The following is a 55,978-nucleotide window of genomic DNA, read 5'->3' as shown; positions in this document are numbered from 1 at the left end:
GTCCAGGACGCCGGGGCCGGTGAGCAGGACCAGGGCCAGCGCCAGGAACCTGAGCTCGCCGTCCCCGAGCCGGCCGATTTCGGTGACGATGCCGTCACCCCGGTCGAGCACCGCGCGAACGGTTCCGTCGCTCAGCGCTTCGGCGAGCAGGTCGCGCACGGGGCCGGCGCATCCGGCGCGCACCGCCGCGACCAGCCGGGCGTGCCGCCGGCCGCACTCCGCGCGGGTGCGCCACAGGACGTCGGCGAGGTTGTCGCAGCCGGGCAGGAGCCGTCCGCGGCCCATCGGGACCGCGGTGCGCATCCGGTCGGGCCGGGGGTCGCAGGCGAAGACGGAGCGCAGGGCGACGACCATCTGTTCGGCGGCGGCGAGCACTCGGCGCTGTCCGTCCGTCTTGCCGGCCACCCGCAGCGGCAGGAGCGGGGTGCCGAGCCGGTCGTCGGGGAGCGGGGCGCGGGTCACCGGCGCGGAGCCCGCCGTGTGCCAGGCGGCCTGGACCGTCCTGCGTCCCGGATCACGCAGCGCCGTCTCGAGCAGGACCAGCCCGCCGGCCGTCAGCCGCTCCCCCACGATGCGCAGTTCGGGTTCCGCCTGCACCGCGACGTCGAGCCGGACCGGGCCCTCGGCGCCGTCGGCCGTGCAGCCGATGCGGAAGCCGCGGCGCCGCTGGGCGTCGGGCCGGGCCCGCTCCGGCACACAGGCGGCCGGGTCCGGGAACGCCTCCGCGAGCGGGGCACCGTTCCCGAGCCGGGCCAGCGCCTCGTAGGCCCGCAGCGCCGTCGACTTGCCGCTGCCGCTCGGCCCGGTGAAAAGGGTGAGCGCCCCGAGCGGGAACCCGGCCCGCCGGTGCCCCGCGAACGCGGACAGCCGCAGCTCGGAGAGATGCGGCCGCACGACGGTGCCGGGCCCGCCGGGCCGAGCGGGCGAGGCGGGCCCGGGGGGCTGGATGGACGCGGCGGGCCGGGTGGGCTGGGTGGACGGGGCGGGCCGGGTGGGCTGGGTGGACACGGCGGGCCGGGTGGGCGCGGCGGAATCGGCAGACCCGGCGGGCCCCACGGGTCCGGCAGGGCCGGCAGGCCGCGCGGACGCCACAGGCCCGACCGCCCCGACAGACTCAGCAGACCCCGCGGACCCCACGGGCCCGGCGAGGCCGACAGGCCGCGCGGACGCCACAGGCCCGACCGCCCCAACGGCCCCGGCAGGCTCCGCGGACGCCACAGACTCGGCAAGCCCGGCGGACACCAAGGGCCCCGCAGGGCCAGCGGGCCGCGCGGACGCCACAGGCCCGACGGCCCCGACAGACTCAGCAGACCCCGCGGACCCCACGGGCCCGGCGAGGCCGACAGGCCGCGCGGACGCCACAGGCCCGACGGCCCCAACGGCCCCGGCAGACTTCGCGGACGCCACAGACTCGGCAAGCCCGGCGGACACCAAGGGCCCCGCAAGGCCGACAGACCCGGCAGACCCAGCGGGCCCCACGGGCTCGGCAGACCCAGCGGGCCCCACGGGCTCGACAGGACCGGCCGACTCGGCGGACACCGGCGGCACGGACGACACGGAAGGCATGGAAGATGCGGGCACGTCCGGACCGTAGGGCCGTTCCGGTGCGGCGAACCGTTACCTCTCGTGGACCTTCCTACGATCGGGGGACCGCTCAGCCCGACACGCCCACGCCCTCCATCAGTCCGCTGACCTCGGTTCCGGGCGGGGTCAGGAGGAACACGTTCCGGTCGACGCGGTGCATGCCGCTGCCCAGGCCGAAGACCACGCCCGTACTGAAGTCGAGGACGCGCTTGGCGACGTCCGTCTCGGCACCCGACAGGTCGAGCAGGACGGGTGCGCCCGCCATGACCGTCTCGGCGACGTCGCGGGCGTCCGCGAACACGTTGACCCGCAGTACCACGAACCGGCGGCGGGTCTCGGTCTCCGCGTCCGGCAGGGAGCGGTGGTTCACCGCGGACGGCCAGGCGTCACGGCCCCGCAGCGGCACGACCTGGGCGAGCCCCTCCCACTGTTCATCGGTGACGTCGTAATGGTTCACCGGCTGCCCCCGACCTGACTCGCACTCATTGCCTGCACCGGTCAATTCTTACGCCAAGTCACCCGTTCGGCCCAACAGCGACACGAAGCGCGACCGCCTCTCGCGCCCCGCCGTACCGTATTGACGGGTATGTCCGAAATCGTCGAGCGACGACATCTCCCCCGGTTCCTGCCGGATCGAGGCTTCTTACTGCCCTCACACCGGACTCTTCACCTCCGACCGCACCTCGCTCACCGCCTCCGATTACCGTCCGCTCTCGTGCACTTGGCAGAAACGCAACGAGTGACGCCCGGCCGGCGGATCCAGTCGGCGGTGTCCACCGACCCGGACTCACCCGCGCAGTGGCACCGCGTGCTGACCGTCCTCGCCGATGTGAGCCTCTTCATCGGCACCCGGACCGTGTGGACACAGGCGGCCACGCACCGCCCGGTGCTCGCGGCCCTCATCTCCGTCTGCTACGCGTCGATCCTGGCGACCGGCGTGCTGGCGCTGACGGTCCGCCGGTCCCGCTCGCTGGCGCGGCTGGACCTGCTGGTGCTGGTGACGGCGGTGACGCTCGCCCTGTGCACCTGGGCGCTGAACCACGGCGGCGGCGACGAGGCGGTCCTGACCACCCAGGCCGCCAGGGAACTGGTCGACGGGCACGCGATCTACGGACAGCCCTGGCCCTGGCTCTTCACCGGCAACCACAACGTGGCCCTCACCCCCACCGTGGACGGCGGCTACGACTTCACGTACGGCTATCCCCCGCTGGCCCCGCTGCTGACCGCGCCACTGCTGTGGCTGGGACACGGCGCCGCCGCCGCGACGGCCGCGAGCACCGGCGCGCTGATCGTCGGCGCGGTCGTGCTGTGGCGCATGCTGCCGGTGCCGTGGCGGTCGGCGGCGACGATGGCCTGTCTGGGCTTCGGCTTCCTGCCGACGTACGCCCGGCTCGGCTATCCGGCGATCATCGCGCTGGTCCTGCTGATTCCGGTCGTGGTGCGCTGGCCGCGGATCGGAGCGGGCGGGCGGCTCGGCGCGGCGGGGATCGCGCGGGCCGCGTGCCTGGGGGCTGCCTGCGCCGCGCAGCAGCTGCCCTGGTTCCTCGCACCGTTCCTGCTGGCCGGGATCTACGCGGTGCGCCGCGGGGAGCTGGGCGGCCGGGCGGCGGGACTGGTGGTGCTGCGGGTCACCGGGACCGCCGCCACGGTCTGGCTGTTGATCAACACGTACTTCATCCTGCACGAGCCGGGCACCTGGCTGGCCGGGATCGCGCTGCCGCTGACGCAGGGCGCGGTGCTGCACGGGCAGGGCCTGGTGGGCGTGTCGCTGTATCTGACCGACGGCAGCGACCGGCTGGACTGGTACAGCCACGCGAGCATGCTGCTGGCGGCGGCCCTGCTCGCGCTGTTCATGCTGTTCGTACGGCGGCTGGGGCCGGCGGCGACGGTGCTGCCCTGGTGCGCCTTCTACCTGGCGACCCGTTCGCAGGACGGCTACTACCTGATGATGACCCCGCTCTGGCTGGCGGCGGCGGTCACCACGCCCCTGTCGGCCTTCGCGGGCGCCTGGCAGCCGTGGCCCCCGCGGCTTTCCGGATCGCACCGGCGGACGGCCCGGATCACGGCGGCCGGGCTGCTGCTCGCCCCGGCCCTGGCCTGTGCGGCCGTGGCGGTGACGGGCACCCCGCCGCTGCGGATGGGGGTCACGTCGGCGCGCCAGGTGTCGGCGCACACGGTGTCGGCGGTGACCGTGCGGGTGACCAACAGGGCGGACGACGCCCTCACCCCGCACTACATGTTCACCACGGGCCAGGGGATGAGCCAGTACTGGACACTGGCGCGGGGTCCGGCCACGATCCCCGCGCACGCCACGGCGACGGTCGAACTCCGGGCGCCGCACGGGCGGTTCACCGTGCCCCGCCGGGCCGCCCGCATCCGGCTGCGCGCCTTCACGGCGACCCCGCAGACACTGTCCAGTCAGGATGTGCGGCTGGCCGGGACCGGCAAGGACGGCTGAGGGCCCGTGGTCAGGCCCCGGCCCTGGTGAACCGGAGCGCGGCGGTCACCGTGGTCAGGCCGCGCATCATGCCCAGTTGGTTCCAGCCCATGCCGAACTTGTCGCGGTCCACGGTGAACTCCGCCTCCACCGTGAGCGCTTCGGCGTCCGCGGCGGTCAGGCGCGCGGTGAAGGAGACCGGCCTGCTGATGCCCCGCACGGTGAGCTGACCGGTGACCCGCACGGTGTCGCCGTCGAGGCGGTCGGCGCCGCGGACCGCGAAGGTGATCTCCGGGTGGTTGTCGGCGTCGAAGAAGTCGGCGGACCGCAGGTGCTTGTCGCGCTTGGCGTGGCCGGTGTCCACGGAGGCGGCGTCCAGGGTCACGGTGCCGGTGGCGGAGCCGTCGGGCCGGACCTCGCCCCGGCCGCCGGTCGCGGCGAGGGTGCCCTTGACGGTGACCAGGCCCCAGAAGGTCTTGTGCCGTACGGCGACGGTGGAGGCGGTCGGATCGAGCTGCCAGAGGCCGGTTTCGACGGCGACGGTCATGGTCGTACTCCTGTCATCACAGCGGTCACGTCATCACAGCGGTCGCGCAGTGGTCCGAAAAGGTGGTCCAAATTTGGATGAGCTCACGCTAGCCGATAATCCAAATCTGGACAACGGTTAGACTCGACCGTATGGCCGAGCCCTTCGACGACCCCGCCGACCAGCCCGAGTGCCCCTTCTCGGGGGGCGGCGGGCTGCTTCCCGACGAGCTGCGCACCTGGATGGTCCTGCTCGCGGCGACCGGCGCGGTGGAACAGCGGCTGCGCTCGGTGGTGAAGGAGACCCTCGACGTCTCGCACGACGAGTTCCTGATCCTGTGCCTGCTCGCCGAGCAGCCGGAGGGTCTGCGCATGACCCGCGTCGCCGATCTCCTCGGCCGCCCCAAGACCCGGCTCACCTACCAGATCGCCTGTCTGCAGCACTCCGGTCTCGTCACCCGCAAGTCCGTGTGCGGCGACAAGCGGGGCGTCGAGGTCGCCCTCACCGAGAAGGGCCGGGGGCGGCTGCGGGAGGCCTCCGCCCGGCTCTCCGAGACCGTCAGCCGGGCCCTCGCCGAGACCATCGGGCCGACCCAGCGCGCGGCCCTGAGCGCACTGGTTCCGGACCTCGCGGACGACGCCCCCTGACCTCGGAAAACCGGCCGTCCGGCGCCGAAGAGGCACAGGTCACAGTCGACGCGAGGGCAACGTCACAACCCCTGCTCTGCTGTCGCTTAAGCCCTCTGCCCTAGCATCCGAGCCATGACGGTCCTGCCTGACGACGGGCTCTCACTGGCCGCCGAGTTCCCTGACGCGACACACGAGCAGTGGCAAGCCCTGGTCGAGGGCGTGCTGCGCAAGTCGGGCAAGGAAGTCTCGGGCGCGGCAGCAGAGGACGCCCTGTCCACGACGCTGGAGGACGGGCTGCGCACCCGTCCCCTGTACACCGCGCGCGACGGCGCGCCCGACCCCGGCCTGCCCGGCTTCGCCCCGTTCGTACGCGGCGGACGCCCCGAGGGCAGCACCGCGGGCGGCTGGGACGTACGCCAGCGGCACGTGGCGGCCGAGGACGGCGCGGTCCTGACCGATCTGGAGAACGGCGTCACCTCGCTCTGGCTCGTGCTCGGCGAGGGCGGCCTCCCCGTGGCCTCGCTCGGCAAGGTGCTCGACGGTGTCCTCCTCGACCTGGCGCCGGTCGTGCTCGACGCCGGCCGGGACGTGGAGGCCGCGGCCGGGGCGCTGCTGCGGCTGTACGAGGAGCGGGGCGTGGACCCGAAGGCGGTGCGCGGGGGCCTGGGCGCCGACCCGCTCGGGTACGAGGCGCGCACCGGCTCCCCCCTGGACTTCGCGCCGGTCGCCGCGCTCGCCGTCCGCTGCGCCGAGTCCCACCCCGGGCTGCGCGCGCTGACCGTGGACGCGCTGCCGTACCACGAGGCCGGCGGCTCGGCCGCGCAGGAGCTGGGCCTGTCCCTGGCGACCGGCGTGGCTTATCTGCGGGAGCTGACCGGGGCGGGCCTCACCGTCGAACAGGCCTTGGGGCAGCTCGAGTTCCGGTACGCGGCCACCGCCGACCAGTTCCTGACCATCGCCAAGCTGCGCGCGGCCCGCCGGTTGTGGGCGCGGGTGGCCGAGGTGTGCGGGGCGCCGGGCGCGGGTGCGCAGACGCAGCACGCCGTGACCTCGCCGGTGATGATGACCCGCCGCGATCCGTGGGTGAACATGCTGCGTACGACGGTGGCCACGCTGGCCGCCGGGGTCGGTGGCGCCGACGCCGTCACCGTGCTGCCGTTCGACCACGCCCTCGGCCTGCCGGACGCGTTCTCCCGTCGTATCGCCCGCAACACCTCCACGATCCTGGTCGAGGAGTCCCACCTGGCCCGGGTGATCGACCCGGCGGGCGGCTCCTGGTACGTGGAGCGGCTGACCGACGAACTCGCCGAGGCGAGCTGGGCCTACTTCCGCTCGGTCGAGGGCGACGGCGGCCCTGCGGCCGCCCTGCGCTCCGGCCGGATCCGCACGGACCTGGCGACGACGTGGGCGGAGCGTTCCAAGAAGCTCGCCAAGCGACGCGAACCCGTCACCGGCGTCAGTGAGTTCCCGCTGCTGGCGGAGAAGCCGGTGGAGCGCGAGCCCGCGCCCGAGCCGCCGTCCGGCGGGCTGCCGCGGGTGCGCCGCGACGAGGCGTACGAGGAACTGCGCGCCCGCTCCGACGCCCACCTCGCGGCGACCGGCGCCCGCCCCAGGGTCTTCCTGGCGACGATCGGTCCGGCCGCCGCGTACACCGCGCGCGCGACCTTCGCTGCCAACCTCTTCCAGGCGGGCGGCATCGAGCCGGTCGCCGAGGGCGCCTTCGAGGACAGCGGCGCCACCGAGGCCGTGCTGTGCTCCAGTGACGCGCTGTACGAGGAACAGGCCGGGCAGACCGCCGAGTTCCTCAAGGCTTCGGGCGCCCGGCACGTGTTCCTGGCGGGCCGGCCCGCCGAGTACGCGGGCGTCGACAGTTACGTGTTCGCGGGCTGCGACGTCGTCGCCGTGCTGTCCGCGACCCTCGACCGCATGGGAGTGTCCTGATGGGAATCCCCGACTTCTCCGGCATCGAGCTGGGGACGCCCGTCACCGGCGGCAGTGCCGAGGAGTGGCGTACGGCCGTCAAGCGGGCGACCGGGACCGAGGAGCCGCTGTGGGAGACCCCGGAGGGCATCGGGGTCAAGCCGCTGTACACCGGACGTGACCTGGAGGGCCTGGACTTCCTGGGGACGTACCCGGGCATCGCGCCGTACCTGCGCGGCCCGTACCCGACGATGTACGTCAACCAGCCCTGGACGATCCGCCAGTACGCGGGCTTCTCCACCGCCGAGGAGTCCAACGCGTTCTACCGGCGGAACCTGGCGGCCGGTCAGAAGGGCCTGTCCGTCGCGTTCGACCTGCCCACGCACCGGGGTTACGACAGCGACCATCCGCGGGTGACCGGCGACGTCGGCATGGCGGGTGTGGCGATCGACTCGATCTACGACATGCGGCAGCTCTTCGACGGCATTCCGCTCGACAAGATGACCGTGTCGATGACGATGAACGGCGCCGTGCTGCCGATCCTGGCGCTGTACATCGTGGCGGCGGAGGAACAGGGCGTACCGCCCGAGAAGCTGGCCGGGACCATCCAGAACGACATCCTCAAGGAGTTCATGGTCCGCAACACCTACATCTATCCGCCGAAGCCGTCGATGCGGATCATCTCCGACATCTTCGCGTACACCTCGCAGCGGATGCCCCGCTACAACTCCATCTCCATCTCCGGCTACCACATCCAGGAGGCCGGTGCGACGGCCGACCTGGAGCTGGCGTACACCCTCGCCGACGGGGTGGAGTACATCCGGGCGGGCCGGGAGGCGGGGCTGGACGTGGACGCGTTCGCGCCGCGGCTGTCGTTCTTCTGGGCGATCGGCATGAACTTCTTCATGGAGATCGCGAAGCTTAGGGCGGCCCGGCTGCTGTGGGCCAAGCTGGTCTCGCAGTTCGAGCCGAAGAACTCCAAGTCGCTGTCCCTGCGCACCCATTCGCAGACCTCGGGCTGGTCGCTGACCGCGCAGGACGTGTTCAACAACGTGACGCGCACGTGTGTGGAGGCGATGGCGGCGACGCAGGGCCACACCCAGTCGCTGCACACCAACGCCCTCGACGAGGCCCTCGCGCTGCCCACCGACTTCTCGGCGCGCATCGCCCGCAACACCCAGCTGCTCATCCAGCAGGAGTCGGGCACGACCCGGGTGATCGACCCGTGGGGCGGCAGCGCTTACGTGGAGAAGCTGACGTACGACCTCGCCCGCAAGGCCTGGCAGCACATCCAGGAGGTCGAGCAGGCGGGCGGCATGGCGCAGGCCATCGACGCGGGCATCCCGAAGCTGCGCGTGGAGGAGGCCGCGGCCCGCACCCAGGCCCGGATCGACTCCGGGCGGCAGCCGGTGATCGGCGTGAACAAGTACCGCGTCGACAGCGACGAGGCGATCGAGGTCCTCAAGGTCGACAACTCCTCCGTGCGCGCCCAGCAGATCGAGAAGCTGCGGCGGCTGCGCGAGGAGCGGGACGAGACCGTCTGCCGGGACGCCCTCGACGCGCTCACCCGGGCCGCCGACGGCGACGGCAACCTGCTGGAGCTCGCGGTGCACGCGGCCCGCGCCAAGGCGACGGTCGGTGAGATCTCCGACGCCCTGGAGAAGGTGTACGGCCGGCACGCGAGCCAGATCCGTACGATCTCCGGTGTGTACCGCAACGAAGCAGGCCAGTCCCCGAACGTGGACCGCACCCGTGCCCTGGTGGACGCCTTCGAGGAGGCCGAGGGGCGCCGGCCGCGCATCCTGGTCGCGAAGATGGGCCAGGACGGCCACGACCGCGGCCAGAAGGTGATCGCGACCGCCTTCGCCGACCTCGGCTTCGACGTCGACGTCGGCCCGCTGTTCCAGACCCCGGAGGAGGTCGCCCGCCAGGCGGTCGAGGCGGACGTCCACGTGGTCGGCGTGTCCTCGCTGGCCGCCGGTCACCTCACCCTCGTACCGGCGCTGCGCGAGAAGCTCGCCGAGGAGGGCCGGGAGGACATCACGATCGTGGTCGGCGGGGTGATCCCGCCGCAGGACGTGCCGGTGCTGCTGGAGATGGGGGCGGCGGCCGTGTTCCTGCCCGGGACGGTGATCCCGGACGCGGCGTACGACCTGGTGCAGCGGCTGGCGGCCGACCTCGGTCACGAGCTGTAGGCCCCATGGCAGCGATCGATCTCGACACCTATGTGAAGGGTGTGCTCGACGGGAAGCGGGCGATCGTGGCCCGCGCGATCACGCTCGTCGAGTCCACCCGGCCGCAGCACCGGGCGCTGGCGCAGGAGTTGCTCACCGAGCTGCTCCCGCACAGCGGCCGGGCGCGGCGGATCGGGGTGAGCGGGGTGCCGGGCGTGGGCAAGTCGACGTTCATCGACGCCTTCGGCACGCTGCTGACCTCGCTGGGGCACCGGGTGGCGGTGCTCGCCGTGGACCCGTCCTCGACCCGCACCGGCGGCTCGATCCTGGGTGACAAGACCCGGATGGAACGCCTCGCCGTGGCCCCGGCCGCGTTCGTGCGCCCCTCCCCCAGCGCGGGCACGCTGGGCGGCGTGGCGAAGGCCACCCGCGAGTCCATGGTGGTGATGGAGGCCGCCGGCTACGACGTGATCCTGGTGGAGACCGTCGGTGTCGGCCAGTCCGAGACCGCGGTCGCGAACATGGTCGACTCCTTCCTGCTGCTCACGCTGGCCCGCACCGGTGACCAGCTCCAGGGCATCAAGAAGGGCGTCCTGGAACTGGCCGACGTGATCGCCGTCAACAAGGCGGACGGCCCGCACGAGCGCGACGCCCGGGCCGCGGCCCGTGAACTGGCGGGCGCACTGCGGCTGATGCACGGCAAGGACGCGTTCTGGACGCCGCCGGTGCTCAGTTGCAGCGCGCGGGAGTCGGCCGGCCTGGACGTGGTGTGGGAGCGGCTGGAACAGCACCGCACCCTGCTGGACTCCACCGGGCGGCTCACCGCCAAGCGGCGGGGCCAGCAGGTCGACTGGACGTGGTCGATGGTCCGCGACGAACTGCTGGGCCGCCTGCACGCCGATCCGGCGGTACGGGAGGTCGCACCGGCGCTGGAACAGGCGGTACGGGACGGCTCACTGACGGCGACGTCGGCGGCGGAACGGATTCTGCGGGCGTTCCGGGGGACGGCCGGCCCTTCCTGAAGGGACGGTCCCGGGGAGAAGATCGCCGCCGGGGGCCGGCGTCATCCGGGTGTGGCATGCTGAATTCCACACGATGACCGTTTTGCCTGTTTCGTCGTATCCCTTGTGGTCACGAGTGTGGTCTCGAGCGATCGGATCAGGATCGTGTCAGGAGGCCGGAATGCACTTCACCGCGACCGGCACCGCATGCCGCCGGCTGAAGGTGGCCGAGAGCCGACATCCCAGCACCGGGCGATCGTGATGGCGGGAAGGGAGGCCTGGCCGGCGTCACAGGAACCGGACCTTCCCGAGCTGCACCTGCGCCTGCGTGCGGAGGTGGGCCGGATCGACGCGCAGTTGCAGGCCATGCTGGCCGCCATGGACCGGCTGCAGGGCCTGCTGGACGCGGTGGTGAACATCAGCCGGGAGGTGGAGCTGCCCGCGGTGCTGCATCGCATCGTGACCACCGCCATGGACCTGGTCGGTGCCCGCTACGGGGCACTCGGCGTCCTCGACGCGTCCGGCGAGCACCTGGAGCAGTTCATCCCCGCCGGTCTGTCGGAGGAGGAGCACGCCGCTCTGGCCGGGACCGGCCTGCCGCGCGGCCTGGGCGTCCTCGGGCATCTGATCCACCACCCCGAACCCCTGCGGGTCGACCACATCCGCACCCATCCGTCGTCCGTCGGGTTCCCGCCCGGCCACCCCCACATGGGCACCCTGCTCGGCGTCGCCATCAGTGTGCGCGGCGAGATCTACGGCGACCTGTACCTGTCCGAGCGGCGCGACGGACAGCCCTTCGACGTCAACGACGAGAACGTCGTCGTCGCCCTGGCCACCGCCGCCGGCATCGCCATCGAGAACGTCCGCCTGTTCGAGCAGGTGCGCGTCGGCGCCGAGCAGTTCCAGCGGCTGCTGCTGCCGGCCCTGCCCGATCTGCGGCCCTTCACCGCCGCTGCCATCTACCGGCCGGCCACCGAGCCCAGCCAGCTCGGCGGGGACTGGTACGACGCCATCCCGCTGCCCGGCGACGTCGTGGCGGTCGTCATCGGGGACGTGGTCGGCCACGACCTGAAGGCCGCGGCGGCCATGGCCTCCACCCGCAACATGCTGCGCGCCCTGCTGTTCGACGGGAGCGGTCCGCCCGGCACGGTCCTCGCCCAGCTCGACCGCGCCCTGCAGGCCATCACCGACAATCCGGTCACGACCACCACGCTGGCGCGCATCGAACCGGAGGGTGCGGCCTGGCGGCTCCACTGGAGCACCGCCGGGCACGTTCCGCCGCTGCTGCTCGTCCCCGGGCGCCGGGCGGAATACCTGTTCGCCGAACCAGGGCTGCCGCTCGGCGTCGACCCCGAGCAGCCCCGCCCCAACCACTCCCGGCCGCTCCCCGCGGGCGCCACCGTGCTCTTCTACACGGACGGGCTGATCGAACACCCCGGGCACGCCATCGACGACAGCCTGGACGAGCTCACCGACCTCGCCACCCGGTACACCGGCCTGCCCCTGCAGGACTTCGTCCGGGCACTGGCCGACCACCATCCCAGCGACGGCCACGACGACATGGCCATCCTCGCCCTGCGCACCCCGCGGTCCTGACCCGACTCGAGGGTGATCGCGCTCGCCCGTGACCCCGCGACCGTGCCGTGGAGGATCCGGGAGATCCGGCGGATGATGGGCTGCAGGGCGTCGATGCGGAGGTCGCCCGATGACTGTCGCGCGGAACGAGCGGCTCCGGCGCGACGGCGTGATCGCCCTCGAGATCTGCGCCGTGGCCGCGCTGTACTACGGGTCGGCCGAGCTGGGTCTGCTGCAGCAACTGGTGCGCGGCCAGGTCACCCCGCTGTGGCCGCCCACCGGTATCGCCGTGGCCGGTCTGCTCGTCCTCGGCCTGCGGGTCTGGCCCGGGATCGCGCTCGGCGCGCTGCTCGCCAACGTCACGCTCGGGCCGTCGGTCTGGGCCGTGCTCGCGATCGCGGCGGGAAACACCCTCGCACCGGTCTGCGCGTACCTGATGCTGCGCCGTGCGGGGTTCCGCTGCGAACTGGACCGGCTGCGGGACGCGCTCACGCTGATCTTCCTCGGTGCGTTCACCGGGATGCTGGTCAGCGCGACCATGGGCAGCGGAACCCTGCGCCTCTCCGGGGTGCTGAGTGCCAGTGGGTTCTGGCCGGCATGGTCGGTCTGGTGGACCGGTGACGCGATGGGCGTACTGCTGGTGACGCCGGTCCTGCTCGTCCTGCGCTCGGCGCACCGGCCGAGGGACGTCCCGCCGGCCCGCTGGGTGGAAGGGCTGCTGCTGGCGGTGGCCACCGTCGGCGTCGGTGTCATCCAGACCGGCCCCACACCGCTGCTGTTCCTCTGCTTCCCGCTGCTGATCTGGGCGGCCTTCCGCTTCCAGTTGGCCGGGGCCGCGCCCTGCGCCCTGGTCGTGTCGACCTTCGCGATCCTCGCCGCCACCAGGGGGGCCGGACCGTTCGCCGGTCACGACCTGCTCAGCCGCATGACCACGCTGCAGGCGTTCAACGGGTCCGCCGCACTGACGACACTCATCCTCGGAGCAGCCGTCAGTGAGCGGAACCGGACCCAGAGGGAGATCGCGCGGGCCTGCGGGCAGCTCGCCGAGATGGTGACCAGGATGGCCACCGGAGGCCGTGGGCCGGCGCTCGACCGCGACGGCGGACTCGACCGCGGCGGTGGACTCGACCGCGGCGGTGGACTCGACCGCGGCGGTGGAAGGGAAGAACACAGCGGGCCTACCAGGCGACCGGCCTGAGTACGGTATCCCGCCGGCGGAACTGTGGGCTCCACCACTGCACCCGTGAACCCGGCCTGCTCAACTGGCCTGATGCGAAGATCCACCCCCCTCGTGCTTCTTCTCGCCGCCTGCGGCGCACTGACCGCCTGCGATCTCCCCGGCACCCACCACACGGCGGCCTCCGACAAGGACCTCAACACCCTCACCGCGCTGCCCCTGGACCGCTACGGCTTCGACCGCGCCGACCACAAGCTCCTCAACGAGGCACGGTGGACCCTGGGCAAGAAGTGCATGGTCGGCCTCGGCTTCCCCGGCTTCACCGCGCTCGCCCCGCCCAGCGCCGATCCGGCCAGGCCCGACGAGCCGGGCACGGTCCGCCTCCCTTCCGCGGACCTGGACCTCGGCGACAAGCCGTACGGGATCGACGACCCCGGCCAGGGGGCGAAGACCGGCTACCACAGCCCCTCCCCCGCGGTGGAGAACCGGAAGTGGCCGATGGACCAGTATCTCGCCCTCACCGGGGACTTCCGGCACGGTGACGCCAGGCAGGCGCACGGTCACCGCATCCCCGAGGGCGGCTGCCTCGGCCAGGCCGACCGGCGCATCTACGGCTCCCGCCCGGAGCAGGACACGCTCGGCGGGATCCGCTTCAAGGGCTACGAGCTGACCTTCATACGCCTGATGCGCCAGGCGAACGGCGAGGCCGCCAAGGATCCGGCGCACCGGCGGGCGGACAAGACGTGGTCGTCGTGCATGAAGAAGGAGGGGTTCTCCTTCAAGGACCCCGACGACGCCCAGTACCAGGCGGAATGGTTCGCCGGCGAGAAGGCGTCGCGGAAGGAGCGCCGCGCGGCCGAGGCCGACGCGAACTGCAAGCGGAGCACCGGTTACATCAAGGCCGTGCACGAGGTGGACGTACGCATCGAGAAACGGCTCATCGCGAAGAACCGCACCCTGCTGGACGGCGTCGTACGCCGCAACCGCGCCGCTCTGCGCAACGCCCGGACGATCACCGAAGGCCGGTCGTGACCTGTCGGCCCGGGGCCCCCGCCGTGCGTGCCTCCAGCGCGTGCAGGACGGCCACCATGTCCTCGTCGCCGTGTCCGCGCGCCACGGTCTCCTCGTAGAGGGCGTGGCAGACGTCGAGGAGGGGGGAGGCCAGGCCGGCCTTGCGGGCGGACTCGGCGATCAGCCGGTTGTTCTTCAGCACGTCCGCGGCCGCCGCCTGGACGGCGAAGTCACCGGCCAGCAGCTTGGCCGCCTTCACCCGGGAGACGGCGCTGGCCATCGGGCCGGCGTCCAGGACGTCCCGGAGCAGGCGCTGGTCGAGCCCGTGCCGGCCGGCGAAGTGGAAGGCCTCGGTCAGACCGGTGACCAGGCTGATCAGAAACAGGTTCACCGAGAGCTTCATCAGCAGCGCCCCCGGGACGGCACCGCAGTCGAACGTCTCGCGGCACATGGGCGCGAGCAGGGGCCGTACGGCCCGCACGGCGTCGTCGTCGCCCGCCAGCATCGCCACCAGCTCCCCCTGTTCCGCCGGGACCCGGGAGCCGGAGACCGGGGCCTCGACGTAGCGTCCGCCCGCGGCCACGGCGGCGTCCCGCAGGCCGGCCGAGTACTCGGGCGAGGTCGTGCCCATGTGGACGACGGTGCGGCCGGCGAGACGCGCGGCGAAGGCCGGTGTGCCCCGCCCGAGGACGGCGTCCACGGCGGTCTCGTCGGCCAGCATGAGGAAGGTGGTCTCCGCCCGTTCGAAGACCTCGGCGGGGCTCGACGCCACCCGGGCCCCGGCGGCCCGCAGGGGCTCGCACCGGGCCGCGGTGCGGTTGAAGACGACGACCGGCGTCCCGGCGCGCACGAGGTTGAGCGCCATGGGCTGTCCCATGACTCCGAGCCCGATGAAACCCGCACCTACGAAACCTGCGTCCACGCCGCACCGCCGAGCCGATTCCCGTTATGACAGCGGTCATAGTAGCGGCACCTATGACGTCGGTCATAGGGTGGCGCGGGAACACCCGGCACATGGCTCGGGAGAACGGGACGGATCGGGGATGACGGTGTCCGAACGGGGACCGCGGGAGCGGATGGTCTTCAGCGCGGCCCAGCTCATCCGGCGCGAGGGGGTCGCCGCCACGGGGATGCGCGAGGTCGCCGCCCACGCGGAGGCGCCGCGCGGTTCACTGCAGCACTACTTCCCCGGGGGCAAGGAGCAACTGGTCAACGAGGCGGTGGGCTGGGCGGGCCGGTACGCGGGCAACCGTGTCGCCCGTTTCCTCGCCGCGCTGCCCGAGCCGACGCCCAGCGGCCTGTTCACCGAGATGGTGCGGCAGTGGACCGACGAGTACCGGACCGAGGGCTTCGCGGGCGGCTGCCCCGTCGCCGCCGCGACGGTGGACTGCGCGGAGTCCACCGGGTCCACCCGTCAGGCCGCGGCCGCCGCGTTCGCCGCCTGGACCCGCCCGGTGGCCCTGGCACTGACGGACATGGGCGTGCCCGAGGACCGGTCCGGAGCGCTCGCCACGCTCATGATCAGCTCCCTGGAGGGGGCGATCCTCCTGGCCCGGGCCGAGCGGGACGTCCGCGCCCTGACGACGGTGGCCCGGGAGCTCGGCCCGCTCCTCGACGCGGCGGTGCGCCCGGCCGGCTGATCACCGCGGTCGACGCCCACCGCTTCAGCGCGCTGCAAGGGGCTGCTGACGACCGCCGCGATCGCCATGGCGGTCATGGCGGTGTGCAGCCGGCCGCCGAAGTCGTAGGGGCCCTTGGTGTCCAGGTCGCGGGTCAGCTCGTAGGGCAGGGCGGTCTCGACGAGGGCGAGGGTGCGTCCGGCGTGCCGGACGACGTGCGTGTGGGCGGGTCCGGCGGTGAGGTCGCGGCGCCCCTGGCCGTCGCACATCCGCGCCCCGTCGGTGAAGCTGCTGGTGCGGACCCACCGGTTGCGGTACGAGACCGCGCGCCCGTCCTCGATGCGCAGGCCGTGGACCATGCCGTCCCCGAAGAACCAGTGTCCCAAGGCCGCGTCGGCCGGGTTGGGGCCGTTGCGTACGTACCAGCCGTCCAGGGCGGGCGGGAGCGTGCCGGTGACCGGCAGGTCGTGGGCGGTGAGTTCCTCGGGGACCGGGGCGTAGTTGCCGGCGAGGTGGCGGGGGGGTGGGGCTGCTCACCGGGCCACCTGCCCGGCCTTGGCCTGGACGTGGGCGACGTAGCGGACGGTGAAGACCATCGGGACGACGAAGCCGGCGATCTGGACGATGGTCGCGGTGGCCGAGTGGGCGTGTCCGGAGTGCGCGACGAGCGCGAGGACGACGGCGGTCACGGCGAAGGCGGCGGTCCACACCGCGGTGATGACGACGTTGGTCCGGATGAACGGCTTGAGTCCCCACACTTCGCGGGGGGTGGTCCGCTTGGCGATGCCGAGGGTGAAGGGCCTGCCGACGGCCAGCGAGACACCCGCGATGACGGCGAGGGTGCCGGAGGAGAGGGCCGCGGAGTAGTCGTGGACGCCGGAGTGCGGGTCGGCGAAGGCGATGACCGTCAACACCGCGAAGAAGACGGCCGAGCCCAGCTCGATGATCAGCGCGTCCCATCCGGTTCCGGCCCGCCGCTGCTGGGCGATGACCACCACGGCGACGACGAGCGCGGCCAGGGCGCCCCACTGCCAGCTGCCGGAGGGCAGTACGGCGAAGACGATCCACGGCAGGAACGTGCGCAGATAGGACATTGCTCTCTCCCCATGAGTGTCCCGGCCGCTGCCGGGTTCCTCTTTCGACATGTCAAAAGTAGAAGGTCCACTGGCGACATGTCAACAGTGGAAGGTAGAGTGGGGGCATGAGCCTCAGACACGCACTCCTCGGCCTGCTCACGGAGCGCACCGCGAGTGGCTACGACCTGCTGAAGCGCTTCGAGACGTCCTTGGCCAACGTCTGGCCGGCGACGCAGAGCCAGATCTACACGGAGCTGACGAAGCTCGCGGACACCGGCCTGATCACGGTGGCCGCGGAGGGCCCGCGCGGCCGCAAGGAATACGCCCTCACCGACGAGGGTCTGGCCGAGCTGCGGCACTGGCTCACGGAGACGAAACCCCAGCGGACCACCCGCAGCGACGTCCTTCTGCGCGTCTTCTTCCTCGGCGTCCTCGAGCCCGACCAGGCCCACGCCTATCTGACCGACCTGACCGACCAGTCCGCCGAGCTGCACGAGGAGCTCCGCCGCCTCGTCGACGCCGTCGACTGGGACGACGACAACCTCTCGGTCTACGGGCGTATCGCCCTGGAGTACGGACTGCGGTTCTACGAGATGCGGCGGGAGTGGGCGGCTTGGGCGGCCGAGCAGGTGAAGCAGGTGAAATGAGGATCACCGTCAGGGCGCTCGGCCCCCTCCATGAGGGGGCCGAGCGCCCTGACGGTGATCCGGGAAGAACGGCTCAGCGGGTGCTGAGCATGCCCTCGCGCAGGCGGGCCAGGAGGCGGTTGATCAGGCGGGAGACGTGCATCTGGGAGACGCCGAGGCGTTCGCCGATCTGGGCCTGGGTGAGCTCCTCGACGAAGCGCCAGTGGATGATCTTGCGGTCGCGTTCGTCGAGTTCGGCGATCATCGGTGCGAGGGCGTGGAAGTCCTCGACCAGGCCGAGCGCCGGGTCCTGGTCGCCGATGAAGTCGGCGAGCGCGGCTTCGCCGTCCTCGCTGCCGTTGATCGCGGCGTCCAGGGAGGCCGACCGGTAGCCGTTGGAGGCCAGCTGCGCCTCCACCACCTCGTCCTCCGGCAGGCTCATCAGCTCGGAGAGTTCCTTGATGGTCGGCGTCCGGCCCAGCCGGCTGCTCAGCTCCTCCTTGGCGCGCGCCAGCTGGACGCGGGCCTCCTGCAGCCGCCGGGGCACGTGCACGGCCCAGGAGGTGTCGCGGAAGAACCGCTTGATCTCGCCGACGATGTAGGGCACGGCGAAGGAGGTGAACTCCACCTCGCGGGACAGCTCGAACCGGTCGATCGCCTTGATCAGTCCGATCATGCCGACCTGGACGATGTCCTCCATCTCCTCCGGGCCGCGGCTGCGGAACCGGCCCGCCGCGTAGCGGACGAGGGACATGTTCATCTCGATCAGCGTGTTGCGCGCGTAGCTGTACTCAGGGGTGCCTTCCTCCAGCACCGCGAGCTGGTCGAAGAACAGCTTCGACAGCTCCCGCGCGTCCTTGGGGCTGACCTGGGACGGGTCGGCGATCTCCGGTACCTCCACCGTCCGCTCGGTAGTCTGCACGGTCGTCGTCGCCATGATGCGCCCCTCCCAGTCGATCGGTCTCTCCCCGCCGGTCCGCTCACCGACGATCAGCCGCCTACCCCGGCTCGACACGCGTATGCACGAATGTTCCCGCACCTGCGACGACCGTGTCGGTGCGCGCGGTCAGACGGTGAACCGGTCGGGGTCGGCGGCCTTCCAGTCGGCCGCCCAGGACTGGGGAGCCCCGGCGAGCAACTGCCCTGGCTCGAGCCACTCGTACAGTTCCTCGTAGGAACGCTCGGTGTAGGGGTCGATGCGCCGGCGGAGCATGTGCGGGCGGAGATCGGCGGGATCGGTGACGCCCATGGACGCCATGATCTGCAGGGCGCTGGCCACGGTCGCCTCCTGGAAGCGCTGGACGCGCGGCGTCTTGTCGCGGACGTCGAGGGCACGGGCGCGGCGGGGGTCCTGTGTCGTCACACCGGTGGGGCAGGTGTTGGTGTGGCACCGCTGGGCCTGGATGCAGCCGACGGCGAACATCATCGCCCGTGCGGCGTTGCCGTAGTCGGCGCCCTGCACCATGCGTTTGACCAGGTCGGTCCCGGTGGCGATCTTGCCGCTCGCACCCACCTTGATCCGGTCGCGCAGGCCCGCGCCGACGAGGGCGTTGTGCACGGTGAGCAGCCCCTCGGTGAGCGGGGTGCCCACGTGGTCGGCGAACTCCAGGGGCGCGGCCCCGGTGCCGCCTTCGCCTCCGTCCACGATGACGAAGTCGGGGGCCGTGCCTTCGGCCAGCATGGCCTTGCACACGGCGAGGAACTGCCGGCGCGAGCCCACGCACAGTTTGAACCCGGTCGGCTTGCCACCGGACAGCTCTCGCATCCGGGCGATGAAGCGGACGAGCTCCCGCGGGGTGGAGAACACCTTGTGGTACGGCGGCGAGATCACGGTCCGCCCCTCGGGCACGTCGCGCACCTTCGCTATCTCGGCATTGACCTTCGCGCCCGGCAGCACCCCGCCGATGCCCGGTTTGGCGCCCTGCGACAGCTTCAGGGACACGCACTTGACGTGATCGTGCGCGGCCTTGTCGGCGAACTCGGCGGGGTCGAAGTCGCCGTCCCGGGTACGGCAGCCGAAGTACCCGGTGCCTATCTCCCAGACCAGGTCCCCGCCGGGCCTGAGGTGGTACTCCGAGAGGCCGCCCTCGCCGGTGTCGTGGGCGAATCCCCCGGCCTTCGCGCCGCCGTTGAGGGCGAGGACCGCGTTGGCCGACAGCGAGCCGAAGCTCATCGCCGACACGTTCAGCAGCGCCATGTCGTAGGGGCGACTGCAGTCGGGGCCGCCGATCCGCACCCGCGGGGGTGTCTTCGGCACCGGACACGGAGCCATCGACGGCACCAGGAACTCATAGCCGGGCAGGTAGACGTCCCGTTCGGTGCCGTACGGCTGCTCGGCGTCCGTGCCCTTCGCCCGCTCGTAGACGATGGTGCGGACATCCCGGTCGAAGGGACGGCCGTCGAAGTTCCGCTCGATGAAGTACTGCTGCAGCTCCGGGCGGATCCGCTCCAGGAGGAAGCGGGCATGCCCCAGAACAGGATAGTTGCGCAGGACCGAATGCCGACGCTGCAGCAGATCCGCCGCGCCCAGCAGACCCAGCAGGACGAGCGGTACGGCGGCCGGCCACCACCAGGGTGAGAGCCCGACCGCGGCAACGGCCGCCACCAAGCCGGCGGCCAGAGTCAGGACGACGATAGCGATGCGTGTCACCCCTCGCTCATTGCCCTGCGTCGGCCTCGCAGTCCTGCGGTTTCGCCCAAGAAAGCGCAAGCGCCCTGTGCGACGTGGCCGGCTGCCCCACCGGCACCGGCCACGTCATCGACGGCGGCCTCACTCGGAACGCTCCCCGCGGACGCCGGATCCTCAGAGCGGGTCGGGGGCGGTGAACACCGCGACGCAGTTCTGGCCGCCGAAGCCGAACGCGTTCGCCATCGCGGTGCGCACGGGCACCCGCCGCGCGACGTTGGGCACGTGGTCCAGGTCGCACTCGGGGTCCGGGGAGTTCAGATTGATCGTGGGCGGCACGACCCCGTCGCGGATGGCGAGCGCGCACACCATGGCGTTCAGCGCGCCGGCGCCGCCGAGGAGATGGCCGACGGTCGACTTCGGGCTGCTCACCGGGATCCGGTCCAGTGCCGCGCCGAGCGCCGCACGGAGCGCCTTGGTCTCGGTGGCGTCGTTGGCCTTGGTGGAGGTGCCATGGGCGCAGACGTAGTCGATGTCGTCCGGTGCGACTGCGGCCCTCTGGAGGGCGCTCCTGATCGCTGCCGTCGCGTACTCACCCGTCGGGAGCGGGTGGCTGACGTGGAAGGCGTCACAGGTCAACGCGGCGCCGCTGACGGCGGCGTACGCGGTGGCGCCCCGCCGGCGGGCGTGTTCGGCGGACTCCAGGACCATGATCACCGCGCCCTCGCCGAGCACGAACCCTTCCCTGTCCACGTCGAACGGGCGGCTCGCCGCGCCGGGGTCGTCGTTGCGCCGGGACAGCGCGCCCATGGTGGACAGGCCGTTCATGAACGACGGCGTGACCCCCGCGTCGGTGCCGCCGCAGATGACCACGTCCGCCTCGCCGGACAGAATCAGACGCCGCGCGTCCATCAGGGCGTACAGGCCGCTCGTGCAGGCCAGCGCATTGGCGTTGACGGGGCCGTGCACGCCGAGGTCGATCGCCACCTCGCAGCTCGGCATGTTCGTCAGCGAGTACGGCACGAAGTAGGCGCTCGGTTCCTCGCCGGCGACCAGCTGCCGCGTGGCCGCCTCGATGGTGTCGAAGCCCGCGACGGCGGCGTTCACCACGACCGCCACCCGGTCCCGGTTGTCGTCGTCGATGTTCAGCTTCGCGTCGGCCACCGCTTCGCGCGCCGCCACGACAGCGAACGCGGTGAACCGGGAGATACGCTTCGCGCGCTTGGCGTCAAAATGGTCGGAAGGCCGGAAGGATTTCACCTCGGCGGCGATTCGGGTGCTCATTCCGGCGGGATCGAAAGCGGTGATGGGCCCGACTCCCGATCGCCCCTCCACCATTGCTTCCCAGCTGCTCTCCCGATCATTTCCGACCGGAGTCAGAGCCCCTATGCCTGTGATTACGACGTCATCATGCATTGCACCGACGATACGCGACCGAATGGACCCGGACAATATCATCCAACAGGTGCCCCGCCCGCGCACGACCAGAACTGGACGCCGGGTTGAGCCGGTGTCAAAGCGAGGAATCGTGCACGCTTTGCAGCAGGTGGGAAGGCATATCGGGTCGCCGGCCCCGGAAAGCACTGCCGCTCAAGCATTCTTCGGGAATTCCTCAAGTTGTTTTCACACGCCACTCCAGTGCATTTCAAGTTGTTTTCCAGCGAGGACCCCATGGAGGGCGGCACCGGATAATCATGTGGATGTCGTCCGCCAGGTGCCGGTCAAGCGATTCTTGAGGGCTCTGCCGGACCGTGGCACGCAGTGAGCTACCCACGAGAGGGTCACGGTGATGGCAGTGCAAGGCGTGCAGCTCTACGACACCACGTTGCGGGACGGCACCCAGCAGGAGGGCATGACGCTGACGGTGCAGGACAAGCTCGCCGTCGCGCGCCACCTGGACGCCTTCGGCGTCGGGTTCATCGAGGGCGGGTGGCCGGGCGCGGTGCCCAGGGACACCGAGTTCTTCCACCGCGCCCGCACCGAACTCACTTTGGAAAAGGCGGAGTTGGTCGCGTTCGGGGCGACACGCCGCCCGGGCGCGCTGGCCGCCACGGACCCCCAGGTCCGGGCCCTGCTGGACTCGGGTGCGCCGGCGATCACCCTGGTCGCCAAGTCGGACGTCCGGCACGTGGAACGGGCGCTGCGGACCTCTCTCGCCGAGAACCTGGCCATGATCTCCACCACCGTGCGGCATCTCGTCCACGCGGGCCGGCGGGTGTTCGTCGACGCCGAGCACTACTTCGACGGCCACCGGGTGAACCGCGCGTACGCCCTCGAATGCGTGCGGGCGGCGGTGGAGGCCGGTGCCGACGCCGTCGTCCTGTGCGACACCAACGGCGGCTCGCTGCCGGACCAGGTCCGCGAGGCCGTGGCCGACACGCTCGCGCAGACCGGTGCCCGGCTCGGCATCCACTGCCACGACGACACCGGCTGCGCCGTCGCCAACACCCTCGCCGCCGTCGACGCGGGCGCCGTGCAGGTGCAGGGCACCGCCCACGGGTACGGTGAACGGTGCGGCAACGCCAATCTGTTCACCGTCGCCGCCGACCTCGTCCTCAAGCGGGGCGTCGAGGTCCTGCCGGCCGTGCGGCTGGCCGACCTGGCCGTCACGGCCCGGGCGATCAGCGAGCTGACCGGGCAGCCGGCGCGGCCGGCCGACCCCTATGTCGGTTCCTCCGCCTTCACCCACAAGGGGGGCCTGCACGCCTCCGCGCTGCGGGTGGATCCCGATCTGTACCAGCACATCGACCCGGCGGCGGTGGGCAACCGGATGCGCACCCTCGTCTCCGACCTGGGCGGCCGGTCGTCCATCGAGCTCAAGGCCCGCGAGCTCGGCTACACGGTGGCGGCCGGTTCCGAACCGGTGGCCCGGGCCTCGGCACGCATCAAGGAACTGGAGAACCGGGGCTACAGCTTCGAGTCCGCCGACGCCTCCTTCGAACTGCTGCTGCGCGAGGTGCTCTTCGGCCAGACGGCCGAGGGACAGCCGTTCACGGTCGACTCCTGGCGGGTCACCGTCGAGCAGCGCTCCGGCGACACCGTCACCGAGGCCCACGTAAGGCTGCGGGTTCCGGGCGGCGAGCCGGTCGTCGCCGTGGGCGAGGGCAGCGGACCGGTCAACGCGCTGGATCGCGCGCTGCACCAGGGCCTCGACACGTTCTTTCCCGCGCTGGCCGGGCTGGAGCTGGCGGACTACCAGGTGCGGATGCCCACCGGTGGACGGGGCAGCGCGGCCCCGGCCCGGGTGCTGGCCACGTTCGTCGACGGCCGGCGGCGCTGGAGCACCGTCGGCGTCGACGACAACCTGGTCACCGCCTCGTGGCACGCGCTGCTGGACGCCTTCCGGTACACGCTGCGCGACAGCGCCGGGCCGGCCCCCGAGGCGGCGCCGCTCGCCGCGCCCGCTCTCTTCTCCCCCGGCGGCTGATACCGCCGCCGCACGCACCGTCCCACACGCCCGGACCGCAGGGCGCGGCTTCGGGCCGCACCCGACTTCACCCGCGGCTCGCTTTCCGTACAACGACAAGGAGAAACCCCATGTCCAACCCCACTGAGGTGACCCCGGAGGCCGTGCACGAGCTGCTGCGGTCCGAGCTCGTCGACCTCGGCGTACCGGAGGAGATCATCTCCGCGGAGACCACGATCGACGCACTGGAGATCGACTCGCTCGACATCGCCGACCTGATGGTCACGGTCAAGCGGCAGTACGGGGTGGACATCCGGCGCGCCGAACTGGCCGGAGTCACCATCGGCGGACTGGTGGACCGCGTCCTGGCCGGCGCCACCAGCAGCTGATGCGCGGCCTGCGATGACGGACGCGAGCGGCCCGGTGGCCGTGTTGGCGGACACCGACGAGGTGCTGCGGCATCCCCAGGTGGGGACGCATCTGCTGAACGAGACAGAGCGGGGGCGGCTGGCGAGGTTCCACCGGGAGACGACCCGGCGGGACTTCGTCGCCGCGCACACTCTGGTCCGGCTCTGCGCGGGGTGGCTGCTGGGCGTCGACCCGAGCGAGGTGGCCTTCACCCAGCACTGCCCGACCTGCCGCGAGAGCGACCACGGCCGGCCGCTGCTCGCCGACCGGCCGGACGTGTACCTGAGTCTCTCCCATGCGGGCGGCGTGGTGGCCGCCGCCGCCGGTCACGTCCCGGTGGGCATCGACGTGGAGCGGTTCGTGCGCGGCCGCGGCACCGAGGTCATGCGGCGGGTGCTCACCGCCACCGAGCTCGCCCTGGTGACCGCGCATGCGGATCCCGATCACGCCTTCCTGCGTCAGTGGGTCCGCAAGGAGGCGCTGATCAAGGTCGGCCGAACGGACCTGGACTCGCTCGGCGCCCTCGACCTCTCGGCGCTTCCGCTGGGCGGGCCGGGAGAGGGGACACCACTGCGCTTCGAGGACTTCTACGTCACGGACCTGTCGGATGCGCGCCGGGACGCCCTGGTCTCGGCGGTGAGCACCGAACCCACACGTGTGGGTACCGCACTGGCACTCGGGTGACATCGGCTCGAAACCCCGCCGGACCGGCCCCGTCGGCCGGTTCGGCCTCATCCCGGTACGGGCAGCAGGGATCCCGGTCGCGCAGACCGGCACGGCGACCGGATCGACCTGGTGCGGGGCGCGACGAAGGCGGCGCGTCGGCCGGCGACGGGCACGGACCGTGTCCGGGCCCGTGACCGGCTTCGTCCAGTACGCGTGGGAGACCACCGCGATCGTCGACGTGCCCGCCGGCGAGAAGGTACGCCGGCTGCCGGGGCGGCAACCGCCGGCCGCCACACGGCGCCCAGCACGTCCGGGCGGTACTCGCGGATCGCACCCGCGATGTCACGGCGCAGACCGCGGCCGCGGCCCTCACCTGTGCGAGCACCCGGCACGCGGATCAGCGCCGTGCCGGGGCAGCACACCTGGGCGACGTCATGCCGCCTTGCCGGGGGTGCGTGTCGGACGGGCCGGGGCCTCCGCGGCGGTCTGCAGGCACTCCTCGAAGAACGCGAGTGCGCGCAGGTGGTAGCAGCGGGCGGCGCGGCCGAGGCTGATGTTGTGGCCGGCGCCCGGCAGATGCTCGACCCGGACGAGGGGTGCCTTGGTCAGCCGGGAGGTCAGATCGGCGAGGTCCGGCTCCTCGTGCAGCCACCAGCCCTCGTGCTCGGCGAAGGTCAGCCGCAGCGGGATGTCGACCCGAGGCGCCAGCTCCTCGAACATCTCCGGCCACAGGTCCACTTCGGAGGCCTCGCGGACGGGCATGGGGGCGAGCAGGGCCTCGGCCGCGCGGAAGGTGCCCGGCGGGTACAGGCCGAGCGGTCCCCAGTTACGCTCCCAGTCCATGCGGCGGCGCATCCGGTCGGTCGGCTCCACGCCGAAACGGTGACCGACGCCGGAGGCGTCCAGGGCGAGCAGGCCGGGGGTGCGCGCCGCGGTCATGAGGGCGAGCTTGCCGCCGTAGGAGTGGGCGAGCAGCAGGAACCCCCGCCCGACGGCGTGCCGTTCGGCGAAGGCGTCGAGCGCCGCGGGCAGGACGTCGGCCTGCTCGTCGAGGAGCATGCCGTCGGGTATCTGGGCCGCGGACCGGCCGTAGCCGGGCCGGTCGAGTGCCAGCACCGTGAAGCCGAGCCGGGCGCCCAGCGTGAGCAGGGACAGGTCGGGGTGGACCTGCCCGTCGAAGTAGCCCGCGGTCATGCCGCCGCCGTGCACGGCGACGACGGTCGCCCGCGGCGGCCCGTCGGCCGGCTCGGCCAGCAGGCCGGACAGGGTGAGGCCCGCTGCCTCGAGGAGGAGCGGGCGCACTCCGGCCGAGTGGGTCTGCGACGGCTTCTTCCGGTCCGTCCTGGACACGCTCATGGGTGGTCCTTGTCGGTGTCGGCGGTGGACTCGAGCCCGGGCCGCCGGGGCGCCCGGACGCGGGCGCCCCGGCACGTAAGGCTCAGGCGAGCTGACGGGCGAAGGTGGCCATGTCGAAGTAGAGGGTCTCGTCGAGCAGCACGTCGCCGTCGAAGTGGAAGAAGACGGCCACGGGGGCGTCGACGGTCTTGCCGCGGTTGGGTATGCCGCGCCAGTCCGCCTCCTGCTTGGCGCGGAACTGGGCCTCCAGGATCACCGCGGTCGGCGTGTGGTGGAGGTGGAACACGGCGTGGTCGGCGACCGGGAAGGCCTTCTGCAGCTCGGCGAAGTAGCCCTGCTTGATGGCCTGTTCACCGACCAGCGGTCCCTCCTCGAACGGCATGACCCGGTAGACGCCGCCGCGCGGGAAGGTGGCGATCACGCCGTCGATGTCCCAGGCGGACTCGGCGATGGTGTGTTCCATGACGACCGCCTCGCGCTTCTTGCGCAGCTCGGCGTCGGGCTGCGGAAGATCGGCGCCAGGCAGAGTGAACTCGTGCTCCTCGGTGGCCATGGGGGCTCCTTCAGACTTTGGCCGGTTCGGTTCGGCAGTGACGCTAGGCCGCTCCCCTCGCCTGTCCCTCGCGCTCTGCTGGAGCGCGAGAGCAGTTCAGGGGCCAGAGCAGAAATCGAGGAGGGCTGCACTGGCCGGAGCTAGCTTTCCGGTCACTGGAAGGGATACGGGTGATCTTCGATGGAGCTCCGGATACTGGGATCGATAGAACTCTGGACGGGCAGCGCCCTGGCCGATATCGGACCCGCACGCCAACGCAGCATCCTCGGCGCCCTGCTGGTCGATCCCGAACGGCCGGTGCCGCTGGAGTCCCTCGTCGACCGCGTCTGGGGGGACCGGCCGCCCGCGGGAGTCCGCAACGTCGTCCACACCTACGTCACCCGGCTGCGCCGTGCCCTCGCCCGGGCCTCGGCGGACCTGCCCGAGCCGATCGGCCTGGTCAGATCGTCGGCCGGCTACCTGGTCTCGACGGATCTCGGCGCGGTGGACCTGGTGCGGTTCCGCCGGCTGCTCAAGAAGGCCCAGCAGGAGGCCCGGGACCAGGAGCGCAGCGCGCTGCTCCAGCAGGCGTTGAACATGTGGCGGGGCGAGGCGCTGGCCGGGATGCACAGCGACTGGGCGGCCCGGGTCCGTGAGACGCTGCGGCAACTGCACCACGAGGCGCTGACCCAGTGGGCGGACACCGAGATCCGCCTCGAGCGGCCCGGCGCCGTCCTCGCGGAACTCCGCGCCGCTCTGCTGACCGACCCGCTCTCCGAGCAGCTCGGCGAACGCCTGATGCTCGCGCTCTATCTGGAGGGGCGCAGCGTCGACGCGCTCGAGTACTACCAGTCGATGCGCCGGCTGATCGCCAAGGAGCTCGGCACGGATCCCTCGCCGCGGGTGCAGCAGCTCTACGAAACGATCCTGCGCGGCGAGGCGGCCACTCCGGCACCGCCGCCCGAGCGGACCCCCGACCCGCACGGCGCGGGAGCGCACCAGCTCCTCGTCCCCTCCCGGCCCGCACCCGTCGTCCCGCACATGCTGCCGGTGGACCTCCCCGACTTCACGGGGCGCGAACGCGAACTCGACGTGGTGCAGCGGACCCTGACCCGGCCCTCCGCGTCGCAGCCGCCCGCGGTCCTGCTCTTCGGCGGGGGCGGTGTCGGCAAGACCGCGCTGGCCGTGCACCTGGGACATCGGCTGCAGTCCGCTTTCCCGGACGGGCAGTTGTACGCGGCGCTGCGCGGCAGCGGGGCACGTCCGGCAGATCCGCACGCGGTGCTGGGACGGCTGCTGCGCGCGCTGGGGACGGACCCCGACCGGATCCCGGCCGACCCCGACGAGCGCGCCGAGGTCTACCGGCTGGCTCTCGCCGGCAGACAGCTGCTGATCACGCTCGACGACGCGGTCGACGACGAGCAGGTGCAGCCGCTGCTGCCGGGCAGCGGGGAGGCCGCGGTGCTGCTCACCAGCAGAGGCCGGCTCAGCACCCCGCTCGGGGCCCGCGTCCTGCAGCTGGCGGTCCTGCCGCACGGGCACAGTGTGCGGCTCCTGGCCCGGATGGTGGGCACGGAGCGTGTCACCCGGGAGCCCGCCGCGGCCGCCGCGATCGCCCGGTACTGCGGCGGGCTGCCGCTCGCCCTGCGCGCCGCGGCCGTACGGCTCAACGCCCGGCCCCACTGGTCGCTGCGCCGCTACGCGGAACGACTGAGCGACGAGGGGCGGCGTCTGGACGAGCTGGCACACAGCTCGCTGAGCGTGCGCGCCAGCTTCACGGCGTCGTACGACGCGCTGCCCGACGACGCCCGCGAGGTGCTGCGCTCCCTGGCCGACCTGCCGGTGTCCGAGTTCGACGCCCATCTGGCGTGCCCGGTGCTCGGCAAGGACTTCGCCACGGTCGAGGACGCCTGCGAGCAGTTGGTGGAGGCCCACTTCCTGACCGTGGCCGAGTCCGCCGTGGCCGACCGTCCCACCCGCTACCGGCTCGACGGTCTGCAGCGCAGCTTCGCGCACGGGCTGCGGGCGGGCCGTGCGGACGAGGCGGCGAAGACGGTGCACCCGACCTCCGTATAGGGCGTTGACCTGGGAGTACACCTCCGGTCAAGAGCCGCTCCAGTCTTCCGCCCACCCCGGGGTTCGACAGTTGATCCCAAGGCCCCGACGCGAGAGGGCAGGACAGAGAGGGATCGCAATGGCTGTTCCGCACGCTCCCCAGGCCGTGCTGCCGGATCTCGGCGAGACCGACTCGGAAACCCGGCAGCCGGCACCGGTGCGCACGCCCACGATGGCGGACCTGACCGACGAGCTCGCCACCCGCCGGGCCGAGGCCCACTTCGGCCACGACCCGGATGCCGAGGCCCGCCACCTGGCCAAGGGCAAGCTGCTGGCGCGCCAGCGCATCGACACGCTGCTCGACCCGGGCACGTTCACCGAGCTCGGTCTGTTCGCCGAACACCGGGCGACGGGCTTCGGGATGGAGGACTCGCACCCCGAGGGCGACGGAGTGATCACGGGCTGGGGCGAGATCGACGGCCGTACGGTCTTCGTCTTCGCCCATGACGCCCGGGTGCGCGGCGGTGCGCTGGGCGCGACGTTCGCCGCGAAGATCCACCAACTGCTGGACCTCGCCGACTCCGTCGGCGCCCCGGTCATCGGCCTCAACGACGGCGGCGGCGCCCGTATCCAGGAGGGCATCGACGCACTGGCGGGCTTCGGCAAGCTCTTCGCCCGCAACGTCCGCGCCTCGGGCGTCGTGCCGCAGATCAGTGTCGTGCTCGGTTCCTGCGCGGGCGGCGCGGTCTACTCACCGGCACTCACCGACTACACGTTCATGGTCGAGGGCATGGCCAACATGTTCATCACCGGACCCGACGTGGTGCAGGCGGTGACCGGCGAGAAGATCACCCAGGAGGAGCTCGGCGGCGCCTACACCCATGGCACGCGCACCGGCGTGGCGAGCTTCGTGGCACCGGACGAGGAGTCCTGCTTCGAGGGCGTACGGGAGCTGCTCTCCTACCTGCCGTCGAACAACGCCGAGATGCCGCCCTACGCGACGCCCCTGGACGAGCCGGACCGGCGCTGCGAGGAACTGCTGCGTCTGGTGCCGGTCGACGACCGGACGCCGTACGACATCAGGACGGTCATAGGCCACATCGTCGACAACGGTGACTACCTGGAGATCCAGGAGCACTGGGCGCCGAACATCGTGTGCGCCCTGGCCCGTCTGGACGGCCACACCGTGGGCATCGTGGGCAACCAGCCCGCCGCCATGGCGGGGGTCCTGGACATCGACTCCTCGGAGAAGGCCGCGCGGTTCGTGCGCACCTGCGACGCGTTCAACATCCCGCTCGTGACACTGGTCGACGTGCCGGGGTTCATGCCCGGCACCGACCAGGAGCACAACGCGATCATCCGGCGCGGCGCGAAGCTCCTGTACGCGTACTGCGAGGCGACGGTGCCACGCGTGCAGGTCATCCTGCGCAAGGCGTTCGGCGGCGCGTACATCGTCATGGACTCCAAGTCGATCGGCTCCGACCTGTCGTTCGCCTGGCCGTCCAACCAGACGGCCGTGATGGGCGCCGACGGCGCCGCCAACATCATCTTCCGCCGGCAGATCAACGCGTCGGCGGAGCCGGAGAAGCTGCGCCGGGAGCTGGTCGCCGAGTACACCGAGCAGCTGATGAACCCCTTCGTCGCCGCCCGGCGCGGTCATGTCGACGACGTCATCGATCCGGCGGACACCCGGCGGGTGCTCATCAAGTCCCTGGACATGCTGCGCACCAAGCGGGCCCGCCAGCCCATCCGCAAGCACGGAAACGAGCCGCTGTGAGCACGCCGCGGAGCACTGAGCTGTCGGTGCTGCGGGGCAACCCCACACCGGAGGAACTGGCCGCACTGCTGGTCGTGCTCTCCGCGCTGCGCCGTGCCCCCGAGCGGCAGGACCCGCCGCCGATCGCCCGGAGCGGCTGGGGCCGACCGGCCGCCTGGCACCGCCTCGAGCCCGCCACCGCGCCGGACGCGGCCGGCTGGCAACGCACCCCCGCACCAACTCATGGAAGGAGTAGCTGATGACCGGTCGGACCGGCCTCGTCAGCCTCAGCACGTCGACCGGCTGCCTGGCCATGTTCCCCGGCCAGGGCTCGCAGCGGCCCGGCATGGCCCGGCACCTGCTCGACGCCTATCCCTCGGCCCGGCGGCTGTTCGCCCGGGCCGACGAGATCCTGGGCCTGCCGCTGTCGCGGATCTGCGTGACCGGGAGCGCCGAGGAACTCGGCGCCACCGAGATCACCCAGCCCGCGATCGCCACGACCAGCCTCGCCGTGTGGGAGCTGCTGCAGGCCGCCGGCTACCGGCCCGCGGCGACCGCCGGCCACAGCCTCGGCGAGTATCCGGCCCTGGTGGCCGCCGGGGTGCTGTCCCTGGAGTCGGCCCTGGAGCTGGTGCGGTTGCGCGGCCGGCTGATGGGCGAGGTGGCCCGCGAGGTGCCCGGCGCGATGGCGGCCGTACTGGGCCTGCCCTCGGACCAGGTGCTGGCCGCCTGCGGCAGCGCCGAGGGCGTCGGCCTGGTCCAGGTCGCCAACTACAACGAACCGCTGCAGACCGTCATCTCGGGGCACGTCCGCGCCGTCGAGGAGGCCGGCCGGGCCGCGCTGGACGCCGGCGCCGACCGGGTCGTGCCGCTGGACGTGAGTGCCCCCTTCCACTGCTCGCTGATGAGTGCGGTGGAGGAGGAGTTCACCGAGGCGCTCGCCGCCCATCCGTTCGCCGATCCCGTCCTGCCCATGATCAGCTCGGTCACCGGCACCTACGTCAGCTCGGGCGAGGAGGCCCGTGAGCTGCTGCGACGCCAGCTCACCGGACCCGTCCGCTGGGTCGAGGTGCTGCGCACGGCCGCACGGCACCCGGTGAGCGCCTACACCGAGATCGGCCCCGGCCGGGTGCTCAGCGGACTCGCCCGCCGGACTCTCGAAGAGGCCCGCACCCGCTCCACCGGAGACCCGCGTCGCCTGACGGCGCTCTACGGCGCCCTGGCATCCGACACGTGGCAGGAACAGGTCGCGTCCTGACACCTCATGAACCGCCGGCCCGTCGGCCGGCCGCACCACCCCGGTCCGTCCATCACCAGCAACCGTTCACGAAGGGTAAAGGACACATGTCGTACGAGGGTAAAGACTTCGGCACCATCGTCCAGGAGGCCGTGGCCGACGCGCTGGGCATCGACATCGAGGAGGTCGTGCCCGAGGCCACCCTGCTGGGCGACCTGGACGCCGAGTCCATCGACCTGCTCGACGTCCTGTTCCGCATCGAGCGGGCGTCGGACGTGAAGATCAAGGTCGCGGACATCGCCGAACTGCTCCAGGGCGGGATACCCGACGAGGAGTTCGCCGACGAGAACGACATCATCAACGAGGTCGGGCTGGCGCAGCTCAAGAAGTCGCTGCCGCAGATCGACGTGGAGGAGCTCGCCGGCAAGCTCACGGCGGATGAGGTGCTGACCCTGTTCACCGTGCAGAACCTGACGGATCTGGTGACCGAGCGTGCCGCACTCGCCGCAGCCGCTGCGTGAGCAGGGCGCGGGGCGGTCACCGGACCGCCTCGCCCCGCCGCCAGTGCGGGTGCGGACCGGCATGGACCTGGCCGAGGTGGCCAGGGTCGAGGAGCTGATGACCACCCAACCCGACCTGCGGGAAAGGGTGTTCACCCCTCGCGAGCTGGCCTACTGCTATCGCCGCAAGAGGGTCGGCGAGCACCTCGCCGGCCGCTGGGCGGCCAAGGAGGCCGTACTCAAGTGCCTGGGGACCGGTATGGGCCCGCACATGGAGTGGACGGACATCGAGGTCGTCAACGACCGCGCCGGACAACCCCGGGTGCGGCTGTACGGCGAGGTGGAGGCCGTCGCCCGGTCCCTCGGTATGCACCACATGGAAATCTCCCTGAGCCACAGCGGAGGTCTCGCTGTGGCACACGCGGTCGTGGTGTGCCTGCCCAGCCCTCCTGACACGGACCTCGAACCGGAGCCGTCCACCCGCACGACGCCGAACACGGCACCAGTCCCCAGCACACACACGGCAGAAGGAGGCGATCGGCATGAGGCTTGACGGCCGGGCCGCTGCGGGCACGCGAGGCCCGCGGCGGCACCGGGCGGGCGCGACCCGGTCGGGCGCCGACCGGGATGTTCGGACACGACACACACCACCGCTCCAGGCCGACGGCGGCCGGACCGCGCAACTCGGCCTGGGGCGGCCCGAAGACCGAGGGAGGCGATGATGCGGTTCCACCTGAACGACCGCGTCGACGGCCGGGGGTCCGGCGCACGGCCGGCCGGCCGTGCGGCGACCGCGTCGGACGAGACGTACGGGCAGCCGTCCGCGCACGACGACACCGCGCGGACGGGACGGCGGTTCCCGGGGACGGAGGCGCTGCGATGAACCGCAGAGTGGTCGTCACCGGCATGGGCGCCGTCACGCCGCTGGGCAACGACGCGCCGAGCACATGGCAGGCAATGGCCGAAGGGCGCAGCGGGGTCGGCCAGTTGACCTCGATCGACACCACCGGCATGGACGTGACCATCGCCGGCGAGGTCAAGGACTTCGAGCTCACCGATGTCGTACCCGCTGCGGACGGGCTGCGCCGTCTGCTGCGGTCGGGCACCTTCGCCGTGGGCGCGGCCTGGGAGGCGCTGCGCGACGCGGGGATCGACGAGGAGACGTACGACAGCGCCGACATGGGCGTGGCCCTGGGCGGGAGCTGTGACCGGCCGAACCTGCAGTGGCTGGTGGACGTCGGGGCGCTGCGCGAGGAGACCGGCCGGGACGACGCGTTCTTCCCGTACTCGCCCTCGGCCGCCCTGTCCTACAGCCAGAACATCCCCATGTCGGTGGTCGCACGGATGATGGGCGCGACCGGCCCGATGCTGGGTGTGTCCACCGCCTGCTCGGGCTCCGCACACGCCGTCGGAGAGGCCTTCCGCTCCATCGCGGAGGGTGACGCGACGCTCATGCTCGCGGGCGGCTTCGACTCGCTGACGTCCTGGCTCGACCTGGTGGGCTTCAGCCTGCTGGGGGCGCTGACCAAGGAGTACAACGACGATCCGGAGCGGGCCAGCCGCCCCTTCGACGCCAACCGGTCCGGGTTCGTCCTCGGGGAGGGCAGCGTCGTCTTCGTCCTGGAGGAGCTGGAGGCGGCCCGTGCCCGCGGGGCGCACATCGTCGCCGAGGTCCTGGGCTACGGCACCAGTCTGAACGCCTGGCGGGTCACCGACTCGCCGCCGGACGGCAGCGGAGCCATCGAGTCCATGCAGAGCGCGATCGCCGACGCCGGTCTGGAACCGTCCGACATCGAGTACGTGGTGGCGCACGGCACCAGCACCCACGGAAACGACCTGTCCGAGACCACGGCGATCAAGAAGGTGTTCGGCGACGACGCCCAGCGGCTGCTGATCAGCTCGCCGAAGTCGATGGCCGGTCACCTCACCTCGGCGGGGGCCTCGTTGAGCATGCTCGCCGCGATCGGCGCGATCAGCCACTCGCTGGTGCCGCCGACGATCAACCAGGAGACACCCGACCGCCGGCTCGGCCTCGACTACGTCCCGAACACGGCGCGCGAGCGGGACGTGCGGCACGTCCTCATCAACGCGTTCGCCTTCGGCGGCACCAACGTCGGGCTGGTCGTCGGGCGCTACGAGGAGGGGGCGGAGCGATGACGACCCCACAGCGATCCGGAGGAGCACCGATGAGCGGCACCGAACGCCAGGTCGTCATCACCGGCATCGGCCTGCTGACCGCGCTGGGCGAAGGCCCCGAGGCGAACTGGAAGGCGCTGGTGGCCGGCGAGTCCGGGATCGGCCCGATCAAGGCCTACGACCCCTCGCCGCTGCAGACCCGGCTGGGCGGCGAGATCGCCGACTTCGACGCCACCCGGTTCGCCACCAGGCGCCAGCTGCGCACCATCAACCGCGGTGACCGCCTTGCGCTGGCCGCCGCCCGGCTCGCCCTCGACGACGCGGGCCTGCCGCACAACCAGGCAGGCGGCGACGAGCTCGGCCACCGGGCCGGCCTGTACCTCGGGGGCAACAAGACGATCGGCCGCATGGATCAGCTGATCGAGGAGTTCAAGGTCATCCGCCGCCCGGACGGCAAGGCCGACCTGGCCCACCTCGGCCGGCACGCCGACGTCATCATGCCGCCGCTCTTCTTCGTCGAGGGGCTGCAGCCCGGCGCGGTGTTCAACGTGTCGCAGACGTACGGCATCCGGGGTTCCAGCACCTTCTTCGCGGGTGGCGCGGACGCGGGTGCCACCGCGATCGGCCGGGCCATGCGCGCGGTACGCCGCGGGGACGCGGACGTGGTGATCGCGGGCGGCTACGACGACGCCACCGACTGGTGGCAGATGACGCTGCTCGACCGGCTCGGTGTGCTGACCACGCGCAACGACCTGGGACAGCAGGCGTACCGGCCCTACGACCGGGACCGCAGCGGAGCGGTCCCCGGTGAGGGCGCCGCGCTGCTGGTGCTGGAGGAGAAGCAGGCGGCACTGCGTCGCGGCGCCCGCGTCTACGCCGAGCTGACCGGCTACGGCGCCGGCCACGACTGCGGTACGCCGCCGGCGCCGGACGCCCAGGGCCGCGGTCTGTCCCGGGCGGTGCGGCACGCGCTGCGGGACGCCCGGCTGACCGCCGACGACCTCGGCTACATAGCCTCCGACGGCTCCGGCACCCGGCTCGGGGACGCCTCCGAGAGCGTCGCCCTGCGCACCGCGCTGGGTCCGGCCGCCCGGTCCGTGCCGGTCAGCACCGTCAAGCCGCAGACGGGTCACCTGGTCGGCGGCGGCGGTGCGCTGAACGCCGTCGTGTGCGCGCTGGCCCTGCACCACGGGGCGGTGCCGGCGACGCTCAACCTCGACAACCCCGACCCGGTGTGCGATCTGGACCATGTCCGCGGCGGCGCCCGGGAGTCCAGGCCGGCGCACGCGATGGCGCTGGCCCGGGGCATCGAGGGACAGGCCGTGGCCCTGAGCCTGTCCAGGTCCGCGTGAGCGGCGAGAGCCCCGTCCAGAGAGGGAAGCAGACGCATGACTGACGTTCCTGACCAGGCCGTCGGCGTGGTGATCGCCTCAGTGGGCGCGATCACCTCGTACGGCGGTTCGGCCGAGGCCCTGTGGGACGGGGTGCGCACGGGGCGGGTGGCGATCTCCCGCGTGCGCGGCCTGCCCATGGAGGGCTACCAGACCGCCGTGGGCGGTGAGATCACCGAACCCACTTTCCCCGACTACGACTACGCTCCGGGCTCCGACACCCGTGACCCTTCCGTCGACTTCGCGCTGGCCGCCGCCGAGGAGGCCATGGCCGGCTCGGGCCTGCGGGTCGGCGTGGACATCCCGGCCGAGCGCTGGGGCGTCGCCTACGGCACCTGCCACGGCGGGTGGCGCAGCGCCGAACTCGCCCTGCGCGAGGTGCAGGAGGGCCGCACGCCCGACTGGCGCCGCTACACGTTCGTACCGCCGCAGGCCGCCGCGGAGGCGCTGTCGGCCGCCTTCGGCCTCAAGGGCCCGGTGCTCAGTGCCAACACGGCCTGCGCGTCCAGTGCCCACGCGCTCGCCCACGCCCTGGACGTTATCCGGGCGGGCCGGGCCGACGCGATGCTGGTCGGCGGCAGCGACGCCTTCACCGAGTCGGCGTTCGCCGGGTTCAGCAGCCTGGAGTCGCTCTCCGTGCAGCCGGCGGCCCCCTACTCCAAGGACCGGTCGGGTCTGTCGCTGGGCGAGGGCAGCGGCATGCTCCTGCTGCTGTCGCGGCAGACGGCCGAGCGCACCGGTGCCCCGGTCGTCGCCGAGGTGCTGGGCTACGGCCTGTCCGCCGACGGGCACCACCCGACGGCGCCGCACCCCGAGGGCGAGGGCGCGGCCCGGGCGATCCGTGCGGCCCTGTCCACCTCGGGCCTGGCCCCCGACGACGTCCGGTACATCAACGGGCACGGCACCGGCACGCAGAAGAACGACGCGGCGGAGAGCAATGCGGTGCGGGCCGCACTCGGCGAGGCCGCCGAGAAGACCGCGCTGTCCAGCACCAAGTCGATGATCGGCCATCTGCTCGGCGCGGCCGGCGCGGTGGAGGGCATCGTCACGGTGCTGGCGCTGCGCGACCAGGTGGCGCCGCCCACCGCGAACTTCACCGAACGGGACCCGGGCTGCGGGCTCGACCCGGTGGCGGGGGCCGGCCGCCCGATGGTGCTGGACACCGCGCTGTCCAACAACTTCGGGTTCGCCGGCGCCAACGCCACCGTCGCCTTCGCCCGCCCCGGCGGCGCCGGTATGCCGGCTCCGGCCGTCGGCCCGGACGACGTCGTGGTGACCGGCTTCGGCGTGATCACCTCGGCCGGCGAGGGGGCCGAGGCGCTCTGGGAGGCGTACGCGGCCGGGCGTCGGCAGGGCGTGCCGGAGGACGGACTGCGCCTGGCCAGGCTCGAGTTCGACCCCTCGGCGGCCGGCTCCCCCAAGCAGCGCCGGCGCATGGACCGGGTCTCCCAGCTCGCCATCGTCGCGTGCCGGGCCGCCCTGGCGCACGCGGGTGCGGACTCGGACGCGGAGGCCGTCGCCGCGACCGGCGTGGTGGTCGGCACCGGGATCGGGCCGATGGAGAGCAGCGAGCGGTTCACCGTCCCGGTGCTGGCCTCGGGCGCGCAGGCCGCGAACCCGGCCGTGTTCCCGTTCACCGTGTACAACGGTGCGGCCGGCCAGGTCGCCATGGCCCTGGGCACCAAGGGACCGACGTCGACGCTGACGTCGGGGCACGCGGCGGGTGCCGCCGCCCTGGGCGTCGCGTACGACATCCTGCGTTCCGGGGGCGCCGAGCGCCTGCTGGTGCCGGCGGTGGAGGCGTTCTCACCGGGCACGCTGGACGCGTACCGCGGCATCCCGCTGTTCGGTTCGGCGGCCGGGCGCCGGTACACGCTCGCCGAGGCCGGCATCGCGCTGGTGCTGGAGCGCCGGGCGAGTGCCGAGCGGCGCGGCGCCCCGATCCACGCCGTGGTCCTCGGGCACGCGACCGCGTCGGACGCGTGCGGCATCGGCCGCTGGGACCCGTCCGGCGACGGCGTGGAGCGGGCGATGCGCGAGGCGCTGCGCGGAGCCGGGCTCGGGCCCGGCGACATCTCGGCCGTCTGGGCCAACGCGGCGGGTCTCGCTGCCGCCGACCGTCCCGAACAGGCCGCTGTGGAGCGCGTGTTCGACATGGGCCGGGTCCGGTTCGAGACGCCGAAGCGGGTGCTCGGCGAGCCGGTCGGCGCGGGTGCCCACCTGTCGGCGGTCCTCGCCGTCGGCGCCTGGCGCGAGAGCGGAACGCACCGCCCGGTCCTGGTCAACAGCTCGTCCCTCGGCGGCACCCACACCTCGCTAGTCCTGTCCCCCTCCCCCCTCTTCGGAACGGAGTCCGGCCGATGAGCACCGCGTACGACGTGAGGATCCTCTCCACCGGCGGCTATGTGCCCGGTGATCCGCTGGACAACGCCGCGCTGGAGAAGTACGTCGGGCCGCTGCCGGACGACGTCCTCGACGGCATCCAGGTCAGGACCCGGTACTGGATGATCGACCCGGCCACGGGCAAGCACGTGATCAACAACAGCCGGATGGCCGAGCGGGCCTCCCGGCAGGCCATGGAGCGGGCCGGTGTGGAGCCCGGCGAGATCGACCTGATCGTGGTGTGCACCGCGACCCCGGAGTACACGCTGCCCAACGTCGCCACCACCCTGCAGCACTACCTGGGTCTGGAGAGTGTGGCCGCGATCGAGATCCGCGGCGCCTGCGCGGGCTGGGTGCAGGCGCTGGACCTGGCCCGGCGGCAGCTGGCCGACGGGACGGCGCGCACCGCCCTGGTGGTGGGCAGCGAGTCCGTCTCGCCGCTGATGGCGCCGCTCTTCCTGGACAAGGACCCCTCGCGCGTGCGGATGCGGGACCGGCTGACGCTGTACACGTTCGGCGACGGCGCGGGCGCCGTGGTGCTGCGGGCCGAGCCGGCGGGGGCGTCGCCGGAGAAGTCGACCTTCGTCAACGCCTGCGTGGGCGGCCTGCGCAAGCCCGGGATGGAGATCATCGGCGGCGGTACGGACGTGTCGCAGGCGGAGCAGCTGCGTCGGCGCCAGCTCATCCAGATGAAGATCGACGTGCCCGGCACCTCCTCGTTCGGGCCGCAGGTGTTCGTCCGCGCGATCAAGGAGATGGCGCAGAAGGAGGGCCGCGCGCTCGACGAGTTCGACGCGATCGTGCTGCCGGAGGGCAACGCCGACTACTTCGCCGGCGAGTACGAGGCCGCCGGACTGTCCGCCGAGGACAACCAGGCACTCACCGGGCGGATCGTGGAGAACCTGGCCGACGTGGGGGCCACCGGTTCGGCCGCGGTGCCGCTGTCGCTGGACGCGGGCTGGACCTCGGGACGCATCCGGCCCGGCGACCGGATCGTGCTGCTCGGCATCGAGGCCAGCCGGTACGTCTACACCGGCCTTTCGGTGACCTGGCGGGCACCGCTTGCGGCCTGACCGGCCGTCACCTCGGACATCAGACATCGGACACGACTTCAGGAGATATCAAGTGGCAATGGAAACGCGTACGTTGGGGAAGCCGGGTCTGGACGTGTCCGCCCAGGGCCTGGGCTGCATGGGCATGACGATCGGGTACGGCGAGGCGGACACGACCGAGGCGCTGGCCACCATCGACCGGGCACTGGAGCTCGGTGTCACCCTGCTGGACACCGCCGACATGTACGGCCCGTACGCCAACGAGGAGCTGATCGGCCGCGCCGTGGCGGGGCGCCGCGACGAGGTCGTGCTCTCCTCCAAGGTGGGCGCCGAGATCGACGAGAACGGCCAGCTCACCTGGCGGCACAACGGCCGCCCCGACTACATCCACCGGTCGATCAAGGGCACCCTGCGCCGTCTGGGCACCGACCACCTCGACCTCTACTACCTGCACCGGGTCGACCCCGACGTCCCCGTGGAGGAGTCCTTCGGCGCGCTCGCCGAACTCGTCAAGGCCGGACTCGTCCGGCACCTGGGGATCTCCGAGGCGGGGCCCGCGACCATCCGGCGTGCTCACGCGGTGCACCCGCTGACCGCCGTACAGACCGAGTACTCGCTGTTCACCCGGGACGTCGAGGTCAACGGCGTGCTGGACACCGTGCGGGAGCTGGGCATCGGCTTCGTGGCCTACAGCCCGCTCGGCCGCGGGTTCCTGACCGGCACCATCCGCGGCACCTCCGACATCCCCGAGGGCGGCTTCGACTTCCGGCGCATCGCGCCCCGTTTCGAGGACGAGAACATCCGCCGGAACCTGCCCGTCGTCGACCAGCTGAGCGATCTCGCCGCCGCGTCCGGCACCACCGTCAGCCGCCTCGCGCTCGCCTGGGTGCTCTCCCGCGGCCAGGACGTCGTCGCCATCCCCGGCACCAAGCGGCGCACCTACCTGGAGGAGAACATCTCCGCGAACGACGTCCGGCTCTCCGAGGACGTCCTGGCGGCGATCGACTCCATCGCCCCGTACGGCATCACGGCCGGCGACCGCTACCCGGCCAGCGAGATGCCCCAGCTGAACCGCTGAACCCCCGTCCCCCCGAGCCATCCGCCCCGACTTCCGGGAGAAAGCCATGTCCGCAGCAACACCCCGTCCCATACGCAGGGTTCTCATCGCAGGCGGCGGGATCGGCGGTATCGCCACCGCACTGGCACTGCAGCAGCAGGGCATCGACTCCGTCGTCTTCGAGCGCGCGCCCGAACTGCGCGACGGCGGCGCCGGACTGCACATCTTCACCAACGGCATGCTCGCCCTGGCCCACCTCGGGCTCGCCGAACAGGTCCGCGAGATCGCCCCCGCCCAGTCCGTGTGCCACTTCGCGACCTCGAAGGGCCGGGTCCTCGGCACCTACCCGGTGGGCGAGTTCGTCGAGCGCTACGGGCAGCCCACGGTCGCCATCGGCCGCTCCGACCTGCACGGCATCCTGCGGGGCGCCGTGACCGCGCCCATCGTCACCGGCGCCGAGGTCACCGGGTACACCGAGCACGCCGACGGGGTGACCCTCCACTTCGCCGACGGCACATCCGAGGACGGCGACCTGCTGATCGGCGCCGACGGCGTCAACTCCGCCGTGCGCGCCAGGCTGCTCGGCCCCCAGCCGCCCGACTACACCGGCTACATCGCCTGGCGCGGCCACGCCCGGATGAGCCCCGAGGAGTTCCCGCCCGGCAGCTTCCAGGCCCTGTTCGGTCCCGGGACCCGCTTCACGTACTACGACATCGCCCCCGGGGTCGTGCACTGGATGAGCGTCGCCAACGGCCCCGCCGGCGGCCGCGACGAGGGCACCCCCGAGCAGACCCTGGACATGCTGCGCGCCCGGCACGCGGGCTGGATCGACCCGGTGCAGCGGATCCTCGCGGCCACCGTGCCGGAGAGCATCCTGCGCGGCGACGTGGTGGACCGCAGGCCCGACCCCGTCTGGGGGCGTGGCCGGGTCACCCTGCTCGGCGACGCCGCGCACGCCGTCAGCTTCAACATCGGGCAGGGCGCCTGCCTGGCCATCGAGGACGCCCTCGTACTGGCCGAACACCTCGCCGCACCCGGGGCCGACGTCACCGAGGCGCTGCGCGCCTACGAGGCCGAGCGACAGGAGCGCACCCGGCCGATGCAGCTGCTCGCGCACCGCATCGGCGTGATGGGCGCCCTGCAGAACCCGGTCGCCATCTGGCTGCGCGACCGGCTCCTGAAGCTCAGCTGGAACCGCACCCTGCACACCACGGAGCACGAACACGTCGCCTACGGCACCCGGTGGTCGGGCGCCGCCGCCCGCACCGCGGCGTGAGCACGTTCGTACTCGTTCACGATGAGAGGACTGCTGCTGTGACCACTGCGACCACCATGAACCCCACGCGGACGGCCTGGGACGGCAACGAGAGCACCGAGAGCAAGGAGGAACGCAACAAGGCGACCATCCGCCGCGTCTTCGCCGAGTTCGTCAACCAGGGCGACTTCTCGGTCGTGGACGAGCTCTACCGGCCGGACATCGTCGACCACGAGGGCCTGCCCGGCGCGCCCGAGGGCGCCGAGGGCGTGAAGTACACCATCGCCGGACTGCGTGAGGCGTTCCCCGACTTCCACGTCACCATCGAGGACATCAGCGCACACGACGACATGGTCGTCATCCACAACACCTGGCGCGGCACCCACCTGGGCGACCTGCTCGGCATCGGGCCCACCGGCCGCAAGTTCGTCTCCGTCGGCATCGTCATCTGGCGGTTCGACGAGGAGGGCAAGATCGCCGAGCGCTGGGCGCACGGTGTGGCGTCCAACATGTTCTCCGCGCTCGGCATGCGGATGCTGGCCCCCCGCAAGGGCGGCCGGCGCGCCGCGGAGGGCACCCGCTCCGTGATGCGCACCGTGCCGCTGCGCAACGCCAAGCCGGCGGACTGGCACCGGCTCACCCAGGAGCTGCAGGGGCCGCGCCGGCGCGAGTACGAGGCCTCCCGGCGGCGGCTGGGCATCACGCACGAGGTGTTCCGCATCGACCCGCGGCCCGACCGGGACTACGTGATCGTGCACTTCGAGACGACGGACCCGGAGCGCACCAGGAAGCGCTGGGCGGAGTCGAAGGACCCCTTCGACCTGTGGCTGCGCGAGCAGATCCTCGACATCCACGGTGAGGACCCCTGGGCCGGGCCCGCCACCTCCTGCGAGTCGTTCGGTCTCACCTGGACCGCGCCGCCGCGGCTCACCCCGGTCCGTCCCGACGGGTCCCGCTGACCGGCGCACGGTCTGCCGACCAGCGTTCGAGCCGTCTTCCAGACCCGGTCGGCAGACTCGGTCCATCCTCCGACCGCCCGGACCGACGGGCCCGCGCCGTACATCCCCCGGCGGCGCGGGCCCGTCTCTTGTCGCTGGTCCAGCCGTTGTCACCGGATCCGGGGCCGAAGCTGAGCGTTCAACGACCCTTGAGTGAGCCACGAGCACACGACTGTACAAAAGCGGTGATTCCCGGCCCCGACCCCAGAACGGAAGACCCATGGCCACAGACCAAGTACTGACCGGCTCCGCGCCGGCCGCAGCCGGCGGTGCGGGCACCCAGCCCGCCGGCGCCGCCGAGCCGAAGCGTGAGCGGATCTCCCGGCTGCCGTCCCTGACCGGCCTGCGGTTCCTCGCCGCGCTGACCGTGTTCGTCTACCACGCCTCCATCCCGATACCGACGCTGCGGCTGCTGGCCGACGACCGTACCGAGTTCCGGCTCTTCCACTGGTTCGACCAGGCCGGCGGACTCGGTGTGTCGTTCTTCTTCGTGCTCAGCGGGTTCGTGCTGACCTGGTCGGCGCGGGACAGCGACACCACGACGGGGTTCTGGCGGCGCAGGTTCGTCAAGGTCTACCCCAACTACGTGGTCGCCTGGGTGCTCGCGATGGTGCTGTTCGCCAGTGACTCCACCTCCACCCGGGTCGCCCTCTCCAACCTCTTCATGGTCCAGGTGTGGACGCCCGCGTACTACACCAACTTCAGCGTGGACCCGCCGAGCTGGTCGCTGGGCGTCGAGGCGGTCTTCTACCTGAGCTTCCCGCTGCTGCTGGCCGCCCTCCGGCGCATCGACCCCCGTCATCTGAAGTACTGGATCACCGGGACGATCGCCGCGGTGTGGGCCACCCCGGCGGTGGCGTACGCGGCGCTCCCCAAGACGCCGCTGGTTCCCAGCGGCCAGGGCTTCTCCGAGACCGCGTACTGGTTCACCTATGTGCTGCCCCCGGTCCGCATGGTCGACTTCGCCCTCGGCATCCTGGTCGCGCTCGCGGTCAAGCACGGGCGCTGGCGCGACATCGGCATGATCCCGTCGTTCCTGCTGCTGGCCGGCGGGTACTGGCTCACCTTCCACATGCCCTACTTCTACGGACAGCGCGCCACCATGATCATCCCGATCGCGCTGCTGATCGCGGCCGCGGCGACCGCCGACATCGAGGGCCGCTTCACCCTGTTCCGCAACCGCACCATGGTCTGGCTGGGCGAGATCTCCTTCGCCTTCTACCTGCTGCACTACATAGTGCTGTCCTGGCTGCGCAAGCAGCTCGGCACGCAGATGTACTCCACCTCGGAAGGAATCGCCCTGCTGGTCGGCGCGGCCGTCGGCACGGTGGTGCTGTCCTGGCTGCTCCACCGACTGGTCGAGACCCCGCTGGTGCGCCGGTTCAGCCGCCCGCGGCGTGCCGCGCGTGCGAAGGCCGTCGCCTGACCATCCGTCAGACATCGTCGGCGTCACGGCGGCGGCGCGTCACTCCCGCGGGGGTGGCGCGCCGCCGCCGACTGCCGTCGCCGCGCCCCTCATGTGTCAGCGCATGAGCGCCTCGATGCCCGGGACGAGGTCCGCCGGCGGCGGCATGCGGGCGATGCTCCGGCCCAGCCTGGCGGCCGTGGGCAGCACCCGGCCACCGTTGACGAGTTCGGCGATGTGGAACCGCAGCCGCAGCATGCTGGGGTCGCCCGCCAGTTCGTCGTCGGAGAGGCAGCGGCCGATGCCGGCCTGCTCCAGGCGCGCCCCGGCCCGCCGTTCCTCCTCCCCCGCCGGCAACACCAGCTGGGACACCCCGAACCGGGCGGCCGCGTACACGATCCCCTCGTCCCCACCGTGCACGACGACGACGCAGCCGGGCAGCAGCCGGCTCCAGGGGTGGTCGTCACCGGTCAGCACGACGAGTTGCAGCCCGAGGCTCTCGACGCCCTCGGCGACCCGCCTGAACAGCCGCCTGCGGCGCCGGTCCTCGGGCCGGGTCCCGGTCGGCACCCCGGTGATGCAGACGCGCGGAAGCAGCGACAGCCCGGTGAGCCGGGGCACCGGCCTTCCGGGCAACTCGTAGGCGTCACAGCGCACCTGCCAGGCACCGGCCTCCGGCCGGTCCCGCAGCTCCGGGGGGCAGGGGTCGATCCAGACGGTCGGCCGGGGCGACAACGGCGGTCGGGCGTACGGGAGATAGCCGATGGTGGGCACCCCGGACATGGCCGCCGTGGCGGTCGAGTCGGGGCACAGCGGGTCGTGGACCACCAGGTCGGGCCGCCAGGCCCGGCTGAACTGCTGCGGGCCGGCCAGCACCGGGACGAGTCCGGCCCGTGCCACGCGGTGGCGAGCCCGGGCCGGACAGCAGAAGCGGACCTCGTTGCCGGCTGCGTGCAGCGCCCTGGCGAGCAGCACCATGCGCAGCACGGCCGGCATTCCGAGGCCCCCCGAGAACAGCACTCGCACAGCTCCTCCCTGGGCAGTCACCCGGTGAAGCGGTCGAGCACCCGCCCGGTCCCGGGGTCGACGTCCAGCGCCGGGTCGCTCCCCAGCACCGCCCGCTGCAGCCGCTGCAGACGCTGTGAGGGCTCGATGCCCAGCTCCTGGACGAGGTGGGTACGCAGATTCTGGAAGACCTCGAGCGCCGCGGAGGGGCGCCCGGCCCGGTAGAAGGCCACCATGGACTGGGCGTGCAGGCCCTCGTGCAGCGGGTGCCGGGCGGTCAGCGCGGTGAGTTCCGTGAGCAGTTCTGCATGCCGGCCGAGCCGGAGCTCGACGTCGTTGCGCCGCTCCAGCACCCCGAGACGGCTCTCCTCCAGTCTCATCGCCTCGATCTCGAGCAGCGGTCCGGTGCGTACGTCGACCAGGGCCGGGCCCCGCCACAGGGCGAGGGCGTCCCGGAACAGCTTCGCGGCCTCGTGGTTGTCACCCCGGTCGAAGGCGCGCTGGCCGAGTGAGGACAGCCGGTCGTACTCGTGTACGTCGATGCTGCCCGGCTCGGCGTTCAGGAGGTATCCCCCGTGCCGGGTGAGCAGCAGCTCCTTGGAGCCGCCGGGTTCACCTTCCAGTGCGTTCTCCATGCAGCGCCGGAGCTGGAGGATGTACGTCTGCAGCGTGGTGAGGGCACTGCGCGGCGGGGCGTCGCCCCAGATCTCCTCCATCAGCGCGGAGACCGGCAGGACCTGGTTGGCGTAGATGGCGAGCAGCGTCAGGATCTGCCGCGGCTTCGCGGCCGTGGGCAGGATCGGAACGCCTTTGAGTTCGGCGTCCAAAGACCCCAGAACGAAGATTCGCATGCGGTCCCCCTTGTCTCTGTCGTCGGACTTCGAAAGTCCCATGTGGGCGCCCGCCGGGACAGTGCGTCACTCCTCCTCTGCCAGGTGTCTTCGTCCTGCTCGGGGTATGACCGATTCATGGTCCGCGCGCCAGGAGGCCGCCGTCGGTCGCCGGGCGTCCCGCACATGCCGAAAGGCCCCGCGTGCCCTGGTCCTTGGGCATGCGGGGCCTGCGGTCCGGTGCTCTCAGTCGACGGCGAACGTGGGGCGGCCGTACAGCGCGAGGCAGTCCTCGTAGGCCGGCAGGAGCCCTTTGGTCAGCGCCTCCTCCGCGGTGGGCGCGGCCAGGTCCTCGTCGGTCATCAACGGCGCCTCGGTGAGTCCCCACGGCAGGGCCAGAGCGGGGTCGAGCGCGCTGACCGTGTACGCGGAGCCCGCCGTGTACGGGCGGGAGCTGTGGCAGGCGACGACCGTGTCGTCCTCCAGGGCGAGCCAGGCGTGGCCGAGGCCCTCGGAGACGAACACCCCGGACGGACTGCGGTGGTCCAGCCATACCGTCTCGTACCGGCCGTAGTCCGGGGACCCGACCCGCAGATCCACCACGACGTGGACGGCGGAGCCCCGCACACAGCCGAACAGCCTGGCACGGCTGTCCGGGCCCGTGGTGCCGTGGATGCCGCGCAGCACCCGGCGCCGCCCGACCGACAGGTCGCTGTACCGGATCGCGAAGGGCCGTCCGATCGCTTCCTCGACGTAGTCCTGACGGAACGCCTCGTAGCGGACCACAACGTCGTCCTCAACGGCCCGGGGCGAGACCAGGAACGCGTCCGGGAGGGCGAGTTCGCTGATTTCCAGGCTCCTGAGATCCATACCCACGACGGTAGTCGCCGCAGCTCAAGACCGGCTGGAGCACCTCGGGCCCCGAGACGAAAGGATCAGGACAGTGCTGCCTCACGGCCGCTGGAGCAGTACCGGCGCGGCCGGGCTGCCGGCCGGCGCGAGGGGCCGGCCGACAACCCGGCCCGGCGGCGCTCAGCCCGGAGGGGCCGCGCCGGTCGTTCACCGGCGACGCGGCCCCTCCTCGTTCTCAGGCTTCGCAGCCGACCACGGAACTGAGCCTGGTCAGCGGGTTTCCGTGACCCGGTGCTCCTTCAGCCTGGCGCAGTTGGAGTTCTCCACCGACACGGAGACGTTGTTGATGCTGCCGCCCCAGCTCACGCAGTGACCCTTGCCGTAGACGTACACCGGCCCCGCGTAGGACGTGTAGTTCCCGGAGTCGTCGGACGAGGCGCCGGTGTCGGGGATGTAGACGTACGCGGCCATGGGCTTGGCCGTGCCCGGGTTGGCGCGGATGGTCGCGACGCAGTTCTTGCCGTTGGCGGAGTCGTACGTCAGGTAGACGGTGCCCAGCGAGCCGACGGCCGCTGAGTTCACGGTCTTGTAGGCGCTGCCGCAGACGCCCTGCGGTGTGACGTTCGGTGCGGCGGAGGCGGTCGTGGCCAACGCGGTCGTGGCACCCACCGCGAGAGCGGCGAACGCCCCGACGGCTGCGGCATTACGCGCGAATCTCATATTTCCCCCTTGTGTCTTCGAGAGCGGTTGCTCCCATTTGATGGGACCGTCCGGCGTCACGGATGGTTGCACCTGGCGCACGCCGAGCTCTCGAACGGCCGAATGTCGACCATCGCGTCCGGACAGGGACATCAGAGGGGGTGGGTGAGCACCGAGGTGCTCCAGGTCAGCTCAGCCAGCAGTCGGGGGCGGGGCCGCCGCGACCGACCGGCGGGAAGAGTACGTCGAGTTCGGCCAGCAGGGACTCGGGCAGCGCACACTCCAGGGCTTCGATCGCGCCTTCGATGTGCTGCTCCGTGCGTGGCCCGATCACGACACCGGTCACACCGGGGCGGGACAGCGTCCAGGCCATCCCGACCACCGCCGGGTCCAGGCCGTGGTCGGCACAGAGCTTCTCGTAGGCCTCGATGGTGTCGCGCTGCGCGTCCAGGGCCTCCAGCGCACGGCCCTGCGCGGACTTGACGGCGGAGTTGGTCCGCATCTTGCGGAGCACGCCGCCGAGCAGGCCGCCGTGCAGCGGTGACCAGACGAAGAGACCGAGTCCGTACGCCTGGGCCGCGGGGATCACCTCGAGCTCCGTGTACCGGGTGACGAGGTTGTAGACGCACTGCTCCGTGACCAGGCCCAGGCTGTTCCTGCGCTGCGCGACCGCCTGCGCGGTCGCGATGTCCCAGCCGGCGAAGTTGGACGAGCCGACGTAGCGCACCTTGCCCTGGGCGACCAGGAGGTCCATGGCCTGCCAGACCTCGTCCCAGCCCACGGACCGGTCGAGGTGGTGCATCTGGTACACGTCGATCCAGTCCGTGCCCAGCCGCCTCAGCGATGCCTCGCAGGACGCGATGATGTTGCGGGCCGACAGGCCGCGGTCGTTCAGGCCCTCGCTCATCGGGTCGCCCACCTTGGTGGTCAGCACGACCTGGTCACGGCGGGCGGGGCTCTTGCCGAGCCATCGGCCGATGACCTCCTCGGTGTGGCCCTTGTGGACGCGCCAGCCGTAGATGTTGGCGGTGTCGATCAGGTTGATGCCCCGCTCCAGGGCGTGGTCCATAAGGTGGTGCGCCTCCGGTTCCTCCACCCGGCCGCCGAAGTTGACGGTGCCGAGGGCCAGCCTGCTGACCCGCAGACCGGTACGGCCCAGCTGTGTGTAGATCACGCGTCCTTCTCCTCTTCCAGGGATTGAATGCTTCACCGGCGACAGGCTCAGGAGACTTCGGCCTCCCGGCCGCTGGAGCAGAACTCCGTCGTCAGGCGCAGGCCCTCCTCCAGGGACACCTGCGGCTTCCAGCCGGTGGCGGCCCGGAACGCGGAGGAGTCGATGGTCACGCTCCGGAAGTCGCTGACCTCGGCGTACTCCGGCGGTTCCACGGAGACCACCGGAACCGGTGCCTTGCCGGTCTGTTCGGCGACCAGGGCGGAGACCTTGGTGAACACGTCCCCGAGCGGGGCCCCTTGGCCGGTGCCGATCAGCCAGTGCTTTCCCGCGAGCACGTCCATGCGGGGGATGGCGGCCCAGAAGGCGCGGGCGACGTCGTCGACGTGGAGCAGGTCCCGGCGGACCGTTCCGTCGTGCCACATGGTCAGGGGCTCGCCGGCCACCGCGCGGCGCGTCATCGTGGAGACGATGCCCTTGTCCCGGGCGGTGGACCCGGCGCTGTAGCCGTACAACGTGGTCAGGCGCAGGGAGGCGGCACGCACCGTTCCCGCCGCGTCCGCTGCCAGCAGCAGTCGCTCCGCCTCGAGTTTCAGCCGCTCGTAGAAGCCCTCGGGCCGGTCCGGTTCCGTGCCGTCCAGGACCTCCTTGTCCGAGGAGCCGGCCTCCGTGACCGATCCCGTGAACAGGACGGTCGGGGGCGCCTGGGAGTCGGCCCGGTCGCCGAGGGCGTGCAGCAGGTCCTGCATCAGGCCCACGTGGACGCGTTCGGCTCCTGCGTCGCCGTCCGCTATGCGCCAGGTGGACGCCCCCGCGATGTACGCCAGTGAGTGGATGACGACATCGGCGCCGGCGACGGCGGCGGCCATCCGGCCGGGCTCGGTCAGATCCGCGGAGAGCACCTCGATCTCGGCGCGGGCGCCCTCGGGTACAGGGCACTTCCTGCGGGAGACGGCCCGTATCCGGACCGGGTGCTGTGCCAGCTCGCGGAACACGGCGGATCCGACGAAGCCCGCGGCGCCCAGCACCACGATGAGCGGGGAGTTCTCGGTCACAGCGCTGCCTCCAGCGTCCGGGCGGGGTTCGGTTCGGGGAGCGGGCCGCCGGGTAGGGTGGTTCCGCCGGTTGTCAGAGCAGGCATGCCGCCAGGCTCCGGGCCTCGACGTTGACGTGGTATCCGAAATGGGTCAGGCGGCCCAGCAGGCCGAGGGTCATCCACCGGTAGTTGTCCGGCGCCTCGATCTCGTGGTCCTCGGGGAGTTCGACGACCAGGTGACGCGTGTCCGCCTTGGAGAAGCGGCCGCCGTCCTCCGACTGGATGGCGTCCAGCCGGATCCAGGACTCGGGTGCGTCGAGATACTCCGTCAGCGGCGGGTGGTCCTCGGGGCCGCGGTGGTAGCCCGGAGAGAACTGGATGGTGGGACCGAGTTCGAGACGGTCCGTCAAGCCGGGCTGGATGGTGGCCTGGAGCAGGAACTGCAGTACCCCGGCCCGCCGCTGGCAGATCAGGGCCACGGCGTTTCCGGGGCGGGGCTCGAGCATGGGCTGCCACCACGTGCCGACCTCACGGCTCGTCGCCTGGACCGACATGCCGATGATGTCGAAGATGCGGCCGTCGCGATGGCGGATGCTGTCGTCGTCGCAGATCCATTCGTCCATGTCGCGCAGGCTGGTCCGCCTGACGTCCAGGCTGAACTTCGCCTTCTGGTCGAAGAGCCACGTCAGCGTGGAGGAGAGGTCGTCCGCCGAAGTCGGCGTCCGGTGCGACTTCACCAGCTCGGCGTGGAAGCCGTCGGCCTGCCCGGCGTAGGACGGCCGGTCGCCGTCGGCAACGCCGTAGGCTATTCCGGAAAGCACGGTACGGGCGTTCATGTTGACGCGATTGCCCAGCAGGAGCTGGTGGCGCAACTGGCCCAGGGTGAGCCAGGTGAAGTCCTCGTGGACAGGTACGTCCTCGTCCTCGGGCACCTCGACGATGATGTTCCGGTTCCTCTTGTACAGGTACCAGAAGCCGTGCTCGGAGAGGAGTTGGTCGAACAGGACACGTCGCCGCGTGCCCTCCAGGAAGTACTCCAGATACGGGGTGGCCCTGCCGCCGTGGACGCGCTGGTAGTTGCTCTGCGTCGCCTGGACGGTCGCCGCGTACTGGACGAAGGCGGTGTTCCCGGGCTCCATCTTCGCCTGCATGAGGAAATGGAGCACACCGTCGAACCGCTTGACGATGATGCCCAGGATGCCGATCTCCGGCTGGTTGATGATCGGCTGGTACCAGTGCGGCACAGGTCCGAAATCCGTCCGTACGGAGAGTCCTTCGATTGTGAAGAACTTTCCGTCGGCGCGGCTGAGCCGGTCACCCAGGTGCCAGTTCGGGAGACTGGCCAGCGGCACCCGTTCGACGTCGTACGAGGCGGACGCCTCCCGTTCCTTGAGGAAGGCGTCCGCGTCGGGGGTCAGCGGGGACTGCGACACCATCGCCGACGCCAGGAAGTCGTCGGCACCGTTCACCTCGGGCTGCATCCTGCTGCTTCCTTTCCATTCACGGGACATGACGGGCGAGCCGGCTTCGGGAGGATCAGGCGAGCTGACGGGCGATGGTGGCCATGTCGAAGTACATCGTCTTGTCGATCAGCACGTCGCCGTCGAAGTGGAAGAAGATCGCCAGAGGGGCGTCCATGGTCTTGCCGCGGTTGGGGATGCCACGCCAGTCCGCCTCCTGCTTGGCGCGGAACCGCGCCTCCACGATCACGGCGGTCGGCGTGTGGTGGACGTGGAACAGGCTGTGCTCGGCGACCGGGAACGCCTTCTGCAGATCGTCGAAGTAGCCCTTCTTGATGGCTTCTTCACCGATCAGCGGGGACTCCTCGAAGGGGATGATCCGGTACACGCCGCCGCGCGGGAACGTCCCGATCACTCTGTCGATGTCCCAGGAGCCCTGGACGGTGTGCTCGATGACGATCGCCAGGCGCCGCTTGCACAACTCCTCGTCGGGCTGCGGCAGGTCCGCGCCGGGTAGAGCGAACTCGTGCTCCTCGCTGGCCATGAAGGCTCCTTGGGACAGTGGCTGGTTCGGTTCGAAAACCGACGCTAGGCCGCCCCCCTCGCCTGTCCCTCGCGCTCCGCTGGAGCGCACCGGTGCTCGCCGCCACCGCGCGTCCGGGCGCATGCTCCAGGGGGATTCGACCGTGGGTGGCGATGCTTCGACCACATCGTTCTTCTCCCAACCAGCCAAGAGAGGCCGGCATGTCGAGCAATCACCACGCTCTTGTCCAGAGCTTCGTGGACATGATCAACAGCCATGACATCAGCACCATGCCGGAGCACACGGCGTCCGGACACATCGACCACAACCCCGTGGTGGCCGACGGCATCGAGGCCAACCAGGCGTTCTGGGTCCAGGTGTTCAGCGCCTTCCCCGACCTGAAGGCCGTGCTGCACGACGTCATCTCGGAAGGGGACCGGGTGGCCGCCCGTCTGGAGTACAGCGCGACCCACCAGGGCACGTTCCTCGGCATACCGGCGACCGGCCGCCCGGTGAGCTTCCAGTCCATCGACATCTGGAGGGTGGAGGACGGGCTGCTCGCCGAGCACTGGGACCAGCTCAACATGGACGACCTGTTCCGGCAGCTGGGGGTCGACCCGGCCGCGCTCGCGCAGTCCTGAACCAGCCAGGCCGCCGCCCACCGTGCCTACGGCCTCCCCTACGCACCGTGCCCCGCGCTCACGGACGAGCGCGGGGCACGGTGCGTAGGGGGCCGGTCAGCCGACGAACTCGGGGAACCTCGCGACCGTGTCGGCCGGCCCGGGCAGGGCCGCGATCTCGCCGGCCACCCTGCGGGCCGCCTCGCGGTGCGCTTCGTCGGTCAGCAGGGCGCGCATCTCGGTCTCCACCGCCTCGGCGGACACGTCCTCGCCGAGCAGCAGGCGGCCCGCTCCGGTCGCCTGCACCGCGGGCGCGTTGCCGAGGCCGTCGCTCTCCCGCGGCAGGATCAGCTGGGGCAGCCCCGTGGCCAGCGAGGCCAGGGTGGTGCCGTGGCCGCCGTGGTGGACGATGGCTGTGGCGTGCCGCAGTGCCTCGGGCTGCGGCACCCAGGGAAGCGTGACGACCCGGTCCGGCAGCTCACCCAGCTCGGCCGGGTCCACCAGAGCGCTCGTCGCGACGAGGACCCGTACGTCCAGCGGCAGCAGGCCGTCGATCGCGGTGCGCAGCAGCTCCGCGGAGCCGACCACGGTGCCGAAGCTCAGATAGACCAGAGGGCCCTCCCCCTGGGTGACGTGCGCGGGCAGCTCCCCCGGTTCGGAGTAGGGGACGGGCCGCTGCGGGATCACCTGGACACCCGAGGCCAGGAACTCCGGGTTCTGCACGGCGGGAGGGCAGATGTCGATGTACGGGTTGCCCAGGGTCGGGTCCTGGGCGATCTTGTCGGCCACTCCCAGGTCGCTCGCCGTGGCGAACAGCTCCTGCGGGATCAGCGGGTCGGGGGAGACCCGGCCGATGCTGTGACCGACGGCGGGCACGCCCGCCGCGGCGGCCGCGAAGGCGGCGCCCGGGTTGAAGGACTCGTAGACGACCAGGTCCGGCTTGACGGAGTCGACAACAGGGGTGAGATCCGCGAACGCGCTGCGCGGCAGCACCGAGCCGAACGCCTTCACCGCAAGGCTCGCCAGCACCTCGGGCGGAACGTCACTGGCCTGTACGGAACCGCCGTTGGCCTCCAGGAACGCCTGGCCGCCGGCCGCCTCGATGAACGCCTCGGGAACGGTGAGCCCGCTGGCGACCGGCCGCAACTGCGCCTTCTCGACGGTCGGGTGGAACTGCTCGCTGGTGGCGAACCAGACCTCGTGCCCGGCCGCCTGTGCCGCCTGGGCGAGCGGAATCAGGGGGAATACGTGTCCGTAGTTTCCAAGGCTTGCGAAGAGGACCTTCATGTCGTGCACGGCCTTTCTGCCGGTGGCGTGAGGAGAGCGTGAGGAGTGATGCGTGATGCCGACCCGGGGCCCACGCGATGTCGTCGCGTGGGCCGCGGGCCGGCGTACGAGGTGTCAGCGGGTGACCGAGGGGGCCGGGGCGACCGTGTCCCGGGCCGGTTCGCCGCTGGGCTGCTCCTGCGCGGCGGCGGGCCGGGAGGAGAAGAGCATCACGACCGCGGCGACCGCCATGGCCGCGGCGCCGACCCACAGGGCGGGGACGAAGCCGTCGACGAAGTTCTGGCCGGACGCGTAGCCGCCGTTGTGGGTGAAGACGGTGGTGAGGACGGTCACACCCAGCGGCGCGCCGAGCTCGCGGGCGGCCGAGTTCACGCCGGAGGCGATGCCCTGTTCGGAGACGTCGACGGAGCCCATCGTCAGGCTGAAGAGCGGGGCGAAGAAGCAGGCGACGCCCACACCGCCCAGGAGGAAGCCGGGCAGCTGCTCGACGTAGGACGCGTCGGGGCTCAGCACCAGTGCCCAGTAGGCGAATCCGGCGGCGAGCATCGCGAGTCCGAAGACCGCCACGGGACGTCCGCCGATCCGGTCCGACATCATGCCCGCGACGGGCGCCACCACGATGGGCATCGCCGTCCACGCCAGCATCCGCACGCCGGCCTCCGTCGGCGTCATGTGCTGGACGTTCTGCATGAACTGCGTGATGAGGAAGACCACGCCGTACATGCCGAAGGCCATCAGCAGGGCGCCGGCGTTGACGGCGCTGAAGGCCCGGTTGCCGAACATGCGCATGGGCACCATCGGCGCCCTGCTGCGGCGCTCCCACTGGACGAACACGGCGACCAGCACGGCGCCGGCCAGCATGGGGCCCAGGACCTGCGGGGAGCCCCAGCCGTCGTGGCCGTCCGCCCGGATCAGACCGTAGACGAGGCCGAGGATGCCGAGGCTGATCAAAGCGGTGCCCGGCAGGTCCAGGCGGTTGTTCGGACCGCGGCTCTCGGCCAGACCGCGCCAGGCGAGCGGGGCGAGCAGCAGGCCCACCGGCACGTTGATCCAGAAGATCCAGTGCCAGGAGATGTGTTCCGTGACGACTCCGCCCACCAGCGGGCCGCCCGCGATGGACAGTCCGCTGACCGCGCTGTAGATGCCGAGGGCCGCGCCGCGCTTCTCGGCCGGCACGGCGTGGGTGAGCAGGGTCAGGGAGAGCGGCATGATGATGGCGGCGCCGACACCCTGGACCACGCGGGCGGCGATCAGCTCGCCGATGCCCGGTGCCAGAGCGGCCCCGGCCGACGCGGCGGTGAACAGCAGCAGACCGGCGACGAACATCCGGCGGCGCCCGAACCGGTCGCCCAGGGCGGCACCGAACATCATCAGCACCGCGAACGCCAGCGTGTAGGCGTTCACCGTCCACTCCAGGTCCTTCAGGCTGCCACCAAGGTCCTCCCTGATGGTGGGCAGCGCGATGAGGACCACCAGATTGTCGAGCCCCGCCATGAAGGCGGTCAGGCCCGTGATCAGTGTGGCCATGCCCGGGGATTTCCCCGCCCCAGCCGTGTTGCCGCCGGCGGCGACCTTGTCAGTACTCATTCAGGGATTTCCTTCCGACTTCACCCATGGAGGGACAACGGTTTCCGTCGCGGGGTCGGTGACAGAGCGCCGTCCCGAAGCGGGCGGCGCGGAACATCGCACCCGAGGCTAGGAAGCCCTGCTCAAGCGCCGGTCGAGTCCTGACCCACCCGTCCTCGCCGGGCGCGCGCCCGTCGGGGCCCCGGCCGCGGTCGCCTCCAGCGCTGCTCCGCCCGCGCCCGATCGGGCGGCAGCAGCATCGGGCCGGCGGGATCCGGTCAGGCCCCGGCACGTACGAGGAGAGCCCTCGGCTCGAACAACAGTGGAAGGTGATCTGAGATGAAAGGCATCATCCTCGCCGGCGGCAGCGGCACGCGGCTGCGTCCGCTCACCGGCGCCTTGTCCAAGCAGATCCTGCCGGTCTACGACAAACCGATGATCTATTACCCGCTTTCCGTGCTGATGCTGGCGGGGATCCGGGACATCCTGCTGATCTCGTCCAAGGACCACTCGGACAGCTTCCGCACGCTCCTCGGGGACGGCTCCCGGATCGGCCTGAACATCGAGTACGCCGAGCAGGACCAGCCGCGCGGCATCGCCGAAGCGCTGATCATCGGCGCCGACTTCATCGAGGACGACCAGGTCGCGCTGGTGCTCGGGGACAACATCTTCCACGGGCCGCGTTTCGGGCTGCTCCTCGACGACGCGGTGCGCCGGCTCGACGGCGCGGCGCTGTTCGGCTACCAGGTGCGCGATCCGCATCGCTACGGGATCGGGGAGATCGACGAGCAGGGCCGGCTGCTGTCGCTGGAGGAGAAGCCGCGCCACCCGCGCTCCAACCTCGCGGTGACCGGGCTGTACTTCTACGACAACGACGTGGTCGAGATCGCCAAGAACCTCTCCCCCTCGGCACGGGGCGAGCTGGAGATCACCGACGTCAACCTGGCCTACCTGGCCCAGGACCGGGCCCGGCTCACCCCGCTCGGCCGCGGCTTCGCCTGGCTGGACATGGGCACCCACGACTCGCTGCTGCAGGCGGCGCAGTACGTCCAGCTGGTCGAGCAGCGGCAGGGCGAGTTCATCGCCTGTGTCGAGGAACTGGCGCTCAACCGCGGCTTCATCACCCCCGAGCAGTGCCTCCGTCTCGGTGAGGAGATGAGGGGCACGGACTACGGCGCCTACGTCATGGACGTGGCGTCCCGCCGCCTCCCGCAGCCGGCCGTCCGCGCCGCCTGACCGCTGGGGCCTGTCGGCGGATCACGCCGCAGACGCGGGGCTTGGCACGCCCTCCCCCACTCTCGGCTTCGCTCGAGCGGGCGGTGCCCCCACCGGCGTTGTCGTCGGTTGCCGACTCCC

50 protein-coding genes and 1 pseudogene (1 of these 51 cut by a window edge) are annotated in these 55,978 nt (G+C 71.7%); 30 read left to right on the top strand and 21 right to left on the bottom strand.

Features of this window, described 5'->3' with window-relative positions:
- A protein-coding gene (locus tag ACFY0F_RS28090) for an AAA family ATPase (protein ID WP_388800384.1) crosses the window boundary here: on the bottom strand, nt 1-948 show its 5' portion. The gene continues 216 nt to the left of window position 1, outside the view; the window shows 948 of its 1,164 coding nt (coding positions 1-948); it begins with the start codon at nt 946-948; the stop codon falls past the left edge of the window.
- 706 nt (nt 949-1,654) lie between these two features.
- On the bottom strand, nt 1,655-2,041 hold the full coding sequence (locus tag ACFY0F_RS28085; protein ID WP_388799969.1) for a cell division protein SepF: 387 nt from the start codon (nt 2,039-2,041) through the stop codon (nt 1,655-1,657).
- Between the two features lie 264 nt (nt 2,042-2,305).
- Between ACFY0F_RS28085 and ACFY0F_RS28080 the strand changes: the two genes are divergently transcribed.
- Entirely contained in the window at nt 2,306-4,042 is a 1,737-nt protein-coding gene (locus ACFY0F_RS28080; RefSeq protein ID WP_388800381.1) for a hypothetical protein, read from the top strand.
- 10 nt (nt 4,043-4,052) lie between these two features.
- On the opposite strand, the gene ACFY0F_RS28075 is transcribed toward ACFY0F_RS28080, so the two are convergent.
- Nucleotides 4,053-4,568, bottom strand: coding sequence for a YceI family protein (locus ACFY0F_RS28075; RefSeq protein ID WP_388799966.1), 516 nt, complete (start codon nt 4,566-4,568; stop codon nt 4,053-4,055).
- A 131-nt stretch (nt 4,569-4,699) separates the two neighbouring features.
- Between ACFY0F_RS28075 and ACFY0F_RS28070 the strand changes: the two genes are divergently transcribed.
- The 7 genes from ACFY0F_RS28070 to ACFY0F_RS28040 all read left to right on the top strand — a co-directional run bounded on the left by ACFY0F_RS28070 (nt 4,700) and on the right by ACFY0F_RS28040 (nt 14,055).
- Nucleotides 4,700-5,194 (top strand): MarR family winged helix-turn-helix transcriptional regulator, encoded by a 495-nt coding sequence (locus ACFY0F_RS28070; protein ID WP_388799963.1) that lies wholly within the window; start codon nt 4,700-4,702, stop codon nt 5,192-5,194.
- A 114-nt stretch (nt 5,195-5,308) separates the two neighbouring features.
- Nucleotides 5,309-7,117, top strand: coding sequence for a methylmalonyl-CoA mutase family protein (locus ACFY0F_RS28065; protein WP_388799961.1), 1,809 nt, complete (start codon nt 5,309-5,311; stop codon nt 7,115-7,117).
- Nucleotides 7,117-9,291: a methylmalonyl-CoA mutase gene (gene scpA / locus ACFY0F_RS28060; protein ID WP_388799958.1), complete on the top strand. Its 2,175-nt coding sequence runs from the start codon at nt 7,117-7,119 to the stop codon at nt 9,289-9,291. The genes ACFY0F_RS28065 and scpA overlap by 1 nt, the downstream gene beginning before the upstream one ends.
- A 5-nt stretch (nt 9,292-9,296) precedes the next feature.
- On the top strand, nt 9,297-10,292 hold the full coding sequence (meaB, locus tag ACFY0F_RS28055; RefSeq protein WP_388799955.1) for a methylmalonyl Co-A mutase-associated GTPase MeaB: 996 nt from the start codon (nt 9,297-9,299) through the stop codon (nt 10,290-10,292).
- A 240-nt stretch (nt 10,293-10,532) separates the two neighbouring features.
- Nucleotides 10,533-11,867, top strand: coding sequence for a PP2C family protein-serine/threonine phosphatase (locus ACFY0F_RS28050; RefSeq protein ID WP_388799951.1), 1,335 nt, complete (start codon nt 10,533-10,535; stop codon nt 11,865-11,867).
- Nucleotides 11,868-11,976: 109 nt separating this feature from the next.
- Nucleotides 11,977-13,044 carry an MASE1 domain-containing protein gene (locus tag ACFY0F_RS28045; protein WP_388799948.1) on the top strand — a complete coding sequence of 356 codons (1,068 nt, stop codon included), beginning with the start codon at nt 11,977-11,979 and terminating at the stop codon, nt 13,042-13,044.
- A 72-nt stretch (nt 13,045-13,116) separates the two neighbouring features.
- Complete coding sequence (locus ACFY0F_RS28040) at nt 13,117-14,055, top strand: hypothetical protein (RefSeq protein ID WP_388799945.1); 939 nt, start codon at nt 13,117-13,119, stop codon at nt 14,053-14,055.
- Here the strand turns inward: ACFY0F_RS28040 and ACFY0F_RS28035 are convergent.
- Nucleotides 14,036-14,911 carry an NAD(P)-dependent oxidoreductase gene (locus tag ACFY0F_RS28035; protein WP_388799942.1) on the bottom strand — a complete coding sequence of 292 codons (876 nt, stop codon included), beginning with the start codon at nt 14,909-14,911 and terminating at the stop codon, nt 14,036-14,038. The two genes, ACFY0F_RS28040 and ACFY0F_RS28035, sit on opposite strands and share 20 nt — an antisense overlap.
- A gap of 166 nt (nt 14,912-15,077) precedes the next feature.
- Between ACFY0F_RS28035 and ACFY0F_RS28030 the strand changes: the two genes are divergently transcribed.
- The gene (locus tag ACFY0F_RS28030; RefSeq protein WP_388799939.1) at nt 15,078-15,674 is read left to right on the top strand and encodes a TetR/AcrR family transcriptional regulator; all 597 of its coding nucleotides are present in this window, start codon (nt 15,078-15,080) and stop codon (nt 15,672-15,674) included.
- 68 nt (nt 15,675-15,742) lie between these two features.
- Here the strand turns inward: ACFY0F_RS28030 and ACFY0F_RS28025 are convergent.
- Nucleotides 15,743-16,183: pseudogene (locus ACFY0F_RS28025) on the bottom strand (carotenoid oxygenase family protein); the annotation flags it as partial.
- A 3-nt stretch (nt 16,184-16,186) separates the two neighbouring features.
- The gene (locus tag ACFY0F_RS28020) at nt 16,187-16,747 is read right to left on the bottom strand and encodes a hypothetical protein (protein ID WP_388799935.1); all 561 of its coding nucleotides are present in this window, start codon (nt 16,745-16,747) and stop codon (nt 16,187-16,189) included.
- 107 nt (nt 16,748-16,854) lie between these two features.
- Between ACFY0F_RS28020 and ACFY0F_RS28015 the strand changes: the two genes are divergently transcribed.
- Complete coding sequence (locus tag ACFY0F_RS28015) at nt 16,855-17,376, top strand: PadR family transcriptional regulator (RefSeq protein WP_388799932.1); 522 nt, start codon at nt 16,855-16,857, stop codon at nt 17,374-17,376.
- A gap of 73 nt (nt 17,377-17,449) precedes the next feature.
- Here ACFY0F_RS28015 and ACFY0F_RS28010 read toward each other — a convergent pair whose 3' ends face one another.
- The 3 genes from ACFY0F_RS28010 to ACFY0F_RS28000 all read right to left on the bottom strand — a co-directional run bounded on the left by ACFY0F_RS28010 (nt 17,450) and on the right by ACFY0F_RS28000 (nt 21,397).
- Nucleotides 17,450-18,292 carry an RNA polymerase sigma factor SigF gene (locus tag ACFY0F_RS28010; RefSeq protein WP_388799929.1) on the bottom strand — a complete coding sequence of 281 codons (843 nt, stop codon included), beginning with the start codon at nt 18,290-18,292 and terminating at the stop codon, nt 17,450-17,452.
- 129 nt (nt 18,293-18,421) lie between these two features.
- Nucleotides 18,422-20,005 (bottom strand): FMN-binding glutamate synthase family protein, encoded by a 1,584-nt coding sequence (locus ACFY0F_RS28005; RefSeq protein ID WP_388799926.1) that lies wholly within the window; start codon nt 20,003-20,005, stop codon nt 18,422-18,424.
- Nucleotides 20,006-20,158: 153 nt separating this feature from the next.
- Nucleotides 20,159-21,397, bottom strand: coding sequence for a beta-ketoacyl-[acyl-carrier-protein] synthase family protein (locus ACFY0F_RS28000; protein ID WP_388799922.1), 1,239 nt, complete (start codon nt 21,395-21,397; stop codon nt 20,159-20,161).
- Between the two features lie 373 nt (nt 21,398-21,770).
- Here ACFY0F_RS28000 and cimA point away from each other — a divergent pair, with 373 nt between their 5' ends.
- The 3 genes from cimA to ACFY0F_RS27985 all read left to right on the top strand — a co-directional run bounded on the left by cimA (nt 21,771) and on the right by ACFY0F_RS27985 (nt 24,479).
- Nucleotides 21,771-23,408 (top strand): citramalate synthase, encoded by a 1,638-nt coding sequence (cimA, locus tag ACFY0F_RS27995; RefSeq protein ID WP_388799919.1) that lies wholly within the window; start codon nt 21,771-21,773, stop codon nt 23,406-23,408.
- A gap of 110 nt (nt 23,409-23,518) precedes the next feature.
- Nucleotides 23,519-23,776 carry an acyl carrier protein gene (locus ACFY0F_RS27990; RefSeq protein WP_388799915.1) on the top strand — a complete coding sequence of 86 codons (258 nt, stop codon included), beginning with the start codon at nt 23,519-23,521 and terminating at the stop codon, nt 23,774-23,776.
- Nucleotides 23,777-23,789: 13 nt separating this feature from the next.
- On the top strand, nt 23,790-24,479 hold the full coding sequence (locus ACFY0F_RS27985) for a 4'-phosphopantetheinyl transferase family protein (RefSeq protein WP_388799912.1): 690 nt from the start codon (nt 23,790-23,792) through the stop codon (nt 24,477-24,479).
- Between the two features lie 414 nt (nt 24,480-24,893).
- On the opposite strand, the gene ACFY0F_RS27980 is transcribed toward ACFY0F_RS27985, so the two are convergent.
- Complete coding sequence (locus ACFY0F_RS27980) at nt 24,894-25,817, bottom strand: alpha/beta hydrolase family protein (protein ID WP_388799909.1); 924 nt, start codon at nt 25,815-25,817, stop codon at nt 24,894-24,896.
- Nucleotides 25,818-25,899: 82 nt separating this feature from the next.
- Nucleotides 25,900-26,370: an ester cyclase gene (locus ACFY0F_RS27975; protein ID WP_388799906.1), complete on the bottom strand. Its 471-nt coding sequence runs from the start codon at nt 26,368-26,370 to the stop codon at nt 25,900-25,902.
- Between the two features lie 180 nt (nt 26,371-26,550).
- On the opposite strand from ACFY0F_RS27975, the gene ACFY0F_RS27970 reads away from it, so the two are divergent.
- The 15 genes from ACFY0F_RS27970 (at nt 26,551) to ACFY0F_RS27900 (ending at nt 43,594) form a co-directional block, all read left to right on the top strand.
- Complete coding sequence (locus ACFY0F_RS27970) at nt 26,551-28,425, top strand: BTAD domain-containing putative transcriptional regulator (RefSeq protein WP_388799903.1); 1,875 nt, start codon at nt 26,551-26,553, stop codon at nt 28,423-28,425.
- Between the two features lie 211 nt (nt 28,426-28,636).
- On the top strand, nt 28,637-30,181 hold the full coding sequence (locus ACFY0F_RS27965; RefSeq protein ID WP_388800378.1) for an acyl-CoA carboxylase subunit beta: 1,545 nt from the start codon (nt 28,637-28,639) through the stop codon (nt 30,179-30,181).
- Nucleotides 30,178-30,420 (top strand): acyl-CoA carboxylase subunit epsilon, encoded by a 243-nt coding sequence (locus ACFY0F_RS27960; RefSeq protein ID WP_388799900.1) that lies wholly within the window; start codon nt 30,178-30,180, stop codon nt 30,418-30,420. The genes ACFY0F_RS27965 and ACFY0F_RS27960 overlap by 4 nt, the downstream gene beginning before the upstream one ends.
- The gene (gene fabD / locus ACFY0F_RS27955) at nt 30,420-31,418 is read left to right on the top strand and encodes an ACP S-malonyltransferase (RefSeq protein ID WP_388799897.1); all 999 of its coding nucleotides are present in this window, start codon (nt 30,420-30,422) and stop codon (nt 31,416-31,418) included. The genes ACFY0F_RS27960 and fabD overlap by 1 nt, the downstream gene beginning before the upstream one ends.
- Before the next feature lie 86 nt (nt 31,419-31,504).
- Nucleotides 31,505-31,918, top strand: coding sequence for an acyl carrier protein (locus ACFY0F_RS27950; RefSeq protein WP_388799894.1), 414 nt, complete (start codon nt 31,505-31,507; stop codon nt 31,916-31,918).
- Entirely contained in the window at nt 31,890-32,450 is a 561-nt protein-coding gene (gene acpS, locus ACFY0F_RS27945; RefSeq protein WP_388799891.1) for a holo-ACP synthase, read from the top strand. The genes ACFY0F_RS27950 and acpS overlap by 29 nt, the downstream gene beginning before the upstream one ends.
- A gap of 168 nt (nt 32,451-32,618) precedes the next feature.
- Nucleotides 32,619-32,780, top strand: a complete 162-nt coding sequence (locus ACFY0F_RS27940; RefSeq protein WP_388799888.1) for a hypothetical protein — start codon at nt 32,619-32,621, stop codon at nt 32,778-32,780.
- Nucleotides 32,777-34,054 carry a beta-ketoacyl-[acyl-carrier-protein] synthase family protein gene (locus tag ACFY0F_RS27935; RefSeq protein WP_388799885.1) on the top strand — a complete coding sequence of 426 codons (1,278 nt, stop codon included), beginning with the start codon at nt 32,777-32,779 and terminating at the stop codon, nt 34,052-34,054. The genes ACFY0F_RS27940 and ACFY0F_RS27935 overlap by 4 nt, the downstream gene beginning before the upstream one ends.
- 29 nt (nt 34,055-34,083) lie before the next feature.
- On the top strand, nt 34,084-35,385 hold the full coding sequence (locus ACFY0F_RS27930) for a beta-ketoacyl-[acyl-carrier-protein] synthase family protein (RefSeq protein ID WP_388799882.1): 1,302 nt from the start codon (nt 34,084-34,086) through the stop codon (nt 35,383-35,385).
- A gap of 36 nt (nt 35,386-35,421) precedes the next feature.
- Nucleotides 35,422-37,788: a beta-ketoacyl synthase N-terminal-like domain-containing protein gene (locus ACFY0F_RS27925; protein ID WP_388799879.1), complete on the top strand. Its 2,367-nt coding sequence runs from the start codon at nt 35,422-35,424 to the stop codon at nt 37,786-37,788.
- Nucleotides 37,785-38,879 (top strand): 3-oxoacyl-ACP synthase III family protein, encoded by a 1,095-nt coding sequence (locus ACFY0F_RS27920; RefSeq protein ID WP_388799876.1) that lies wholly within the window; start codon nt 37,785-37,787, stop codon nt 38,877-38,879. The genes ACFY0F_RS27925 and ACFY0F_RS27920 overlap by 4 nt, the downstream gene beginning before the upstream one ends.
- A gap of 58 nt (nt 38,880-38,937) precedes the next feature.
- On the top strand, nt 38,938-39,936 hold the full coding sequence (locus ACFY0F_RS27915) for an aldo/keto reductase (RefSeq protein ID WP_388799873.1): 999 nt from the start codon (nt 38,938-38,940) through the stop codon (nt 39,934-39,936).
- Nucleotides 39,937-39,982: 46 nt separating this feature from the next.
- Nucleotides 39,983-41,191, top strand: coding sequence for an FAD-dependent monooxygenase (locus tag ACFY0F_RS27910; RefSeq protein ID WP_388799870.1), 1,209 nt, complete (start codon nt 39,983-39,985; stop codon nt 41,189-41,191).
- Between the two features lie 38 nt (nt 41,192-41,229).
- Complete coding sequence (locus ACFY0F_RS27905) at nt 41,230-42,129, top strand: ester cyclase (protein ID WP_388799867.1); 900 nt, start codon at nt 41,230-41,232, stop codon at nt 42,127-42,129.
- A gap of 259 nt (nt 42,130-42,388) precedes the next feature.
- Nucleotides 42,389-43,594 carry an acyltransferase family protein gene (locus tag ACFY0F_RS27900; RefSeq protein WP_388799864.1) on the top strand — a complete coding sequence of 402 codons (1,206 nt, stop codon included), beginning with the start codon at nt 42,389-42,391 and terminating at the stop codon, nt 43,592-43,594.
- Nucleotides 43,595-43,690: 96 nt separating this feature from the next.
- On the opposite strand, the gene ACFY0F_RS27895 is transcribed toward ACFY0F_RS27900, so the two are convergent.
- From ACFY0F_RS27895 to ACFY0F_RS27860, 8 genes are all read right to left on the bottom strand, one after another.
- Complete coding sequence (locus ACFY0F_RS27895; protein ID WP_388799861.1) at nt 43,691-44,593, bottom strand: glycosyltransferase; 903 nt, start codon at nt 44,591-44,593, stop codon at nt 43,691-43,693.
- Between the two features lie 23 nt (nt 44,594-44,616).
- A complete protein-coding gene (locus ACFY0F_RS27890) occupies nt 44,617-45,429 on the bottom strand; it encodes a BTAD domain-containing putative transcriptional regulator (protein ID WP_388799858.1) in 813 nt (270 codons plus the stop codon).
- A gap of 225 nt (nt 45,430-45,654) precedes the next feature.
- Nucleotides 45,655-46,278 (bottom strand): dTDP-4-dehydrorhamnose 3,5-epimerase family protein, encoded by a 624-nt coding sequence (locus ACFY0F_RS27885; RefSeq protein ID WP_388799855.1) that lies wholly within the window; start codon nt 46,276-46,278, stop codon nt 45,655-45,657.
- A gap of 252 nt (nt 46,279-46,530) precedes the next feature.
- Entirely contained in the window at nt 46,531-46,980 is a 450-nt protein-coding gene (locus ACFY0F_RS27880) for a spore-associated protein (RefSeq protein WP_388799852.1), read from the bottom strand.
- A 166-nt stretch (nt 46,981-47,146) separates the two neighbouring features.
- Nucleotides 47,147-48,133: an aldo/keto reductase gene (locus tag ACFY0F_RS27875; RefSeq protein ID WP_388799849.1), complete on the bottom strand. Its 987-nt coding sequence runs from the start codon at nt 48,131-48,133 to the stop codon at nt 47,147-47,149.
- A 47-nt stretch (nt 48,134-48,180) separates the two neighbouring features.
- A complete protein-coding gene (locus ACFY0F_RS27870) occupies nt 48,181-49,185 on the bottom strand; it encodes an NAD-dependent epimerase/dehydratase family protein (protein WP_388799847.1) in 1,005 nt (334 codons plus the stop codon).
- A gap of 73 nt (nt 49,186-49,258) precedes the next feature.
- Nucleotides 49,259-50,647 (bottom strand): NDP-hexose 2,3-dehydratase family protein, encoded by a 1,389-nt coding sequence (locus ACFY0F_RS27865; RefSeq protein ID WP_388799845.1) that lies wholly within the window; start codon nt 50,645-50,647, stop codon nt 49,259-49,261.
- A 55-nt stretch (nt 50,648-50,702) separates the two neighbouring features.
- Nucleotides 50,703-51,170, bottom strand: coding sequence for a nuclear transport factor 2 family protein (locus tag ACFY0F_RS27860; protein ID WP_388799842.1), 468 nt, complete (start codon nt 51,168-51,170; stop codon nt 50,703-50,705).
- A gap of 200 nt (nt 51,171-51,370) precedes the next feature.
- Here ACFY0F_RS27860 and ACFY0F_RS27855 point away from each other — a divergent pair, with 200 nt between their 5' ends.
- On the top strand, nt 51,371-51,790 hold the full coding sequence (locus ACFY0F_RS27855; RefSeq protein ID WP_388799839.1) for an ester cyclase: 420 nt from the start codon (nt 51,371-51,373) through the stop codon (nt 51,788-51,790).
- A 96-nt stretch (nt 51,791-51,886) separates the two neighbouring features.
- On the opposite strand, the gene ACFY0F_RS27850 is transcribed toward ACFY0F_RS27855, so the two are convergent.
- Together ACFY0F_RS27850 and ACFY0F_RS27845 are read right to left on the bottom strand one after the other, a co-directional pair.
- Entirely contained in the window at nt 51,887-53,056 is a 1,170-nt protein-coding gene (locus tag ACFY0F_RS27850) for a glycosyltransferase (protein WP_388800375.1), read from the bottom strand.
- A 114-nt stretch (nt 53,057-53,170) separates the two neighbouring features.
- Nucleotides 53,171-54,643, bottom strand: coding sequence for an MFS transporter (locus ACFY0F_RS27845; protein WP_388799836.1), 1,473 nt, complete (start codon nt 54,641-54,643; stop codon nt 53,171-53,173).
- A gap of 318 nt (nt 54,644-54,961) precedes the next feature.
- On the opposite strand from ACFY0F_RS27845, the gene rfbA reads away from it, so the two are divergent.
- Nucleotides 54,962-55,858 carry a glucose-1-phosphate thymidylyltransferase RfbA gene (rfbA, locus tag ACFY0F_RS27840; protein ID WP_388799833.1) on the top strand — a complete coding sequence of 299 codons (897 nt, stop codon included), beginning with the start codon at nt 54,962-54,964 and terminating at the stop codon, nt 55,856-55,858.
- Nucleotides 55,859-55,978: the final 120 nt, after the last annotated feature.

The organism is Streptomyces sp. NPDC001544 (assembly GCF_042894285.1).
Lineage (GTDB): Bacteria > Actinomycetota > Actinomycetes > Streptomycetales > Streptomycetaceae > Streptomyces.
Note: the sequence above shows the minus strand (reverse complement) of the source record. Positions and strands in the feature narration are given on the sequence as shown.

Coding starts and splice junctions, on each gene's coding strand:
- ACFY0F_RS28075 (WP_388799966.1), bottom strand. CDS start 4,568: ATGACCGTCGCCGTCGAAACCGGCCTCTGGCAGCTCGATCCGACCGCC.
- ACFY0F_RS28070 (WP_388799963.1), top strand. CDS start 4,700: ATGGCCGAGCCCTTCGACGACCCCGCCGACCAGCCCGAGTGCCCCTTC.
- ACFY0F_RS28065 (WP_388799961.1), top strand. CDS start 5,309: ATGACGGTCCTGCCTGACGACGGGCTCTCACTGGCCGCCGAGTTCCCT.
- scpA (WP_388799958.1), top strand. CDS start 7,117: ATGGGAATCCCCGACTTCTCCGGCATCGAGCTGGGGACGCCCGTCACC.
- meaB (WP_388799955.1), top strand. CDS start 9,297: ATGGCAGCGATCGATCTCGACACCTATGTGAAGGGTGTGCTCGACGGG.
- ACFY0F_RS28050 (WP_388799951.1), top strand. CDS start 10,533: ATGGCGGGAAGGGAGGCCTGGCCGGCGTCACAGGAACCGGACCTTCCC.
- ACFY0F_RS28045 (WP_388799948.1), top strand. CDS start 11,977: ATGACTGTCGCGCGGAACGAGCGGCTCCGGCGCGACGGCGTGATCGCC.
- ACFY0F_RS28040 (WP_388799945.1), top strand. CDS start 13,117: ATGCGAAGATCCACCCCCCTCGTGCTTCTTCTCGCCGCCTGCGGCGCA.
- ACFY0F_RS28035 (WP_388799942.1), bottom strand. CDS start 14,911: ATGGGACAGCCCATGGCGCTCAACCTCGTGCGCGCCGGGACGCCGGTC.
- ACFY0F_RS28030 (WP_388799939.1), top strand. CDS start 15,078: ATGACGGTGTCCGAACGGGGACCGCGGGAGCGGATGGTCTTCAGCGCG.
- ACFY0F_RS28020 (WP_388799935.1), bottom strand. CDS start 16,747: ATGTCCTATCTGCGCACGTTCCTGCCGTGGATCGTCTTCGCCGTACTG.
- ACFY0F_RS28015 (WP_388799932.1), top strand. CDS start 16,855: ATGAGCCTCAGACACGCACTCCTCGGCCTGCTCACGGAGCGCACCGCG.
- ACFY0F_RS28010 (WP_388799929.1), bottom strand. CDS start 18,292: ATGGCGACGACGACCGTGCAGACTACCGAGCGGACGGTGGAGGTACCG.
- ACFY0F_RS28000 (WP_388799922.1), bottom strand. CDS start 21,397: ATGCATGATGACGTCGTAATCACAGGCATAGGGGCTCTGACTCCGGTC.
- cimA (WP_388799919.1), top strand. CDS start 21,771: ATGGCAGTGCAAGGCGTGCAGCTCTACGACACCACGTTGCGGGACGGC.
- ACFY0F_RS27990 (WP_388799915.1), top strand. CDS start 23,519: ATGTCCAACCCCACTGAGGTGACCCCGGAGGCCGTGCACGAGCTGCTG.
- ACFY0F_RS27985 (WP_388799912.1), top strand. CDS start 23,790: ATGACGGACGCGAGCGGCCCGGTGGCCGTGTTGGCGGACACCGACGAG.
- ACFY0F_RS27980 (WP_388799909.1), bottom strand. CDS start 25,817: ATGAGCGTGTCCAGGACGGACCGGAAGAAGCCGTCGCAGACCCACTCG.
- ACFY0F_RS27975 (WP_388799906.1), bottom strand. CDS start 26,370: ATGGCCACCGAGGAGCACGAGTTCACTCTGCCTGGCGCCGATCTTCCG.
- ACFY0F_RS27970 (WP_388799903.1), top strand. CDS start 26,551: ATGGAGCTCCGGATACTGGGATCGATAGAACTCTGGACGGGCAGCGCC.
- ACFY0F_RS27965 (WP_388800378.1), top strand. CDS start 28,637: ATGGCGGACCTGACCGACGAGCTCGCCACCCGCCGGGCCGAGGCCCAC.
- fabD (WP_388799897.1), top strand. CDS start 30,420: ATGACCGGTCGGACCGGCCTCGTCAGCCTCAGCACGTCGACCGGCTGC.
- ACFY0F_RS27950 (WP_388799894.1), top strand. CDS start 31,505: ATGTCGTACGAGGGTAAAGACTTCGGCACCATCGTCCAGGAGGCCGTG.
- ACFY0F_RS27940 (WP_388799888.1), top strand. CDS start 32,619: ATGCGGTTCCACCTGAACGACCGCGTCGACGGCCGGGGGTCCGGCGCA.
- ACFY0F_RS27935 (WP_388799885.1), top strand. CDS start 32,777: ATGAACCGCAGAGTGGTCGTCACCGGCATGGGCGCCGTCACGCCGCTG.
- ACFY0F_RS27930 (WP_388799882.1), top strand. CDS start 34,084: ATGAGCGGCACCGAACGCCAGGTCGTCATCACCGGCATCGGCCTGCTG.
- ACFY0F_RS27925 (WP_388799879.1), top strand. CDS start 35,422: ATGACTGACGTTCCTGACCAGGCCGTCGGCGTGGTGATCGCCTCAGTG.
- ACFY0F_RS27920 (WP_388799876.1), top strand. CDS start 37,785: ATGAGCACCGCGTACGACGTGAGGATCCTCTCCACCGGCGGCTATGTG.
- ACFY0F_RS27915 (WP_388799873.1), top strand. CDS start 38,938: ATGGAAACGCGTACGTTGGGGAAGCCGGGTCTGGACGTGTCCGCCCAG.
- ACFY0F_RS27910 (WP_388799870.1), top strand. CDS start 39,983: ATGTCCGCAGCAACACCCCGTCCCATACGCAGGGTTCTCATCGCAGGC.
- ACFY0F_RS27900 (WP_388799864.1), top strand. CDS start 42,389: ATGGCCACAGACCAAGTACTGACCGGCTCCGCGCCGGCCGCAGCCGGC.
- ACFY0F_RS27890 (WP_388799858.1), bottom strand. CDS start 45,429: ATGCGAATCTTCGTTCTGGGGTCTTTGGACGCCGAACTCAAAGGCGTT.
- ACFY0F_RS27885 (WP_388799855.1), bottom strand. CDS start 46,278: ATGGATCTCAGGAGCCTGGAAATCAGCGAACTCGCCCTCCCGGACGCG.
- ACFY0F_RS27880 (WP_388799852.1), bottom strand. CDS start 46,980: ATGAGATTCGCGCGTAATGCCGCAGCCGTCGGGGCGTTCGCCGCTCTC.
- ACFY0F_RS27865 (WP_388799845.1), bottom strand. CDS start 50,647: ATGCAGCCCGAGGTGAACGGTGCCGACGACTTCCTGGCGTCGGCGATG.
- ACFY0F_RS27860 (WP_388799842.1), bottom strand. CDS start 51,170: ATGGCCAGCGAGGAGCACGAGTTCGCTCTACCCGGCGCGGACCTGCCG.
- ACFY0F_RS27855 (WP_388799839.1), top strand. CDS start 51,371: ATGTCGAGCAATCACCACGCTCTTGTCCAGAGCTTCGTGGACATGATC.
- ACFY0F_RS27850 (WP_388800375.1), bottom strand. CDS start 53,056: ATGAAGGTCCTCTTCGCAAGCCTTGGAAACTACGGACACGTATTCCCC.
- ACFY0F_RS27845 (WP_388799836.1), bottom strand. CDS start 54,643: ATGAGTACTGACAAGGTCGCCGCCGGCGGCAACACGGCTGGGGCGGGG.
- rfbA (WP_388799833.1), top strand. CDS start 54,962: ATGAAAGGCATCATCCTCGCCGGCGGCAGCGGCACGCGGCTGCGTCCG.